The sequence below is a fragment of the Ruegeria sp. BG11 genome, assembly GCF_056538565.1.
Genome location: NZ_JBQFTH010000002.1, coordinates 224406 through 280467 on the forward strand (window position 1 = coordinate 224406; position 56062 = coordinate 280467).

Below are 56062 nucleotides of genomic sequence, written 5' to 3' on the forward strand. Positions count from 1 at the left end.
AAGAAAAGCAAACATAATTGACGTTTCAAGTGATGAACAACCGCCAGCGAGTGTTATCGAGGACAGCGAAACATGAGAAAATTTGCTGTTGCAGTGGATGGTCTGACCGAAGCGGAACAAACTGATTTCCTTAGTTTTTGCAAGGAAAACAACTTGGGTTGGTGGCATTGGATAGATAACTTTTGGTTGCTTGCAGACCCATCGGAAGAGCTTTCCGTACAAGGAATACGCGATCAGATTGGCGCGATCACCGGAGGGAAAATCTGCGTCGTACTGGCAGTTCGAGAAGCTGGTTCATGGGCGGGAACAGCAAGTTCGGGGCAAGGGTCAAAAATGTTTTCTTGGCTTCGGCAAAACTGGTTCAATAGCGAGAAAAAGTAGCGTCATTCGTTCCTATTTACTATGACTCTGAGTACCCCCCGGCACCTTCGCCAAAAACTCCAAGTCCCCGCAATCCCAACCGTCCTCAAACGCTTGGTTCAACCGCCGCTTCTCATCATCTGACTTAGAGCAAGGGTGAACCAGCCCGACAACACTTTGATACATGTGCCGCGCTCTACTCTTCTCGTCGCGGTAGAAGAACTGCATGCGACCATCAACGGCATTGAAGAGGATACCAGATTGCATGTTGGCATTTTGGCTCTGTGGTCTTTTGTTCAGTTCCTTGTTGGCTTGGTCAAACAGGTCTGGGCCAAGGATCGACAAGGCGTCGTCTGGCAGTGTGTCCAAAGGGGCCCTGATAGACTCGCTGAATGTTGTTATGGGTTCGGTGCGAGGATGGGTCTCTGCGGTGGCTTGAGGAGGCTGTGAGTCCACTTAGGGACTCTGAAAATACCTCTCAGCTACAGTTTGATTCTTCATGGTTTACCTTGATTAGTTGAATACAAATCGGGGAGACAGTCTTTCCCAACCGAAGTAGATGTGGGGCGACAATAGTGGTGGCTCGCAGCTCGGCTGTGCGGACGAAGCCAACCCCAGTCGTCACATAGCAAACAACATCTTCTGCGAATTGCCGGCATTCGGGTAACACGTCACGAGTTGCCGTAGAAAGCGATCAATTCTTCACAATAGGGAACATTTGCTTCCGGAAATCCGTTAGCAATTAGGTGCTTTTTAAACTCGCGAGCAGAAGGACCAGAAGCATTTTCGGTCTTCCAGCTATGATACATATGAAGTATCTCAAACGATCCAATAAATTTAGGCATTAAGTAGCGATCTATGGCGCTCGCGGAGTTCGAAAGAACACTTAAGTATTCTAGAAGTTTGGGCTGAGATATCTTTCCGGACGCACGATCCTGCAAATCTGAAGGTTCAGGTACAACAAGTGACCGACCGAAGCCGTGGGCGAACTGATTACGGAGTTCTCTCATCTTTTCAAGCTTTGAGACCGGAAACATTTGGGAGGTACTTGTAGCGCCAAAAATGCGCCTAAAGTTGGCTTCTCTTTTGCTCCAAGAATCTCGAGTGAGCAATTTCTGATCGGCTTCGTAGTCGATCTCTACACCGCGTTTCAGTAGTGCGATGCCATCAAGTTCGCCGGCCGCTCCGAATCGGCAAAGAGGATCTGACATTAATGCGGTTCGACAAATCCTACTCATGTACGCTTCGTGAAAGGCCACTGCCGAGACAAGGGCGGACAGGCGAAGCCAGTTTCCAAGTGCATCGTTGGCCGTCAACCACTCGCCAACTGTTTTCGGAACCCGTGAAACGTCGGGCCCACCGGCTTGGAAAATGGCTGCTGTCGAAGTCCCGGGATTAGATTTTTCGGCCTGTCTCGCATGAAAACGAGCATTTTCTGTCATTACGACGAACGACCAAAAATGCTCGTTTATCTCCGTCTGACGGTCATTGAATTCATTAATGGCGACACTTCGAGATCGAAGCGGAACAGATCTATCAAATTTCAAACTTGTACCCTCTCGCACCAAGGCTGGCGCGCAACCAATAGCCAACGCTGATTTTATTCGCTAGTTCATCGAACGGTAGGATTGCCGGTTGTCCTGCATATTTTCGTCTTTTCCGCTGCATCGGTGACATTGGGCTCGAACCAGTCCGTAGATGCGGCTGACTCAAACGGTCGCTTTGGGCCGAGTGAAGGGGCAGGGCATTCTACTGATGAACTAAGCTCAAGTAAGAGACACTGCGCCGGTTTCCAGGTTGCGAAGAGGCTCACTGGCGTTCCATTTGACGTAGACTTGAAGCGCTTGAACCGTCGAAACACCCATTAAGCGCAAGAATCTTAAGGTGTTGAATTCAATGGGAGACGGGTTTCAATAATTTGGTCCCAATATTTACGTACTCCGACAAGTTTTGTCGGATTACATTAATGGCGAGACTGCGGTTCCAACAAAATTAGCTACTTAGGGTCTTGATTTTTTGAGACTCCAGAATCCGCAATTTTCCAATCGAACAATAGAAAACAGTCCGACACTCAACGCGCAGAGAAGGACTGGTTCGACCCCAATGTCACCGATGCTTCATACCACACAAATGTCGGCTAGACGGACAAAGCCGCCGTGTCTTGCCTCCGTATAACTGTACTTAAGTTGGCTTTGCTTCGGAGGTGGTCTTTATGGCGCGGAAACAGTATTAGGACGAGGATACTCACCATGAAATCACATATTTCCGCGCTTATCTGGCAGTGAGAGGGTAAACGTGTAAGCCAGGCCAACTTTACCGGTATTTTTGTCGGGCAGCAGTCTAACCCGATAGTCCAAATTGTGTCGCAATACCAAGCTTTGAATTTGGTCGGAAATTCCTTGGGATGGCCATTCGCCTAGGAATTCGCGCAAGTCTCGCATGTCGACTTTCTTCTTCAGCCGTATTGTCTCGCGGAGAAAAGCTTTTAGCTCTTCGTCCGGTTTGACTTTTTGAATATCCAGCCGCGATCTTCCGTTTGCATCAACGAGGCAGTAACCAATTCCGTATTGGCCAAAGATGCTTTCCGCAGCTTCGGCCTTTGCCAAAACATACTTGTCCGCCAGCATAGTTGGTGCTTTTATCTCAACTGCTATTGTAAGGTCATCTTCGGTCTTAATTAGCAAGTCGACGTAGTATTTTCGTACTGTTCCATTGTAAACAAACTGAATTTCGACCGGCTGCTCAGCAAATTCAGTGACGATGCTACTTCGGTCCAATGCTTTAATGAATTTCCTCTCTCCTCGGCTCTCCCATTGGACGAAACGACCAAGAGTCTTCGAATATAGTTCCCGCGCTCCTTCACATGATCGAAGCCTTGGCAACTCTTTCAGAGAAATACCTTCTGCTGCAAATGTTCCGGAGAAAGAAGACTTTGCCAGTACGGCCGCAACATATCTGTTGGCGGCTTCCTGTTGACTTTCAATTTTCTTGTTCGAAGCAATATGTTGCTTTTGCTGCCTTTGCATTTCTGTCTGCACTTGGCGAAACGTAGCTTCAAACAGGTCGATTTTACTTGAGGTGAGGCCATCAATTCGTCCCATTGCAGTCAGAACAAAAGTTGCAAACTTATTTGTAACTCTACTAGCAATCATCTCCTGCATCAGCGTCCGGTAAAACTGATTGACTGCTTGATCCTCGTTTCGAAGCCGATATTCATTTAGCACGCCGAAGGTCAAAGATTTTCTAGCCTTAACTCTCGTCTTGAGCAGGAGCTGTCCTTTCTCCTCAATCTGTCTAACCCGTTCACGTGTTATCCCATAAGTTTCGCCGAGATCTTGAAGAGTTGCCAGTTCGTAGAAGGTGTTTCCCGGCGAGAGTCGCGACGTCACGATATGCGCATTCCTGTGTTTCGTTGACGCAGCCTTGCTTGAGTAAATGTCTTTGATATCGTGCTCGACCGCCACCCATATCCTTTCAATCAAATTCGGGTGGTCTTTAATAATATCATCAAGTTTGTTTTGATCTATTGTTTTCAGAGGCTTAGTAGATCCAGATAGTTTGGCCCTCGAAGTGCCGCTATGGGCATGTTGCGAAGGGTGCTTTCGCTTCTCACTGTAAGGCTGAATGGGAGGCGGTGGTGTTGTCGGCTTGGCCCTGGGAGTGTCGCTATGGGCAAGTTGTGCAGGGTTCTTTCTCTTACGACTGTAAGGCTGAAAGGGAGGCGGAGGTGTTATCAGCTCTGAACTTCTATCACTGCGAAGCCCCAGCCGAACTTGGCGCGATTTTATACCGCCTAAAGAACGTTGATGTTCATGGCAGATGTCTGCAATCGGCAAACCTGAAACTGTAAGATCATACAGTTTCTTATCCTCTTCAGTAGACCAGCTCTGTCCTTGTCGCTTGTATCGAGTTTCCATAATACCAAGTATCTAGCCTATCAGCTTGAAGTTCCGCAATTTTCGAACCAAGCATACCTCACTACCTAGTTGGCCCGGAATATGGCCGTAACTCCAACTGCCTCTCCAGTTGCAGAGCGTCTGTTCTGGGCTCAGAGCGGACATTTGACTGAAACGCTCTGAGCCCACGCACCAACTGGACTATGCTTCTACGTCTACTGGAAAGTCTAAATTTTCATCCGGCAGCTGGCTGGCATAGGAAGTCGTCGGAACCCTAGGGTCAATCGGCTGTACATTATGTTCCTTCATCAATTTAGCCGCGGTTGAAAGGTCGGTGCCGGTGGCGGTACTTTCCTTGATTTTTGCGATCAATTTCCGAACGAGCAACCCATTGAGTTCTTCGAGTTCACGTTGGGTTGCGTTCTTGATGCTGTCGGTTTCCATGAGATCAGGCATAGGGTTCCCAAAGATGATCGAAGGCTTCAATGGCTTGCTCTCGGGTCAACTGACCAATCGCGGCTTTGAACCAGATGTTTCGAACCGTTGCTTGCTGGTCGCGCGTTCCTTCTTCGGCAAGGCCTACTAGAAAGTCGATGCGATCCGTGCCAAGGCCATCGCCGGTTTCGAGATATTCGCTCATTACCTGACCGCCAACTTCTTGCATCTCAGAATAGGTCTTTTGGTAGCCCTGTTCTGAAACACCCATCTTTTCGTTCAGGAACGCTAGTCCTTGTTCACTGAGTTGCCCGTTGTTGGCGATATCCTGTCCGATGGAGTTCAAAGCTGCCTCACTGTTTTCCCCGAACGCGACCTTGAACTGATCCTGTAGAACTCGGGTTTCCAGCGGTCGGCAATCAACGGCCTCAGGCTCCGGGGTGTTCTCTGAGTCTGCTGCGAAGTCCACTTGGGGTGACGTGAATTCAGACCCGCTGATCAACCCAAGCGATTGAGCCATCTCGTATGTGACCTCCATTCCGTTGATCATCAAGAGGTCGGTGGGTTGATACTCACCCCCAGCGTGGACACGCATTCCATTGCGGTAAACAATATCGGAGTTGTTATTGGCCTTCGCATCAGGGATATGCGCCGAGGCTGTGTTAAAGTGCCCTTTGGCACGAGCGTCAGCGGTTACATCCCGAGCGGTGGCAACTAACTCATTTGTGTCACTGATGTTCGCATTCATAGCGGCTGCAACTGTCGCTGGTTTAGCGTTTTCGATTGTCATTTTGTAATGTCTTTCTGTGAATTTGTAAGTGGGAGGCCAAGAGCCTCATGTGCCTTTTCAAGAAGGCGATGGTCGGAACACCACGCTTTGCCCATTGCGTGATCGACAGCATCATTGAGTTCCTTGCCAATGGCTCGGACAATGGGTCCGGCCTTGTATGGGTTAAGTGTGACCTTGGTGGTCACCTGTTCTGTGATAGGTCGAGGAAGATTCTGGATGGGATCATCCGAGACAAACCAAGGCTTATTCCAGCGGATGATTTTCTCTTCCGTTTTGGGCTTTGTGAACCCCGAGTTGGCCAGTACGAACTTACCGGTCCATGTGTTTACAAATTGGTTCCGTGCGTTGACTGCCCCGCCTTTGCCGTTTGGCATCTGCCAGAGGAACTCCGACCAAAGACGACACGCTATGTATCTGACCATTGCATCTGAGAGTGAGTTCTTCTCCCGGTGGACGTAGTTGGAGAGGATCACCCAGGCCTTGGCCTTTTGGGTGTACCCCATATCGCCTTCTAGCCGAAAGAACGGAAGAGCAAAGGCAGGGTTGTGCATAATGGTGCGCTGGGCTGAACCCCAAGCTGACTTGAAGGATCGCTTGGCAAAGTCGGTGGTGAGATAGTCATTTTCGAGCCAAGCCTTGATTGCGCCTTCGATGGAGCGGAGTTCACCTTGGGTCGGCAATCGTCCTGTGGGGTGACCGTATCTACGGTTCCGTTGATAGTGACCACGGCAATAGCATGAGACACCACGCCTAGGTTTGTCACAACCCGGCACTGTACACGTCTTGGTTTGGTTCTCTTTTTGATAGGCTAAGCGCCTTTGCCTGAGAGCCGCTCTCGATGCCTCGCTCCGTTCCCCTGCCGGGATCGCGGACAAAGGTAGTTTAACCATCGCCAGCGATTTTCTCTTTCACGAAGGTCGAGATGTAGAGCTTGCCATCACGGACATCCTTAGGTTCCTGGCGCGTACTAATCGTAACCCCAATTTTAGCCAAGGCTTTACGTGCGTCTGAGCCTAGAGGATAGAGATAAAGTCTGGCGTATCGCCGCCATGTGGAACTAGGGACCCCGAGTTCAGAACTCACGATAAACGGATGGTATTCACCATCGGGCTTGTTGTTGAAGTATTCGCAAAGTGCTTGTGTTTTTACTTTGGTATTCATGGCAATTGATCTGCTTTGGTCGTTCGCTCGATCATCCTTTCCAGTTGACCGACATAGAAGATTACTTCGTTGAAATGGGTGAGGATGATGGTCAGATAGTCGGTCATCTTAAGCGCACTGATCAGCCTTAAGCTTCCACCTATCGTCGTAAAGGAACGAGAGGTAATTCATGGCCGTTTCAGCCAACAACTGAGAGTCGAACTCCAGGTTCCAAGGCTCCCCCTCTGGCGGCTGAAATTCCAGCCTGTAGAGGCCTTCTGTGGACTCAGAGATGGAACCTGAGGAACGACAAAAAGAATGGGAAATGCTGTTTTCGGAGTTCTGCTTTGGCGTTGTTGCTCTCAAGTTTGATGGTCGATTGTCCCAACTGATACGGTTGATGTGGTCGATCATCTTGGGAGGTGTTTCGCCAAAGTAGAGCAACCAAATTAGCCGATGCATCAAGACCAGAGTGTCGCCTCTGTTCGGGAGTGTTATTCTTACAGTTACCCGAGGATCGGCTTGGGTCGCTTTGCGACCAACTTTCTTACCAACCCATTGACCATTGAAACTGAGTTGGTGTCGCTCACTCTTGAAGTGGCTTCTGGGGCGTTCTTTCCAGTATAGGATACCCTTCTCAATCTCCGACGTATCAAACATCTGATGCAAAAACAGAAGGTTTTGAGGGGTAAGTATTTGTTGGGTCTTTGTCATTTTTTTCCTTTGTGTGTGAAATTGAAAAGCCCCGCCGATTGGGCGAGGCTGTTAGTTCTCTCTTATTAAGGGTGTCGACGCTTTTCTGTCCCGATAGGAAGCCGCGACCATCATCGACAGGTTCTTTCTCAAAGATCTCGCCGGTGGGTGGATCAGGAACCAATCCGCGAACCACCTGGACAACTGTCGAGCCCCAAGGTGACCACAACGTGTACCTGTTAGCCGCTTGAGAAATAGTACAGTAGGACCGGGGTTGCTTGCGGTAGAAGAGGCGTCGATCTGTGGGGTCTGGCCTAACAAGATGCGGTGTAGTGAGAATATCTCGAACGAGTGGGCAGTGGCCGCTACGAGCGAGTTGAACAATAGTTTCGATGTAACCTAGTCGTTTGCAAGGGGGCATCGTGTAGAGGGTCTCAGCCATGCGTAGAGCGAGGTCTAACTTCTCCGCTTGCTGCCTTGCTTTACCAGCGCTGTTAGCTGCATTGGCTGGAAGTCGACTGCGTTCTTTGCGTTTGCTAGCGGTCTTGCGGCACCGAGAGGAACAATAGGTTTTGTTTCGACGGTACTTGAAGAGCGCCCCGCAAACTGGGCAAATGGTGTGTGAAGGTAAAGGGCTTTCGCCGTCAACCAAAGGTTCAATTATTGCATTCATGTGCTTAGAATTTCTCGAGAATTAGAAGCGGTAGACTTTCAGTTCACCGGGATTGCCTTGGGTTAGGCCGAGAGTTTCGACGTGGGCTTGGACCTGAGCGGCGCTTCTGGCTCGCATGGTTATCAGTCGGTCAAACTTTGTGTCGCCCGTGATAGGATCGACGGATTTGAAACTGGCTTCGTAAATGGACATGGGTAAGCCTCCAAAGAATTGGCGTTCAAAGAAAATGTATTTGGGAGATGGTTGCGAATGGCTCGCAAGAAGTGGATTGAGTACCGTTCAGTAAAAACCAAAGAACACCCAAGCAATCTCAGGGGAGATAAAATGGGTGTTTTTTCACGTGTACTCCATATGCAGCTTTATTATCCGGTATCGGAGAGAACCGTGCCTGTACTCCATATGGAAAGTTTAGTAGCCGAGAGCGATGATGAGGCATGTCTGGTCCATACGAGGGGTTTTTCACTATACGGTAGGTTTGTTCTCCTTATGAGGGGTAAATTCCCATAAATCCGTACACCTGTCCGACTGTATTCAATGTAACCTACTGTTATTCCAAGATTCACTTCGAGCAACGATACCCGAAGCAGTGATCATCAGGCGTATTTCCACACTAACTGAGCATCGGGTTCTCCTAAACCGTCTCACAGTGGATCGAAGGTTGACGGTTGGTTGACCGAGAGGACAGTTCGTTGGGCGGTGAGTGTATTGTAGGGGTACCGGGGGTAGACGGGAGCGGACCTACCAATAATACCCTCACAGATTTTTCAAAATTTTCGGAACCTAACTCTTAAACTCACCCTACGAAGGGATTCAAAGAGAGCTGCATCCACACGCGACGAGAGACAAGATTGAATTAAGCACAGCTAAAACCATCCTGGGTTGACGCCACTTCCTAAGAGGAAAATAGTGCTTTCGATTGTACGAGGAACTTACCGTGAATTCAGAGAAATTTTCTAGGATCGCAGAATCACTACGACAGTATCGGCGAGCGGAACTCAAAGACTTCGAAGATGATTTAAAGGGCAACGCGGTTGACAAACTGTATGTGGACCCACTGCCCAACAACGCTGTGCTAAAAACCGTTCTCTCGAGTAGTACGACTTTTGTTCTAGGGAGAAAAGGTACTGGCAAAAGTACAGTATTTGCTAAGGCCCAATCCGAACTCCGGAACTCTAGAGACGTAATTTCCTGCTACTTGGATGTCAAAAGTCTGTACGACCTGACCAAGCCAGCCGAAATTGCAGCAGCGCAAAGCGAGATTGATATTGACGCGGGGATTTGTCGAACGCATCTACTGAGAAAGGCATTTCTAGGATCCGTAATCTCAGAAATGCTCAAGGAACTGCGAAAATCCAGCGATGAAATGTCAATTTGGGACAGATGGATAGGCAGGAAAAGGACAATTGAGGACCTTGAGCAAAAGTTGTTGGACTTGGAAGGGCAAGTGAAGGAGTCCAATCTCACTGATCAAGAACTGCCTATTTTGCGAACTATTCAACAGAATTTGGCCTCTCAGAAGCAAAGAGAGAAAGGACAGGAGGCGAGTGTTGGAGTAGGTGTTGAATTAAATGCGCTCGATCCAAAACTTACTGCGAACGCAAACCTGTCAGATTTTGAGAAAACTCTCAGCGATAATGAAACTTACCGTGAGTATTCTTCGGTAGTGCTCAGCACTTTTCCATTTGAAGAGATCATCAATGAAGTAAAAGACCTACTAAAAGAAAGCGCGTTGAAACGTTTGGTGGTGTTCTTTGATGACTTTTCTGAACTTAGTTATTTGGACCAAAGACTATTTGTAGATGTTGTTTTGGCGCCTCTCAATAATTCGAGCAACGAAACCATTAAACTTAAGATAGCGGGTTATCCAGGCAGGACCTATTATGGTGGCATCGACCCCACAAAGATCGACACTATCCACTTGGACTTCTCAGAGCTTTATGAAGCATCCGAAGTTCAGACAATGGAGCAATCAGCGGTCGACTATACGACTCGCCTTCTGGATACAAGGTTTCGAGCTTTCGGTGAAAAGATAGAAGACTACTTCGATAGTAGCGCGCCACTAGAAAGCCACATGAAGCTCATGTTTCAATGCACCTTCAACGTGCCTCGTCTAATGGGAGCCCTTCTACACACCTGTTTCCTTGATAGGATCTCAAAGGGACAGTCAATTACCCAAGCTTCGATACGGCTCGCGGCTAGAAAGTACTACGATTCGACCATTGCCAAGTACTTTGATGTCTTGAACCGTTTTGCACTAGAGCCATTTGACAACAAACTTGATCGTCATAATCAAAAGAAACTTCTGGAGCACGTTGTTCGGGAACTCAGAGAAACTCGCAACAAAATTTCAGAAGGGACAGTCGGTGGAACATACTTCTCTGAGTTGTCCAACCCGCCCGTAAGTCATTTTCTCGTCTCACCGTCGGTAGTCGGGATGTTTGACGCCCTTGAAGCCAACTTCTTAGTTTCACGCTACAAGTCGACTAGAGACAAGGATGGCAAACCAGTATTTGTCTTGGCAGTTTATTATGGACTAACAGAGTTAGAGCGAATCTCTTGGGGATACCCTGCGGGAAGAGAATATCGAAATTACTTTGTACAAAGGTGTTTCGATCTCACTGCGTCTATTCATCGTTTTATCTCGAGCAAGAAGACAATACGTTGTGAACAATGCAAAACCTCCTTTCCGCTTGAACAACAAGGCAGCTTCGAGATGTACAAATGGAGGTGCCCTGAATGCGTTGAAGGGACTTGTTCAGTTGTGAACCTTGCCGATGATTTATCCGAGGAAGTGGCTCAAATTAGCGATGATATTAGACTGGAGCCAGTCGAACTTGAAATCTTAAATACCCTTCACAAAGAAGGTCGAAAGATGGCCGCTGGCGAAATCTCATCCCTAATAGACGTCACCTACCAATTGGTGGGACGTCGAACTTCAAAACTCCAAGACAAGGGACTCGTAAACAAATCCGGACGATCGGATCCAAGTCAGCGCGTCAAAAGTGAGATCCTTAGAAAAGCAGAAGAGATTTACTTTAAATAGTGAGCGAAGCTTCTCCCTGTCTTTCCGCACTACCGTAGTTGACAGGGAGAATTGCTATGGTTTTCTTTCAAATTTGACCACTTTTTGCTTTCAAAACATGGTCGCTGTGGAGAGTTAATAATTTGAAAATAGACAATTTTCAGCCGCGGCATTCTTTCGATTCCTCTGCATTCTCTCAAAGAACCCCTGACGCCCCTTGAGTACCGCAAAGCCCTTTGAACCGTTGTCCATCCACGCTTCTGTGGCTTGTTCAAAGGCGCGTGGCACTACTTCTTTTCTTGGGTATCGATTTCCTCCCGTTGCAATCCGGGTACCTTACACATCCGAAGAAGCTCCCCCACTTGCCTTTTCGCTCAACGAGCCAACCATCAAAACACTTTGGGCAACCAGAAAACACTGCTCCGCAACTGCAAACAAACTTGCGAGGATTGATCTTGTCCTGGATGGGTACGTCTTTTCCACACTCTCCACATGGTCGAAGAGTTTCCCCGCATAACTTCCGATGCTCGCACTGGAAATAGGAAAGGCCTTTCGTCGAAGTCTGCAACAACATCCTACCGCCGCAGGCTTTGCATTTTCGGTGAGCTACCTCTGCGTCGCTTAGCTCGACGGCTTGGTATTCCGGGTTCTCAAGTAGCTCTCGCGCGAATACTGATGGTCGTTGACGGTCTGCCAAAACCGTGACTGTTTTTCTCGCTCTAGTAAGGGCGACATAGAACAAACGTCTTTCTTCTGCGTGATCGAACTCTTCTGGTTTTGGGAGGACTAGGTCCAACAATGGATCATCAACAATCTCTGACGGAAATCCCATTTTGTCAGACACAGCATTCAGGACAACAACATGATCCGCCTCCAGACCTTTGGAGCGATGAACCGTCATGAACTTGAGCGAAAGTTTGGGATATCGCTTCTGCATTTGTGGGAAACCATCTGGTTTTAAGAAGTTATAGCGTCCAAGCAAAAGTACGGACGTCTTGTCGCCTTCCGACTTCGAGGCGATTCCCTTTAACACGAACTCTAGAGCCTCGTCTTCTTGGCCCCAACCAAAATGCTCTACCATAATTGCAGGTGACTCTGACGTGCCAGCAGGGACTACTTGCTTTGTGATTTGAGAAGGGTTTTGGAGTACAAACGCTCGTGCTGGCAAGGCAATCTTGTCTACGCTTCGAAAGGTTCGACCCAAATCCACTGAGCTGTGTATTCCGTGCTTACCAGCGAACACTCCACCAAACTCTTCGCCAAATTCTCGCATCAGGTGAATGTCCGAACCAGTAAAACGATAGATCGATTGCCAATCGTCGCCCACGGCGAATATTCGAGCATCCTCATGTTGTGCTTTGAGGGCCTTGAGAAGTCTCGCTCTGCCTTCTGAAATGTCTTGGAATTCATCTACCAGAAGATGACGATATGGGCTTTTGTATCGACCAGCCTCCACATGTTTAGTCGCCCGTAAGATCATATCTTCAAAGTCGATCCTGTCAGCCAGCCTTGCTTCATAAGCTTCCAGCAGTGGTTCAAAGATTTTCAGAAAAGCGTGACTGCGAGCTTTGTCTCGTGACCTTTCTCCGCGAGCCCGACACTCCTCCGCTGTAGTACCCGAACTTTTAAAGTGCCGGAGAAACGTCCCCAATGTTTGTGTAAATGCGTCGACCTGGCCCATCTCGGTCAACTGATCAAAAACCTTTTCTGGTGGAAGTGGATTCGGCGTGACGTGAGGAGTGAGTTTCTCCTCAAGGGCCTCAGTCAAACGTCCTTCTACACGTTCGTAGCTATATGTTTCGACAAGTGTAGTCTCATACTTTTGGTGAACCTGCCTCTTCCAATCCATGCCCTCGAGATATGCCTTGCAGTTGACGTTTGGGGCGGTAGTGAGTGTGTTTTCTCCAGTAGTGCTGGTAGACTTTCGGACCCCGAAGTGTTCAATGTAAACACCGCTTTCGGTGAGTCGAAAATCCGGTGTATATGCGGTCCGATTGTTCTCTTCGACATGATGTTCGTAACTTGGCTCGTATTCGTAAGCGATCCCGTTCAAGTATAGCCAATTGGCAATTTCCCACTCTTCGAAACTTCTGACCAATTCGCCTTGAAAGGTGCGAAGCTCATGCGCTTCTACATATTGATAATACTCATCTTTAGTCTTAAAATCCCACTCACTCTTGTATGGCCAGTAGAACTCTGAGAACCATTTTAACAAAGAAGATCCCAGGTCCGACTGTGGAATGATATCGTTCACTAGTATGTCTCGAAGAAGCGCTTGGAATTGTTTGTCGTCGCTCGCGTGAGCCGCCAACGCAGGATTTCCGCTTTCTACTTCACGAATGATTTTGTTGCCGAGAGCGTGAAAGGTCGTTGCATCGACTTTGGCGCCTGACCTTTCTTCAATTCGCGTCGCCATCTCAGTGGCCGCATCCTTTCCAAAAGCCATGAGAAGGATTTCCTCGGGCTTTCGGACTTGGCGATCAATAAGATAGGCAGCTTTTGCTACAATAACGCTAGTTTTCCCTGAACCAGCCCCAGCTAAAACAATCGTTGCATCCTCGTCAGTTGACACTGCAAGGCGTTGTTCTGGTGTGAGTGGGTTAGACTCGATTGTATCGAAGAAGGATTTCATAGCTTCTAGGTCACTGTTGAGAAACAGCTCTATTGCGGAAGCACGAAGCGCTTCAGGTGCCCTTCTAAATTCAGCTATTTGATCAAGCTTGTTTTGCTGCTCCGTAGGCAGGACGTTCGGGGGAATAGACTCCGGTAACTTTTCAAGTAACTTTTGGGCTCTTGTTAGGAAGGGTTCTAGAAGGCACCCCGAGGGGTAACGTTTTGGGTTCCGCAGACGTTCAACTACAGCGGCAAGAGCGTTAATCTCTTCGTTGTGCTCATCGATTTGTTGAGTAAAGTGTCTACGCCAAGCTGCGTCTGCTTTCGACACAAAACCAGCCGCTTGTGCTGAGTTAAACCCGACAGCCATTAAGTCCGTGCTGCCTTTCCGGGGAACCCTAATGGCGATTAGTCCGAATTTCTTTGTAAGCTGCAATGGACCTGAGAGCTTTTCAAAACTCAGTTGGTGTACTTTGCTTGCACCCAATTCTATCCCGTAAACACTCAATGCGATTGAGTGACCGGTTTGGCCAAAAACACGTAGAAGAGCCCCAAGCCATGGGCTTCTCCTAATTTCATGCTTGCTCAAAGTGCTCATTCCAATACGACGTTTGCTACTAATTCTGCTCTGGGAACCTACAAAGGAATACGTTAACCGTTAGGACCAAAGCATTCATCAATCAAATTAAAGGTATTTTGACCAGCCTTGGAGGCGACTGACCCCACAAACAGAAGAGGACCAGCGAGAAGCTGGCCCAAGGTTCTACTGGCAGAAGTTTAGGTGGCCAGAGCGTCCAACTCTGCGTCCATAGCGTGCTTCTCACCAGCCACTTCCTCATCAGCATGAAGTTCATCTATGAGACGCTTCCTGACTCTGTCTCGGTCATACAGGTTGTTCAGTCCCGAGCTTGTTCCGAGTTCAAGACCCGCAATCAAGTCAGCAATTTGTTTGATCCACCAACATTAAGTAGCTGAACATGACTCGCTCATAGATGGCCTGAGGTGCCGAAAGAAACCCCGCACTTTTCATTCCAACTTCCTTTTCTACCTACTCGATTGATTTCTTTTTTTTTGCTTCAAATCGAACCAAGGGTGACACAAGGCTTCCTCCGAGTTCCGCAAAAAGCGCCTTGAACGTCGTCAGGATCACGTCATCTAGCTCGGCCCTCTTGGCGTAGACGCTGATACCAATGTCGTCTTTGTTGGAGTGACCTACAGCTAGGTTTCGCGCCTCTCTCGCAACCCCAGCGTTGACCAGGGCAGATACGGCGGTGCGACGAAACGAGTGCATGTCCCATTTGGAGTTTTCGCCCTTAAGGCTCTTTCTCGCCTTTTCCAAGGCTTTACCGAGGTAGTGGCTGGGCCGCTTGTCGTAGCCGCCTAGAGTGATCCGAGGGAACAACCGCCCTTTGTTCTCTGGGCAGGACGGTTCGACTATTGCGGCTTGCTTGATTGCCGCTCTTAGCAATTCGCAATCTTCATCACCAACAATCATCACAGTCCGCTTCCCTGCTTCAGTCTTAGCCTCTGGGATGTGGATGCTGATGTATTCGCCTCGGTCCTCTATGTCGGTCAGATAGCGCCCACAGATTTCATTGAGGCGGCATCCGGTAACCCAAAGCAATCGCACTGTGACGAACATTTCGAATTGGTATTTTAGAGACGAGTTGCCAGCAATGTAAGCGAGAAGGCGCTCTGCTTCGTCTCGGGACACTGGTCGTAGTTTCTTTTCTCTTGGGTCAATCTTCTTTTTCTGCCCCGCAACACGCCTCAGAAGCGACGAAAAGGGATTGCGAACATCGGGATCAACCAACCCCCAGTGATCTAGAACACGCCAGTAGGAGGCGAGACAGCATTGATAGGACTGCAATGAACGAGCCGAAAGTATCTCGCCAGTTCTTTCTGACGGTGTGACTTTGAGATGCTCCATGAATGACAGAGCCAACGCCCTGTTGATTTCAGTGACCTCAATATTGCCAGCGAAGGCTTCAAAGCCCTCAAGGTGTTGCCGATATCTCGCCTTGGTGGACTCTTTGATGCCATCAGCCTCTCTCAACCACCGATGTGCTGTGCCTTTGACGGTCGTCCTTTCTTGAATGGTCAGTTTGGCAACCTGTTTGACGATGGGTTCGGGCGTCGAACCTTCTCCAATCGACGCCAGAATCTCAGGCAAGACCTCCTTCCGCCTGACCAAAGCCTCAGCCAAGTCCTGCGTTCCGAGACCCCGCACGATCTCTTTCTTACCGATGATAGCTTGGTATTCGTGGGGTACTGCGACTCTGACTGCGTATCCCTTACCTCTCTTAAAGAGGCCCTTTGGCACCCGTACATCCATCTCAAAAGGCTCCATTTGTCGTTGCATTCGACGAAGAAACCTGTTGAAAATCAAGTACTTGGTGCGGTCGAGAAGACTCGAACTTCCACGGGAGTTACCCCACAGCGACCTCAACGCTGCGCGTCTACCAATTCCGCCACGACCGCACTGCCAATGACTTGGTAGCGCGGCGTATAGACCCTTGGAACCCGGATGTGAAGAGGCAAAAGCGCGTTGGTTTAAATTCAGTACCGGCATTCATATCTTTAACAGCCAACCGCCTTGTAGGAGCCCCCAATGACCACCCCGGATACCCGCCCCGTTGTTCAGATTGATGTTGTCTCTGATGTCGTATGCCCTTGGTGTATCGTAGGCTTCAAACAGCTTGATCAGGCGTTGCAGCAGCAAAACGTACTCGCGCGGCTCAGGTGGCATCCGTTCGAACTGAACCCGCAGATGTCAGCCGAAGGGCAGAACCTGCGCGAACACATCATGGAGAAATACGGCAGCACCGCCGAACAAAGTGCACAGGCGCGCGAGAGGCTGACCTCGATTGGGGCAGAGCTTGGCTTTGCTTTCAATTTCACTGACGACAGCCGCATGGTGAATACGTTCCAGGCGCATCAGTTGTTGGACTGGGCCGAGGGGCAGGGGCGGCAGCATCCCCTGAAGCTTGCGCTTTTCGAAGCATATTTCACGGATCAAAAGGATGTTTCTGACATCGATGTACTGGCAGACGCGGCTGAGGCGGCCGGGTTGGACCCGCAAGCCGCGCGTGCGATTTTGGCATCCGGGGATCATCAGGCCCCGGTGCGGGAGAAACAGCAATTCTGGGCCAGTCGCGGGATTTCTGGCGTGCCTTCGATGGTGTTCGCCGGGAAATACCTGACCACAGGAGCGCAAGGAGTCGAGACATACGCCAATGTCCTCAAGCAATGTCTGGAAGAGGCCGCGTGACCTCTTTCCCCCAACCGACCGGCACGGTATGAGGCAAGTATGGAATGGAAGATCTCAGACGGACTGACCGACTACCAAGAGGCCGTCGCCTTTATGGAGGCGCGCGTAGAGGCCATTGCCGCAGACGAGGCCGAGGAATGCGTCTGGCTGCTGGAACACCCACCCCTTTACACGGCGGGTACGTCTGCGCGGCTCGAGGATCTAACCGACCCTGACCGGTTCCCTGTCTATGAAAGCAAGCGTGGCGGGGAATACACCTATCACGGCCCCGGCCAGCGCGTCGCCTATGTCATGCTCGACCTGAACAAGCGAGGCCGTGATGTGCGCCTGTTTGTAAAGCAGCTCGAGACCTGGGTGATCGCCGCATTGGATGAGTTCAACGTCAAAGGCGAGATTCGCGACGGGCGCGTTGGCGTGTGGGTGCAACGAGACGACAAACCGCTGACGATCACCGGACAACCTGCGGAAGACAAGATCGCCGCCATCGGTCTGCGCCTGCGCAAATGGGTTAGCTTTCACGGCATCTCAATCAATGTCGAGCCTGAGCTGGACCATTTCTCGGGCATTGTACCCTGCGGCATTCGGGAGCACGGTATGACATCGCTGGTTGACTTGGGGTTGCCGGTGACCATGGCAGATGTGGATACTGCCCTACAAAAGACTTTTGCGGAAGTCTTCGAACAAGCCGACGCCTAGGGTTGCAGAACTATCTCTTGCCGCAGTTTCGCAGTGGTTTTGTCGAAGATCAGGATTCGGTCGTCGTCGGTGACGACTGCGTACCAGTTGTTCCCAATCGTCACAGCCTTTGCTTTTGCGCCATCCGGCAGTTCGATCTGATCGGGCAGGGTCGGGGTTCGGTCCGATAGCCGGATGACAATCAGTGCGAATGTCACTAGAACCCCGCCAATCATCACCGCGGTCAGTAGCATGACCATGCGCCGAAGCAGCCTCAGCTGCGGCGTTTCCTGCGGTTCTTCTTGGGGTTCGGAAGGGACAGTCATGGGCACCCGACAGGTTGAGTTTCAGATTGCAGCCGCTCCGCCGCCTCGCCTTGATAAGGCGCTTTCGCGGGATGTTCCAGCCGAGGAAAACCTGTCACGCACCCGTCTGGCGCGTTTGATCGAAGAGGGCTCGGTTTTGGTCGAGGGCGCTGAGGTGCGCGATCCAAAGGCCAAGGTGGCGGAAGGCGCCACGGTGGTCATCACGGTTGCAGAGGCCGAAGACAGCCATATCGGCCCCGAGGATATCCCGCTGGACGTGGTCTTCGAAGATGACGACCTGATTGTGGTGAACAAACCTGCGGGGATGGTCGTGCATCCTGCGCCAGGTTCGCCGAGTGGAACGCTCGTGAATGCGCTGCTTCATCATTGCGGGGCAGACTTGTCCGGGGTTGGCGGGATTAAACGACCTGGCATTGTCCACCGTATCGACAAGGAAACCAGTGGGCTACTTGTGGTCGCCAAGTCGGATGCAGCTCACCACGGGCTTGCGGCGCAATTCGAGGCGCATAGTGTCGAGCGTTACTACCGAGCGGTTTGCTACGGCGTGCCGTATGCCAATGACCCGCGCTTGCGGGGTGTCAAAGGCGTCAGTTTCGAGCCGGGCAATATCATGCGCCTGACCACTCAGCTTGCTCGACACAAAACCGACCGTCAGAAACAGGCGGTTCTGTTTCACGGAGGACGGCACGCGGTGACGCGGGCGCGTGTGGTCGAAACATTTGGTGCCCCGGCGGGGCTGGCACTGATCGAATGCTGGCTGGAAACAGGGCGCACCCATCAGATTCGCGTGCACATGGCCCACGCAGGTCATGGTCTGGTTGGCGATCCGGTCTATGGTGGCAAACGTAAATTGGCGGCCAAAGCGTTCAGTGCGGCAACCTCTGAGGCCGTGCGCGCCTTTCCGCGTCAGGCGTTGCATGCCGCCGTTTTGGGCTTTGAACACCCGGTAACCGGCGAAAACCTTCGATTTGAAGCGGATCTGCCGCATGACATGCAGGACCTGATTGAAACGCTTCGGACCCCTCTGTCATAATATGCAAACTCCTGTGAGTAAGAGTTTCTTAGCTTTCCTTTACCCAAGCTTAATTTCAAACTGTTAACGATACCTCTTGAAAGGGATGGGTTCCTTACCCATATCGTATGTTAAAGAGCTAAACATTTGTCGGAGGGACATCAAAATGGCAAATTACGCAAATCTCCCCGCGCCGACGCCTGAGGGCGGCCTGAACCGCTATATGCAGGAAATTCGCAAGTTTCCCCTGCTGGAGCCGGAAGAAGAATACATGCTGGCCAAGCGCTGGGTCGAAGAGCAGGACACCGAGTCCGCTCATAAAATGGTCACGTCGCATCTGCGTCTGGCGGCCAAGATTGCCATGGGCTATCGCGGCTACGGTCTGCCGCAGGCCGAGGTTATTTCCGAGGCCAATGTCGGCCTTATGCAGGCGGTCAAACGGTTCGACCCGGAAAAAGGCTTCCGTCTGGCGACCTATGCAATGTGGTGGATTCGCGCCTCGATCCAGGAATATATCCTGCGGTCTTGGTCGCTGGTGAAGCTGGGCACAACCTCGGCGCAGAAAAAGCTGTTCTTCAACCTGCGCAAGGCCAAGGCGCGCATCGGTGCGTTGGAAGAGGGCGATCTGCGTCCTGAGAACGTCACTAAGATCGCCAATGATCTTGGCGTGACCGAGGAAGAGGTCATCAGCATGAACCGCCGCATGTCGGGCGGCGATGCCTCGCTAAACGCGACCGTCGGGTCCGAAGGCGAAGGCACCATGCAGTGGCAGGACTGGCTTGAGGATGAAGACGCCGATCAGGCGGGCGACTACGAAGCCCGTGATGAGCTGGACGCCCGGCGTGAGCTGCTGGCAGCCTCCCTTGAGGTGCTGAATGATCGCGAAAAGGACATCCTCACCCAGCGCCGCCTAATGGATCAGCCGGTGACTTTGGAAGAGCTCAGCACGCAATACAATGTGAGCCGCGAGCGCATCCGTCAGATCGAAGTCCGCGCGTTTGAGAAGTTGCAAAAGAAAATGCGCGATCTGGCCCGCGAGAAGGGCATGTTAGCGACCCGCTGATACAGTGAATACATCGGCCCGCACATAGCGCGGGCCGATGCTCCTACGACTATGCGAAGATAAAGTCTTCTTCCGACAATTGGTGCGCCCGAACGCCCGCGAGGGTAATGCTGCCACCATCATCGAATTCGATTTCCGTACGGAAGAAGCGACCAGAGATGTCATCCTCGATATCTTCGAAGCTGGTGATCCCGTCATATCCCGTCAGGTCGATTTTGTCCTGACCGGCGCGGAACCCGAAAATCCAATCATCTCCGTCGCCTTCTTCGTAGACGAACGTGTCCGGCCCGCGACCACCGAATAGTTTGTCGTTGCCGGCACCACCATCGACCAGGTCGGCACCGCGCCCACTGAAGATTTTATCGTTGCCTTCATCGCCGCGCAAAATGTCAGCGCCGCGTCCACCGAAGATTACGTCGTTGCCTGCGCCACCAAGAGCTACATCGTCACCCGAGCCGGCGCGTATGACATCTTTGCCGCCCCCGCCATGGATGAAGTCCTGACCACGTCCTGTGAAAATGAACTCATCGGTGTCATCCCCCAGCACGAAATCGGTGTTTTTCTGCGATAGAATGCTGGTTACAGACACAGGCAGCAACACACCGTCCAATTCATGGATGACACCGTTGGAAGCAATCGTGTCGAAGGCAACTAGTCCAGGGTCTTCGATGCCATCATCTGCATCTCCGAGACTTGGTGGCGTGCTTTCGAGATTCAACTCCAGCGTTCCGCCCTGAACGGTAGGGATCTCTGCGCCATCGCCCAGACCCGCGACCTGTTCCAGCGTGAAAGCGTCACCCACGACATGGTATGTCAAAATCTGGGTTAGCAACGGTATGGGATCGCCACCGCCCAGTAATGTCAGCGCCTTGACGATGTAACTGAGCGACCCGGCCTCGTCTGCGCCGGTGTATCCCAACTGTTGCGCCAGACCGATGAACGCCGAGTCTCGTGGTGCGAACAGGGTCAACATAGCGTCGGGGTTATTCAGAGCATCGCCCAGATCAGCTGCCAGTACGGCCTCTCTCAGAATATCGAAATCTTCTGAATTCTTGTCGAACTCTCCCGGAGCGCCGCTTTCAAGGACCAAACCGGTTATCGTTTGTGTGTCGTCGGACGACCCCGTGCCATCCATTTCAATCTCAGTCTGAATATCTTTCATATCTTTGCATCTCCCACCCTGTTAATTGCCCTGGGTTGGATGTCTGTCAGAAACAACCACAAACCGCGCAGAGCGATGTAAAGGGCTACGGAGCGTAGTCGGATACGGATCACTGAATATGAAAGCTTTTTGCTCTTCGATCTGAGTTTTGGGAGTGTTTGACGTTGGAAAATGTCGGCTAGACGGCGGTTTGCGCATGAAAGTTAATGTTTTCAGAAACAACGTATGTGGTCAGGGAGAAGTTGATTGAAAAGAGGGGAAGTGGCAATTTCAAGACAGAGTTGCCCTTACTATTTGTATCCAAGAAGTCGCGGTTTTTAGCTGGGGAAAAGACTGGCGAGATTGTGGCTGTCTGTTAGGTTGCACGGGTTAAGATCTAAATATGCGATCTGATATCGGGCCGGAATACTAGAGGGGAAAACGATGCAAAAACCTGTTCAATTCGGTGTCCTTGGCGCGGCCAAGTTCGCGCGCCAGTATATGGCCCCGGCGATCCACGCGGCGAATGGGGCGCGTTTGGCCGGGCTAGCGACCTCGGACGCGGCCAAGGCCGAACCATTTCAGGCCTTCTGCCCCGATCTGACCGTCTATGACAGCTACGACGCGCTGCTGGATGATCCCGAGATCGAGGCCGTCTATATCCCTCTGCCAAATCACATGCATGTCGAATGGAGCCTGAGGGCGCTTGACGCGGGCAAACACGTGCTGTGCGAAAAACCGATGACGATGCAGGCGGCAGAGTTCGATGCGTTGATCGAAAAGCGCGATCAGACAGGTTTGCTGGCGGCTGAGGCCTATATGATCGTGCATCACCCTCAGTGGCAGTTCGTGCAGAAACTCATCGCGGATGGCGCCATTGGCAAGCTGGTCCATGTGACAGGCGCGTTCAGTTTCGACAATCGTGAGGAAACCACGAACATTCGCAATCGTGCAGAGACCGGCGGGGGCGGGTTGCGGGATATCGGGGTGTATGTCATCGGCGGCGCGCGGTTCGTCACCGGTCAGGAGCCGTCTGCAGTTCAGTCCGCGATCCGGTGGCAGGACGACATCGACACGTTCACCGAAATTCGCGCGCAATTCCCGGGCTTTACCTATTCGGCCTATGTATCGATTCGGATGCACCCGCATCAAGAGATGGTGTTTCACGGCGAGGGCGGTGTTATCCGCCTGACAGCCCCGTTCAACGCGCGCGTGTTCGGCGAGGCGCGCGTCGAGCTGCATCGACCGGGGCTTGAGGTTCAGGTGACCCGGTTCCCAGGCGACGATCACTACAAACTGCAGGTTGAAGCCTTCTGCCGTTCGGTCCGCGACGGGGCGGCCTATCCTTGCCCGCTGGAGTTTTCGCGTGGGACGCAAGAGATGATTGATCGCGTGTTCGCGGATGCCATTCCCCTCTGACTTGCCAGTAGTCGCCCGGCGCGCGTATTCTGTGCTGCATCCACAAAAGGAGAGGTGTCATGGCCGGAGGTTGGGCCCGCGATGGTGCGGTCAGCGAACAGATCGAGGTGTCAATTTCCGACGAACTGGCACGTATGCAGGCGCAAAAGCGACCGGTCGGTGAAAGCCTGACCCATTGCGCGGAATGTGAGGAACCCATTCCCGAGAAACGCCGACAAGCACTGCCCGGCGTCAAGCTTTGTCTGGACTGTCAGCAGGAGAGAGACGGGACATATCAACAGCGGTCAGGCATTAACCGGCGCGGATCAAAAGACAGCCAGTTGAAGTAGGTCAGGCGCAGGATGCCTAACTCTATTGCAAAACAACCATTGATGCAGAACGGGTTGCTACTTGGGTTTCTAGCCGCGTTTCTCTGGGGCACGCATAGTGTAATCGTGCGCTATCTAACGAGCGATTTGGGTGGACTACAGATCGCGGTGACCCGCTTGTTCATCGCGGCACTAGCGGTTTATTGCATTTTGCGGGTCATGCGTGTGCCCGTTTCGATCGAACACAAAGACTGGAACTTTCGGCTGGCCGTACTGTCGACAGTCGTGAACTATATCCTGTTTCACGTAGGGCTGGAATACACAGGTGCCGCCAATGCCATGGTACTGGAAAACACCGCCCCGTTTTTTGTGCTGCTTTTCCTTTATTTCTTTGCAGATACGCCAGTTACGCGCGTGGATGTACTCGCCACGATACTAGCGATTTTTGGGGTGTTCCTGACCGTGTTCCGAGATTTTCAGGGTGGCGGAGAGCCTTTGTTCGGTGATCTTTTGGAAATTGGCGCAGGGCTTAGTTGGGCCGTGTTTCTGGTTTCAAGTAGCCGGGCCATGCGCAATTCGACCTCAACAGCCGAGCGATTGAACTTTCTATTCGGAATTTTTGTCTGCGCTGGTGCACTGTTGCTACCATTGGCTGCGTTTTCCCTGCAAACCCCGACGGCGAAGGATGTGATTTTTCTGATCCTACTGGGCGTCCTTCCCACGGCGATGGCCTACTACCTCTGGTACGAGGCCGCCGTGCGCGTATCGACCTTGACGGCAACGTTGATGTTTGCCGCTTCTGTCGTTTTCACGTTTATCAATTCGGCGCTGTTCCTGGGGGCCGCGATCACACCGATTGCGGCCCTAGGAGCTATTTTGATTGTGGCTGCAGTCTTCCTGACGACAAAGAAACAGGAGTGATCAGCCCTCCATCGCTTCCAGTTCGTCAATGAATCCCGAGATCATCGACAGGCCCTTGTCCCAGAACTTGGGATCGCTTGCGTCCAGCCCAAACGGAGCGAGCAGATCCTTGTGGTGTTTCGACCCACCGGCGCGCAGCATCTCGAAATACTTGTCCTCGAACCCCTCAGCACCGCTTTCGTAGACCGAATAAAGCGCGTTCACGAGGCCGTCTCCGAACGCATAGGCGTAGACGTAGAAGGGGGAATGCACGAAATGGGGGATATAGGCCCAGAACGTTTCATACCCTTCCATGAATTCGAATGACGGCCCGAGGCTTTCCGCCTGAACGCTCATCCACAGGGCGTTGATGTCGTCCGGGGTCAGTTCGCCCTCGCGGCGGGCGGCGTGCAGCTTGCATTCGAAATCGTAGAAGGCGATCTGGCGGACGACCGTGTTGATCATGTCCTCGACCTTGCCAGCCAGAAGCACCTTGCGCTGTTCCTTGGTTTCGGCCTTGTCCAGCATTTTGCGGAAAGTCAGCATTTCACCAAACACGCTAGCGGTCTCGGCCAGTGTCAGCGGGGTCGAGGACAGCATCTCGCCCTGATCCGCCGCCAGGACCTGATGGACACCGTGGCCCAATTCGTGTGCAAGGGTCATCACATCGCGCGGTTTGCCCAGATAGTTGAGCATCACGTAAGGGTGGACATCGGTCACGGTCGGATGGGCGAAGGCGCCGGGCGCTTTACCCGGCTTCACCGCCGCGTCGATCCAGCCTTTAGAAAAGAACGGCGAGGCAATCTCACCCATGCGCGGATCAAAGGCGTTATAGGCATCCATCACCGTCTTCTCGGCCTCGTCCCAGCCGACGATGCGGGTGTCTTCCATTGGCAGTGGCGCGTTGCGGTCCCAGACCTGCATCACGTCAAGCCCCAGCCATTTGCGTTTGAGTTCGTAGTACCGGTGGCTCAGCTTGGGGTAGGCGGCGACCACGGCTTCGCGCAGGGCTTCGACCACTTCGGGCTCGACGTCGTTCGACAAGTGGCGACCGGTCTGAGCGGTTGGCATGTTGCGCCAGCGGTCGACGATTTCCTTTTCCTTGGCCTGCGTGTTGTGAACGCGGGCGAAGGTTTTGATGTTCTCCTGAAACACCGAGGCCAACTCGCGCGAGGCCGCCTCGCGTTTGCTGCGGTCCTGTTCGGTCAGCAGGTTCAGGGTGCCTTCGATGTTCAGCTCTTCGCCGTCGACGGTGAAGGTCAGGCCCGCGATGGTTTCGTCGAACAAACGCTCCCACGCGTCACCGACAACGCCGAGGTCGTGGAGGAATTTCTCCAATTCGTCAGACAGTTGGTAGGGTTTCATCGCGCGAATGCGGCGGAAGACGGGCTCATAACGCGCAAGATCAGCATTGGCCGCGAAATGGGCCTGCAGAACGTCGTCTTCGATGCGGTTGATCTCGAGCGTGAAGAACACCAGAGGGGTGGTGAAGACGGTGATTTTTTCCTGCATGTCCGACAGGAACTTGGCGCGATCGGCATCGGTGGTCAGTTGGTAGTAGCGCAGACCGGCGAAGGACATGATCCGCCCGGCGATGGCGTTGATCTTTTCGTTGCGATGCACACAGGTCAGCAGGCCTGCGGCGTCCAGATCGGCCAGTTTGCCTTCGTAGTCCGAGGCGAATGAGGCGCATTCGCCCTCAAGCCAGTCCAGATCCCGCGTCAGCTCGGCCGCTTCTTCCGAGGCATAGAGGTCGGTCAGGTCCCATTCGGGCAAGTTGCCGAGGTTATCGGCACCGCCGACTGCATTTGCATCACGGACGGGAAAGGGCAGGTCGCGCATGGAACACCTCTGATTAGCTTTGTTGCCAAACATCTAGGGCTGGCGCGCCCGGATCACAAGCCGCCAGTCAAGATCAGTGCCGCGCGGACGCCTTAGGGGCGATTTGCCAGGAAATGCGCTGTCAGCTCGTCCAGAACCGGGTTGCGAACCTCGGGGGCCTCCATCAGCACTTCATGCTCACCATCGGGGATCTCGATCAGGCGACCGTTGGGCCAGTTCGCCATCCGAGCCCGGATCGCCTTGCGGTCAACGATCTGCTCGTGGCTGCCCAGATAGGTCAGACAGGCGGTGTCCGGCGCCGGTTGCTCCATCAGCCATTCGCATTCGCTGAGCGCCTCACGTAACCACTGGTTGGACGGGGCTCCAAGGGCCAGCTCGGGATGAGCCTTCAGTTGATCCTGCATCATTTTGAACATGTCCGGGTCGCGCGTCAGCGAGTTACCCTCGAACGGTTCCGCAAGAACATAGCTGGTCAAAGAAGTGGTCGGCGGTGTGCGTTCCCCCAATCCCAGCGCCGTGCCCCAATAGGCAGTCAAACGGCTGAGGGGCTTCATGATCGGGACAAAGAAAATGCCCCACATCGGCCCGGTAAATGCGCAGGCTGCAAAGCAATCGTTCTGGATGACCGCCCGCAGGCCGATAGCTCCGCCCATCGAATGTCCGATCACATACCACGGGCGCGGTAGGTCCAGTGTCTCAGCCAGCTCCAATACCACGGCGACGTCATGCTGATAGTCGGTGAACTCTTCGACATGCCCGATGCGGGGTTCGTCCAGCATTCGATCGGCCAAGCCCTGTCCGCGCCAGTCGACGGCGAGGGCGGCAAATCCGCGATTCAGGAATTCCCCTGCGGTGCTTGCATATTTCTCGATATATTCGGTACGGCCCGGAAATAGGAAGACCGTGCCGTTCTTTGCATCCTCGGGCAGCCAGTGCCCGACACGGATGCGTTTGCCGTCGGCGGTGTGGAGCCAATGGGCTGTACCACCGGCAGGGTCGCCGGCCACGTCATCATAAAAGGGGGCCGGCGAGTACTCCATCAGGCCAGAACCGATGCAAGCTGCATGGCGATTCCCATGTCACCGTCAACGCTGAGCTTGCCGGACATGAACGCGCCGGTCGGGTTCAGTTCGCCGCTGAGGATCTGTTCGAACGTGTCCGCATCCGCGCTGAGTGTCACGTCTGCGTCGTCATCACTGATGCGGGCACCGTCTCCGTCCAGAACAATTGCGCCCAGATCGGCGATTGCAAACTTGGCGGACGCATCAAAGCCACCGCCGGCCAGCTTTTCGTTCAGCGCGGCCGCAGCCTTTTCAAGAATCTCGCTCATGCTTTTCCTCATATTGTTTATGCGCCGTGAATGGACATCCTCGGTCGCAACGCTACACTGACCATTGTTATGGGTATTGCAATCACCAATCTCAAAGGTACCGTTGCGGCACTTGCCGTTCTAGTCATGTTTTCCACCAGTGGTGGAGCGCAACAAGCGGATTCCCGCGACGAAGAAGCGCTGTTGCGGCAACTTGCGCAGGCAACACCGGAACAAGCCATCGGTCTGGATCGTCAGTTGCAGGCGCTGTGGTCGCAATCGGGCTCGGCCTCGGCTGATCTGTTGCTTGAGCGGGGGCGCGAAGCGCTGGATGATGGCGATATCGAGGCCGCAATCGAACATCTCACCGCGTTGACCGACCACGCGCCCGAATTTGCCGAAGGCTGGCACGCGCGGGCCTCGGCCTTTTTCGGCATCGACCGGTTTGGAATGGCCGCCGCCGATCTGGAACACGCGTTGACCCTCAACCCGAACAACTATCAGGCCATTTACGGTCTGGGCCTGATCTTCGAGGTGGTCGGCAAACCCGATCAGGCGCTTGAGGCTTATTCCCGCGCGTTGGCTATACATCCCCATCATGAAGAAGTAACCAATGCCATGAATCGGCTGAAGCCTCAGGTTGAAGGCAAGGCGCTGTAAGTCGGAAGGCGCAGGGGGCAAAGGTGAGCGGGTCATCCCGAGTAGTGGCCGTACTTGGCCCAACGAACACAGGTAAAACTCATTACGCGATCGAACGCATGCTGGGGTATCGGACTGGTGTTATCGGCCTGCCTCTGCGTCTGCTCGCGCGTGAGGTCTATGACAAGATAGTCGCCATTCGCGGCCCCTCGGTCGTGGCGCTGGTGACCGGCGAGGAGCGGATCGTACCGCCGCGTACGCAGTATTGGGTCTGCACGGTCGAGGCGATGCCCGAAGGCATGGGCGCAGATTTCGTCGCGATTGATGAAATTCAGCTCTGCGTGGATCCCGAACGCGGACACGTCTTCACCGACCGGTTGCTGCGGTCGCGGGGAACGAGCGAGACGCTGTTCATGGGGTCCGACACCATGCGCGGACCGATTGCGGCACTTGTGCCCGAGGCGCAGTTTGTAAGGCGCGAGAGGATGTCTCAGCTGGTGTATTCGGGATCGAAAAAGATCAGCCGAATGCCCCCGCGAAGCGCCATTGTCGGGTTCTCGGTCGAAAACGTCTATGCCATCGCAGAACTGCTGCGCCGCCAAAAGGGTGGGGCGGCCGTGGTCATGGGTGCGCTCAGCCCGCGCACACGGAACGCGCAGGTCGACCTCTATCAGAATGGTGAGGTCGACTATCTGGTTGCCACCGATGCCATCGGGATGGGCCTGAACCTAGATGTGAACCACGTGGCGTTTTCGTCCCTGACCAAATTCGACGGTCGCCGGATGCGCCCCTTGGCTCCCAATGAGCTGGCCCAGATCGCGGGCAGGGCAGGCCGGGGCATGTCGGATGGCACCTTCGGAGTGACCGGCGAGGCCCCGCCGTTGGACGAAGGCGTTGCGCAGGCCATCATGGACAGCCGCTTTACGCCGATGAAAAAGCTGAACTGGCGGAATGCCGCCCTTCGCTTCGGTTCGGTGGACGCGCTGATCGACTCGCTCGAGGTCAGTCCGAATGATGAACATCTGACCAAGGCCCGCCCTGCAGATGACCTGAACGTGTTGAAATCGCTGTCGCAAGTGACCGAGGTCGCGGCCCGCGCCAGCGATGGCCCATCGATCCGATTGCTATGGGATGTGTGCCGAATTCCCGATTTTCGGGGCATTAGCCATTCGGAACATGCCAATCTGCTCGAGGTGATCTACGGCCATCTGCACGAACGCGGCGCGATCCCAGATGACTTCATGGCGCGGCAAATCCGCCGGATCGACCGCACCGACGGAGATATTGATGCGCTGTCCAAAAGGTTGGCTTATATTCGCACTTGGACATATGTTGCGCAACGAAACGGCTGGGTCCGTGACGAATCGCATTGGCGTGAGGAAACGCGCACTGTAGAAGACAGGTTGTCGGACGCTCTGCATGATCGTTTGACGCAAAGATTTGTGGACCGGCGCACCTCGGTGTTGTTGCGCCGGCTCAAACAGAAGGAGGCCCTTTTGGCCGAAGTAAATGACAAGGGTGAAGTGACCGTCGAAGGCGAATTCGTCGGTCGTCTGGAAGGGTTCCGGTTTACACCGGACAAAAGCGCGCAAGGGGCTGAGGCGAAAGCGCTCAAGTCGGCCTCGCTGCAAGCACTCGCGCCGCAATTCCATCTGCGTGCCGATCGCTTCTACAATGCACCCGATACCGAAATTGATTTCACTGATCAGGGCGGCCTGATGTGGGGCGAATACGCTGTCGGCAAACTGGTTGCCGGGGCCGAGCCTCTCAAGCCGATGGTCGAGGTTTTTGTGGATGAGGCCGCAGGGCCGGACGTCGAACAGAAGGTGCAGCGCCGTCTGCAGCACTTCATCGACCGTAAAGTGGCCGCGCTTTTCGAGCCGCTGCTGAACCTGTCTCGAGACGAAGAACTGTCCGGTCTGGCGAAAGGCTTTGCCTTCCGCATGGTCGAGGCGCTGGGCGTGCTGCCCCGCGCGCAGGTCGCGCAAGAGGTCAAGGATCTGGATCAGGACGCCCGCGGCGCGCTGCGCAAGCACGGCATCCGTTTTGGTCAATTCACCATCTTCATGCCATTGCTGCTGAAACCTGCACCCACGCGCCTCCGCCTAGTTCTTTGGGCGCTGTCCAGTGGTCTGCAACATTTCCCCGAGGCACCGCCCCCGGGCCTGGTCACCGTACCCGTCGCCAAGGATGCGCCACAGGGCTATGACACAATGTGTGGCTACCGCGATGCGGGCGAGCGCTCGATCCGGATCGACATGCTGGAGCGTCTGGCCGATATGCTGCGGTCTGAGGACAGCCGGGGCGGCTTTGAAGCCAAACCCGACATGCTCTCGATCACAGGCATGACGCTGGAACAGTTCGCGGACCTGATGCAGGGTCTGGGCTACAAGGCAGAACGTAGCGAGCGTGAAAAGGTCAAAGCCGCTCCGGCTGAGGCAACTGCGACTGAAGCGGCAGAACAACCCGCCGCCGAAGAAACCCCGGTAGCTGAGGTTCCGACAGATGAGGTCGCCGCACCCGCCGAGGCGCCAGCCGAGGCCACCGAAAGCACCGAGGCGGCAGCCGAGACTCCGGCCGAAGAACCCGCAAATGACGAACCCGAGGTCGAGGTGTTCTACACTTTCACATGGGGCCGTCAGCGCCAGCAAAATCGCGGCCCGCGCCGCGAGCAGGGGCAGGGCAAAGGAAAACCGCGTGGGAAACCTCAGGACGGTCGCAAGCCGCAAGGCAAGAAGGGCGGCAAGCCGCAGGGCGCGAAGTCCTTCTCGTCCCGGCCTCCAAAGAAGGAAAAGGCGATCGACCCCGACAACCCGTTTGCTGCAGCGCTGATGGGTTTGAAGGGCGGCAACTGATCCGTCATGGATCAGGCCAAGCTGCGGATCGACAAATGGCTCTGGCAGGCGCGGTTCTTCAAGACCCGTAGCCTGTCGGCGAAACAGGTCAACGGCGGCCATGTCAGGCTGAACGGCAACCGGGTTCTGAAACCAGCCCAGACGGTAACGCCGGGCGATGTTCTGACCTTCCCACAGGGCAAAATAATTCGGGTCGTGCGCGTTGAAAAACTCAGCGACCGCCGCGGCCCAGCCCCCGAGGCGCAAACACTGTACTTCGATATGACGGAAAAGCAGGACGTTCCGCCCAATAACCCGTCATATGAAGGAAAAGGTCGTCCAACCAAGAAAGATCGGCGCGCGCTTGATCTTTCTCGCACGCCAAGCGGCCCCACATCTTGAAGCCAAACCCGGACTGAACTAGCTAGACGCCAAACCTGAATGGGATTCTGAACATGACCTACGTCGTTACCGAAAACTGCATCGGCTGCAAATACACCGACTGTGTGGAAGTGTGCCCTGTGGACTGTTTCTACGAAGGTGAGAACACGCTGGTCATCCACCCCGACGAATGCATCGACTGCGGCGTCTGTGAGCCAGAATGCCCGGCTGATGCAATCCGTCCCGACACCGAACCAGGCATGGAAACCTGGGTCGAGTTCAACCGCAAATACTCGGAAATGTGGCCGGTCATCGTGACCAAAAAAGACCCGTTGCCAGAGGCGGAAGAGCGCGATGGTGAGGAAGGCAAGATGAAGAAGTATTTCTCCGAAGCTCCGGGTGAAGGCGGATAAGTGATTCGCGCCCCATTTCGATGGCATAGGAAAGCGGTCTTCCAAGCCTAATCCCTTGATTGCAGGCCGTTTATAAAAAAATTCCCCTAGGGAAACTTTTGAGTGTCTCATTTTTGTGATATACTCTCTCCCTACATGATGACTGAGATTGGGATGTACTCCGTAAGTATGCTCGCTTTGGAGTTCTGAATTTGCGACAAACAGACCGCCTGCCGGGGCCACAATAGGCACCGAGCTTGGGTTTTTTGTTGTTTGCATCCCGGTCCAAAACCAAGGAATGAATTGAATGTCGAAGTCGAAAAAGCTTGAGTTCCGCCCGAACGACTATGTTGTCTACCCCGCCCATGGTGTGGGTCAGATCATTTCGATCGAAGAGCAGGACGTCGCTGGATTTTCGCTCGAATTGTTCGTCATCTCTTTTGAGAAAGACAAGATGACCCTTCGCGTGCCGACAAACAAAGTGACCGAATCCGGTCTGCGTTCGCTCAGCTCGCCGGATGTGATCAGCCAGGCGATGAAGACGCTAAAGGGCAAGGCCAAGGTCAAGCGGGCCATGTGGTCGCGTCGCGCACAGGAATACGAACAGAAGATCAATTCGGGCGATCTGATCTCGATCGCCGAAGTGGTTCGCGACCTGCATCGCACCGATGACCAGCGCGAGCAAAGCTATTCCGAGCGTCAGCTGTACGAAGCCGCGCTTGAGCGTCTGACCCGCGAGGTTGCCGCCGTGTCCGGAGACGGAGAGATTTCTGCCGCCAAGCAGGTCGATGATGTTCTGACCTCACGCGCCGCTGCCGCTTAAGGTCGCGACGATTGAAACTGCAAGGCCGCTCCGGCATCGGGGCGGCCTTTTTCGTTGCTTGGTGGATTGGCGAAAACCGGTTAGTTTTTCTGTAGATGCAAGCAGATACCGGTTCGGCATGAAGAAGACGGTGAAGTTCCTATATATCGGAAAGGCCCCGATTTCGGTTTGGTTCCGCTATGGTTTGATCCTGTTCGATGTGGTCACCATCATCTTCTTTGTCGCCACCGCGCATTTTCCGCATGGCCCATGGGTTACTGGTATCAGTTGGGTGGTTGGCTTTATTATCCTTCTGGATTTTTCCGCCAGAATGTGGATCGCCAAGGATCGCTGGAAGCTGTTGCGTAAAATTTATACGCTGGCAGATATCGTGGTGATCGTGTCGTTGATCCTCGACCCGTTTCTGACCGGCAATCTCGCATTCCTGCGTATCCTGCGCGCCCTTCGGTTGATCCACTCGTACCATCTGCTGTGGGACTTGCGGCGCGACAGTACCTTTTTCCGCACACACGAAGATGCGGTCATCGCAGCCATCAATCTGCTGGTTTTCGTGTTTGCAACTTCGACAGCGGTTCTTGTCTTTTTCATCCCTGAAGATGCTAAGAACCCCTATATAGATGCGCTCTATTTCACCATGGCGACCCTGACGACCACGGGATTTGGTGACATCACCCTGTCGACGCCTTGGGGCAAGCTGTTCTCGGTGTTTATCATGGTGGTGGGTGTTGCCCTGTTCGTGCGCTTGGCGCAGGCGATTTTCATGCCGCAGAAAGTGCGCCACAAATGCCCCAGCTGCGGGCTGTTCCGGCATGATCCGGACGCGGTACATTGCAAGCATTGCGGCTGCACCCTGCGGATTGAGACGGGTGGGGTGTCTTAAAGCTGAGCCGCTATTGCTACCAGGAAAGTGATTTCGGCCAATTGCTGAGAAGCGCCGAGGATATCTCCGGTCTGGCCGCCTATCTTAGCTTTTGCCACGAGGGCCAGCACACCCACAACGAGTGCGGCGCATAGGGCGGGCAAAATGACCTGTCCACCGATCAGCAAAACTCCCGTCAAACCCGCCAGAGCCAGCGAAACCGCGACTGGGCCCACGGACGGGGCGCCGACAGAATGGCCTAGACCGGATTTACGCGCATTGGGCAATGTAGCCATCAGCAAGGGCATGAACGCGCGTGACACCACACAAGCGGCAATGATCGCTAGAAACGCACCGGCAGACAAAAGGGCCGCGACTGCTGCAACTCGCATCAGCTGCGAACCAATCAGGGACAGCACGCCATATGTGCCGATGTGGCTGTCCTTCATGATCTCCAACCGGCGTTCTGGCGTGAACCCGCCCCATAGGCCATCAAACGTATCGGCCAACCCGTCCTCATGCATTGCGCCGGTTGTCATGGTCAGGGTCGCCACGAGCAAAACGGCGCTCACGAAAGGCGGAACCGACAACGTCAGCGCCAGCCACCCGATGACGCAGGCCAATGTACCAATCACGAGGCCGACCACCGGAAAGGCCCAAGCCGCCTGCGCTTGCCGGGCAAAGACCCTCTCGGGCAAACGGGACAGGGGTAGGCGCGTCAACAGGACCAGCGCCAGCGGGATATCCCATGCGGAAACCGGATTGGTGTCGTTTTTTTGCACTTCTGCGCCTTTCGAGGCCTTGTTGGATTCAGTGCTTCGGTTAAACACACAGGACCACTCTGATGCAATGAGGCTTTGATGCTGCCTGAACTGAATGATTTGAACACGTTCCGCGACGCGTTGACCAGCGCTCCGGGGCCGGACATAGCGGCGGCCGATGGCGCGGCTGAACGCAATGGTCAGTTGACCAAACCTCCGGGCGCGCTGGGACGGCTTGAGGATCTGGCGATCTGGTATGCGGCGTGGCGTGGGGATGCGCGACCGCAGGTTGCGGCCCCTCAGGTCATCGTCTTTGCGGGCAACCATGGAGTCACGGCGCAGGGCGTTTCGGCCTTTCCGCCCGAAGTGACCGTGCAGATGGTTATGAATTTTGAACATGGCGGCGCGGCGATCAACCAGTTGGCCAAGGCGGCGGGCGCAAAGATGGATGTCCACGCACTAGATCTGGATCATCCAACTGCAGATTTCACCCAAGCCCCAGCCATGAGTGAGGCCGAGTTGCTGAGCGCACTGCAAACCGGCTGGCAGGCGGTGGACCCGAAGTCCGACCTGCTGGTGGTCGGCGAGATGGGGATCGGCAACACCACCCCCGCCGCTGCTATTGCCTGCGCCCTTTACGGAGGCGAGGCCGCCGATTGGACCGGTCGCGGTACAGGGGTCGACGATGCAGGCCTTGCAAACAAGACCCGCGTAGTGGCTGAAGGCGTTGCACTGCATGGCAGTGAAGATGGGTTGGAGGTTCTGCGCTGCCTCGGCGGGCGCGAGATCGCGGCCATGGCCGGAGCGATTGCGGCGGCCCGTATGTTGCGCATTCCCGTCATTCTGGATGGCTTCATCTGTACCTCTGCCGCAGCCTGTCTGGCGCGCGTCTCGCCCTCGGCTCTGGATCACACCATCGCGGGGCACCAAAGCGCAGAAGGCGCGCATGCTGCGATGCTGTCAAAACTGGGCAAGGAGCCGCTGCTGAGCCTCGGCCTGCGTCTTGGTGAGGGATCAGGCGGTGCGCTTGCGATCAACATTCTCAAAAGCGCGGTTGCCTGCCACTCGGGCATGGCAACCTTTGCCGAGGCGGGCGTCTCGGACGGGTAACCTAAGCGCCTGACCGGGCAATTGCTTCGGTCAGGCAGAATCCTTTGCGTGCTGTTCCGCCAATTCCAGCAACGCGGTTTCCAGATCCTTCTCGAGCTTTTGCGCGCGTTCGATGTATTTCGTATTCTCGGACGTGGGCATGCCGGGAATCCACAACTCGGCCAAATCGCGCACGGACGTCCGGTCGTGGTGATAGAAGGTCTGTTCGGCCTGCGCGGCCTCGTACTCGCTCAGCCCGATATTCTCGAGCACATAGCGGCCCGCGCGCAAAGAGCTGTCGAACATTTCGCGCACGATGTCATTGGCCCCGGCCTGATACAGTTCATACACATGTGTCCGATCATGAGCTCGCGCGATGATGTGCAGATCGGGGCGCTGGCGGCGGGCGTAGCCGACCAAACGGGTCACCGTCTTTCGATCATCCATCGCAGCTACAAGCACCGAGGCTTTCTCAAGCCCCGCAGCGCGCAGAAGTTCCGGTCGGGTCGGATCGCCTAGAAAGCCTTTTACGCCAAAACGACGCATCAACTGGATCGTCTCGATATCGTGGTCCAAAACAACGGTTTTGAACCCGCTGGCGCGAACCAGCCGGTTGACGATCTGACCAAACCGACCGATCCCGGCGATGATCACGGGGCCTTTTTCGTCGATCTCATCGGGTTCTGGCGCAGCGCTGGTGTCGGCCATCTTGCGGGACAGAAGGTCGTAGATGATGAACAGAAGCGGGGTGATCAGCATGGTCAGCGCAATGATCATCAGCATCTTTTGCGACAGGTCCGGCGGGATGACATTCTGCTGCGTCGAAAACGCCAGAAGGACAAAGCCGAACTCACCCGCCTGGGCCAGTCCAAGGGTGAACAGCCAGTGATCCCGGCCCTTCAGTTTGAAGGCTTTGCCGACGAGATAGAGGATGATGCCTTTGACAAGGATAACCAGCAGGGCCAAACCGATCAGGTCAAACGGATCGTTGAAGAAATAGCCGACGTTGATCCCGGCTCCGACCGTAATGAAGAACAGCCCTAGGAAGAGGCCCTTGAACGGCTCAAGGTCGCTTTCCATTTCATGGCGGAATTCCGAGCTGGCCAAAACCACACCCGCCAGAAACGCGCCCAGAGCGGGTGACAGGCCCACCAGTGTCATCAGGAATGAAATCCCGACCACGATCATCAGCGCCAGCGCGGTATACATCTCGCGCAGGCGGGTTGCGTGAATGAACCGGAACAGTGGGCGGGTCAGGTAGACGCCCGCCAGAATGACAAAGGCAATAGCGCCGATGGTGACCAGAGTGACAGCCCAGCCCGGCAGTCCTTCGACCAGAGACAGGCTATGATGCCCGGCTTCATGCAGATGCTCCGCGCCGCGGTCGATGGAGCCGTCCGCCTCAATATGCGGCATGGCAGGCAGCGCGAGCAGCGGTAGCAGGGCCAGAATCGGGATGACGGCAATGTCCTGCGTCAGCAGAACTGAGAACGTCGCGCGGCCTCCGTTCGTTTGCATCAAGCCCTTCTCAGATAGGGTTTGCAGCACAATCGCGGTCGAGGACAAACACAGAGTTAAACCGACCGCCAGAGCAACGGACCACGGATGGTTCGCGTACATCGCAACACCGGCGATAACAGCGGTGGACAACAGAACCTGAAGCCCGCCAAGACCCAAGAGCTTGTCGCGCATATCCCAGAGGGCGCGCGGCTCAAGCTCGAGCCCGATGAGGAACAGCATCATGACCACGCCGAACTCGGCGACATGTTGCAGGTCTTCGGTCTCGGCGCCAACAAGGCCGAGGACGGGGCCAATGATCAGGCCAGCCGCCAGGTATCCGAGAACCGACCCAAGGCCCAACCGCGCCGACAGGGGCACGGCGATAACGGCCGCAGCCAGATAAATAGAAGCCTGGTATAGGAAATCGTCCATCTATGTCCTCATTGCCCGCTCAGGTTGGCAGGGGTGCGTCGCGTTTGAGTTGGTCCATCACGATCTGGCTTTGTACCCGTGCCACTGCAGGATGCGGCAGGATCACCTCGTGAAGCAAGCTGTTGAGTGCAGAAAGATCGTCACAATAGACGTGAAGCAGGTAGTCTGCCTCGCCTGTCATCGTCCAGGCACTTGTGATCTCGGGTTGGGTGTTAACCATCCGGGCAAAGCTGGCGGATTGATCAGGGCCGTGAGTGCCCAGATGGACCTGGACAAACCCCTGAACCTGCAAGCCTAGCTTTAGTGGATCCAGCCGGGCCGCGTAGCCGGTGATATAGCCCTCAGCCTCAAGGCGCTGACGGCGGCGACCTGCCTGGCTGGGGGATAGGTTCAGCAGCTCACCCAATTGATGCGCGGTCAGATGCGCGTCCTTTTGAAGCGCTGAGAGCAGGCGTGTATCGGTTGCATCAAGCATATGCGGCAAGATCTCAAATTTTAGGTCATCCATGCGCAGTTTGCGCACACTTCAATAGCTTACATGAAAACAATGCGCGGAAACAGCACTGCTTAAGGCGTATTTTGGAATCAGCAAAGAAATTCCTGTTTTCTAAGGAGACGCGCCATGGGTCCTTTCCCGCATAACGCCCCGAAATCTATCATCAGTCCCGAAAACCCCGCAGGTACCGACGGGTTTGAGTTTGTCGAGTTCGCTCATCCCGAACCGCAGGAGTTGCGTGATCTGTTCGCCAAAATGGGCTTCGATCTGGTTGCGCGCCACAAAACCAAACCACTGGTCGAGCTGTGGCAGCAGGGCGATGTCACCTACATCTTGAACGCGGATCCCGAAAGCTATGCTGACAAGTTCGTCGCGGAACACGGGCCTTGCGCACCGTCGATGGGCTGGCGCGTTGTGGACGCGCAGAAAGCCTACGACCATGCCGTCTCAAAAGGGGCAGAGCCGTATGATGGCGCGGACAAGACGTTGAATGTCCCGGCCATCAAGGGGATTGGGGGATCGCTGATCTACTTCATTGACCAGTATTACGATACCTCGCCCTACAATGAGGAATTCGCGTGGATCAAAGAATCGAAACCGCGCGGCGAGGGGTTCTACTATCTCGATCACCTCACCCACAATGTCTACCGAGGCAATATGGACAAGTGGTTCAAGTTCTATGGCGACCTGTTCAACTTCCGTGAAATCCGGTTCTTTGACATTCAGGGCAAGTTCACCGGTCTCTATAGCCGCGCTCTGACATCGCCCTGTGGCCGCATCCGCATCCCGATCAACGAGGATCGGGGCGAAACGGGTCAGATTGTCTCTTACCTAAAAAAGTACAAGGGCGAGGGCATTCAGCACATCGCGGTGGGCAGCGAGGACATCTATGCCTCGACCGACGCCATTGCCGAGAACGGTTTGAAGTTCATGCCGGGTCCGAACCAATCCTACTATGACATGTCGAAAGACCGCGTGACGGACCATGATGAGCCGCTGGATCGGATGATGAAGCACGGCATTCTGATTGATGGTGAAGGCGTTGTAGACGGGGGAGAGACACGGATTCTGCTGCAAATCTTCTCAAAATCCGTGATCGGCCCGATTTTCTTCGAGTTCATCCAGCGCAAAGGGGATGATGGCTTCGGTGAGGGTAACTTCCAGGCCCTGTTCGAATCCATTGAACGCGAACAGATCGAAAGCGGTGAGATTTCGGCGGTCTAAGCTGCGCCAAATACCAGCCATGTCCAGGTCACATCAGCGCTCTGGTTGGCCGGTTGTATCGATTCGGTTCGGGACCTGTGGTGCACCTGCAGGCCCGAACCTACCGCTTGATCAACGATTGCGTCGTCCGAAATCACATAACCAGGTCGGTCCGGCGGGCAGGGGCCATGTCTGAGCGACAAAATCATCCGCCCTTGCGGTCTCAGGCATTTAGACAGGAAGCGGATCGCCATGTGTTGGTCGCGCGGGGGCAGGTGATGCAGGACTCCTATGACCAGAATGGTGTCGAATGCGGCACCGTCTGGCAGCGCGCTTAGTCTGGGCAGACAAGTCTCAAGCCACCGAACTGATTGCGCGCCGTCACCGCGCATTGCGTGATTTCGAAAGGCATCGACTGGCTCGATCGCCGTCACGTCGCAGCCTCGTTTGGCCAGCCAACGCGCCACCGTTCCAGTGCCAGAGCCCACATCCAGAACGCTCGCCCCGGTATCGGGCAAGTGATCCAGAACGGGGCGCAGGACATCGGTAGGAGAAAGATTGTCATAGGTCGGGATCAACCTCTGGGCGGCTTGTTCGTACCCAGCTTTGACGGTCTGAAAATAATGATCGTCTTCAGCCACGCGGCATTTTCAAAGTCAGGTTGCGACCCTTCTTCTGATACCGCAACTCACTGTCGCTGATGGCGATGACCTTGCCCCCGTCAATCCGGTCTCCGATCTTGAGCTTTTTATACCGACCACTCGGAAGCCGGACGAGGGCGCGGCGATTGGCCGGAGTGCCGTAGACGCCGATCAGGTTCAGCTTGCGTAGGTTCAGGGCATTGTCGATTGTGGCCTGCCGCGCGACCGAGGCCGTTGTTGGGATTTTCGGAGCTACGGATTTCGGCTGGAAGGACCCGGCCTCGTCATTGCTGGACGCTACTGCGGCGGTTGATCCCAGATTTGACCCGCTCGCGCTAGCCGACGCCACGGCCCGAGCGGGCCGTAGTTTGGGTCGCGGAACGCGGACCACGGCCAAAGCAGTGGGTGTATCGTCGATCTCGGGCGGTACCTGTAGGCTTTCGGGCCGCAACTTGGGTCGTACCACCGCAAGCTCTTCAAGACTGCGCCCGCCCAATTGCGTGCGTTCGAAATTCTCGACCAGATTGCCGGGGCGGGGCCGGGGGCGGAGTTCGGCCAGCCTCTGGTTGACCTCATCGACCACGGGTTCTTCCTCAAACCGCACCGGTACTTCGGGCGGGACTTTGGATGGGCGACCCAAATAGACCACGATCCCTTCGGGCGACAGCGCGCCTTCTGCGGTCGGTACGACCAACCCGCGTTCGTCCAGTTCGTATTGTGCGCCTGCAATTGCGGGGCCGGGGATGCGTTCAAATGCGGCATCCGTGTCGAAGCTGCCTTGATTGGGCAGGGCAATCGCGTCGCTGGACAGATCCGGGTTGTGAATGGACGCGAGGTAGAGGTCATCTTCGGAAATCAATGCCGGGGCAACGAGCGCTTCGGGGGCCTCCACTAGGGTGCCCGCGACCTCTTCGATGTCGCTTTGTGCTTCGGGGTCCTGTGCAATCTGCTCCACAGGCGTAGGCGCGACTTTCAACGCTTCGAGAATGGCCGCATCTGTTGGGGACAATTCTGGCTGGGCTTCAGGTTCTGGCTGGGCTTCAGGTTCTGGTTCTTCTTCCGCTGCTGGTGTCGCCGCGATTTCGGTTTCAGGCTCTGGATCCGTCTCAGGCGGTGAAGCGTCCTGAGACTGCGGTGCAGACAGTTCGGCCGTATCGTTTTCGGTAGACGTGACGTTGTCTGGGTCTGCCCCGATCAGAGACCACCCCCAAACACCAACCCCAACACATAGCAGCGCGGCAATCGCAGGAATCGCCCAACGTTGCCCTTTGTTCGATGTGGGAGGTAACGCGATTGCAGTCGCAGCAGGTTCAGGAGAGCGGAACGCCGTAGGCGCCGCGTCATCCGCTATGGCGTGAACCGGGGGTCTTTCTAGCTCGGGTTCGGGTGAAGGCGCAGCGACCTGCGGCTCGCTGGTCAGGTCAAATGCAGGTTCGCGCGGAAATTCGGCCTCAGTCGTGGCTGCACTATAGGTGACCGGCAGGAACCCGTGCTGCGCGGCAAAGGCCTGCGCTTCATCCAGCGTCTCGCGCGCGACGGCGGCGACAAAGGTGGTCGACCCCTCGGTTGCGCTGTCGTAGGACAGATCGGCCAATTCATACGGAGTTGCCTCGGCGACCGCGGCTTGAACTTCGGACGCGATCTGATCTTCGCTTTGACCCTCGGTGGGCAGGGCAAGATACCGTACCTGATCTGCGGGCAGCACCAGTTTGCAGCTGAGGTTGTTTTCCAGTGCAAACGCTTTGTCGTGCAGGGCTTTGATCTGGTCACTCAGATTTGGGGCCGACAAAGGCACTTCGCCAATATCGTACCATTCACCATCCGAATGGTGTTGAAGGGAAATTCCGGTCGCAGAAAAGGTCAGCGCAAAAGCGGGTTTCATAATCCGGAGGAACCACAGTTAACCATATCAACGCAAATACCTTTGTATTCGCAGGGTGATACTAAAGCAGGAACCCGCCGAGGGAAAGAAAAAGCCGGGACTTCCCCTTGTGCGTGTATGCCCCTCGGACCCATGTTGAGACAGAAGAAATTGGAGGGATGACCTTGAAGACATTCGCTTTTCTGGCCGCGATGATGGCCGCAACCACCGCCGGGTTGGCACATGCGGAAGAACGTCGCATCAACGTGGATGCCACCGGAACCGTTCAGGTTGCCCCCGATATGGCGACGATCACCCTGGGTGTGACACATCAAAACCCCGAGGCCTCAGAGGCAATGAAAGCCACCTCGGATGCTGTGGCACAGGTACTTGCGCGGTTGGGTGACATGGGCATCGAAGAGCGAGATTTGCAAACTCGCGACCTGTCTTTGACGCCCATCTGGTCGAATCGGAACCAGCAAAACGGGGAACCACCTGAGATCACCGGATTTGTTGCCTCAAACCGAGTGTTCGTGCGGGTGCGCGATCTGACCCAATTGGGTGAGGTCATGGATGCGGTCATTCGGGACGGGGCCAACGATTTCAGCGGGTTGAGCTTTGGTTTGCAAGACCCTGAACCGATTGAGGTTCAGGCCCGTGCAAAAGCCGTGAGCGAAGCAACCGCAAAGGCTGAGCAACTTGCCCAAGCCGCCAATGTCACATTGGGGCCGGTTCAGACGATCTCGGAGCGTGGTGGCGGTGTGCGCCCGATGGCTGAGATGCGAACGATGGCCATGGCCGACACGGGCGGAGTGCCGGTTGCTGGCGGAGAGATCTCGGTTTCCGTCAGTGTATCGATGGAGTTCGAGATTTCAGAATAGGTTCACGCACTCGTGCGGGCCATCATCGGCATTCGTTGCTGGCCCGTTTCGTCAAAATTTTCCGGGGATAACCAGTCCTCAAACGCATCTCGAATACGCGGCCATTCGCTGTCGAGGATCGAATACCATGCCGTATCGCGATTGCGCCCCTTGTAGTGGGTCGCTTGGCGGAACGTGCCCTCATAGGTGAAGCCCAACCTCTGGGCTGCACTGCAAGAGGGGGCATTCAGCACGTCGCATTTCCATTCGTAGCGACGATAGCCCAGCTCATCGAATACACGTCGCATCATCAGATACATGACCTCGGTCGATTGCGGCTTGCGCTGCAGCAGGGGCGAGAAGTGGATATGCCCGACCTCGATCACGCCAGCGACAGGTTCGATTCTGAGGTATGACGCCATGCCAACAGGTATATCGTTTGCATCCAGAACCGTGTGAAACATCGGGTCGGCGTCCATGCAGTTCGTGCGAGCCCAGGTTTCGAACTCCTGTTCAGACCCAAACGGCCCGTAGGGCAGGTAGGTCCAGTTCCGGTGATCGGCATCATTGGCAAACGCCCGGAACAATCCGGGCGCATGCCTGTTCACATCAAGCGGCACGACCGAGCAATACTGACCCTCCATCGGGGTATAGGGCGGCGTGGGGCGCGGGAACTCGCCCGTGACCGGCCGTCCGATGGGTTGACCAAGTGCGTTGGTGTCGTGGCCGCTCATGGCTTTATGCGCTGGCTTTGGCCAAGGCCTGATCCAGATCGGCGATCAGGTCGTTGGCATCCTCGATACCGATCGACACACGCACAACGTTGGGACCTGCGCCTGCTGCCTCTTGCTGTTCGGGGGTCAACTGACGGTGCGTGGTCGAGGCTGAGTGGATGATCAGCGACCGCGCATCGCCGAGGTTGGCAACGTGGCTGAAGATCTCCAATGCGTTCACCAGTTTGATGCATGCGTCATAACCACCCTTGACCGCAAAGGTGAACAGCGCACCGGCACCGCGCGAATACTGCGCCTTGACCCGGTCATGATAGGGCGACGAGGGCAGGCCCGCATAGGTCACATAGTCGACCCGGTCATCCGCTTCCAGCCAGGCGGCGATCTTCTGGGCGTTCTCGACATGGCGCTCCATCCGCAGCGACAGGGTTTCGATCCCCATCAGCGTGTAATGTGCCGCCTGCGGGTTCATCGTCATGCCCAGATCGCGCAGGCCGATGGCGATGCCGTGGAAGGTGAAGGCCAACGGGCCGAAGGTCTCATGGAATTTCAGCCCGTGATAGGCCTGCTCGGGCTGGCTGAGTGAAGGGAATTTGTCATTCGCTGACCAGTCGAACTTACCCGAATCCACGATGCAGCCGCCGGTGACAGTGCCATTGCCGGTCAGGTACTTGGTGGTCGAATGCACGACCAGCGTCGCACCGTGTTCAATCGGGCGGCACAGGTAGGGCGTGGCCGAGGTATTGTCGACGATCAGCGGTATTCCTGCACCGTCCGCGACATCAGCCAGAGAGCGGATATCGGTGACATAGCCGCCGGGGTTGGCGATAGATTCGCAGAATACCGCGCGGGTGTTTTCGTCTATGGCGGCTTTCACGGCCTCCAGATCATCAGTGTCGACAAATTTGGCCGACCAGCCGAAGCGTTTGATCGTCTGGCTGAACTGCGTGACAGTGCCGCCATACAGGCGGGTCGAGGCCACCACGTTGCAGCCCGGTCCCATCAGCGGGAACAGCGCCATGATCTGCGCCGCGTGCCCCGAGGAACAGCACACCGCGCCAACGCCACCTTCCAGCGTCGCGACACGTTCCTGCAAAACGGCGACGGTCGGGTTGGTCAGGCGCGAATAGATAAAGCCCACTTCCTGTAGGTTAAACAGCGCTGCCGCGTGGTCCGCATCGCGAAAAACATAAGCCGTTGTTTGATAGATCGGAGTCTGGCGCGCGCCGGTTGCGGGATCGGGGCGTGCGCCCGCGTGTATCTGCAAAGTGTCGAAACCGTAGGTGGGGCCGTCAGACATCGTGAAAGTCTCCTGTTGGAATGTGCGTTGGCGAATCTGTAGGCTATTGCAGGCCCTTGCACAACGATCCTCTGGGTGATCTTGTGGGCGATCCTGTCAGCGCAGCCAAAGACCTTTGGCCTTGATCGCCTTGCGGATGGCCTGTTCGCGCCCGGGCAGGGCGTTCTGGTCGAACATCTTGCGGATTTTCTGGCCTTTGCCTTGGAAAATCAGCCTCTTCATCGGGTCATAGGCCTTGAGGACCTTCTTGACCTTGTTGGGGGCCGAGACCGTCTCGAGCACTTCAATCACGCGGTCACTCTCACGGGCGTAGAGCAGTGGAAACAATCGGTAGTGACAACTGATCGACCCATCCAGAAATCCGTCCGGCAAAGCATCGCGCCCGCCACCGAAGGAGTGGATCACTAACGGCAAAGCAGCCTGATCCAACCAGGGATCAAGGTTCTGGCCGGTGAGTTCGGGGATCTCCTCGTCGCGGATGGTTTGCGCGTAGTCCAAGAACCGCTCGCCGAATTGGCGCGGGCATTTGTAGAAGAAATACCCTGCGTTGAAATACAGAAACCGCTTCCAGTGTTCCTTGGGCTGGCTGTGATCAATAGAGCTGTCGAAATCCAGACCAAAGCGGCGATAGAGCGCGCTCCAGATCCCCTGGAACCCCGGCCCATAGAGGGTGGGTTTCGGCCAAGTCCCGTCGACTTTGAGCGAGGCGCCGGGGCGGTCGAAATCAAACGGGACCGAGGTCAGGTCGCCGGTGATCAGCGTATCGCTGTCGAAGAAGACAAAGGGCTTCCCTTCGGGCAGGGCCAGCAGGGCCTCGATCTTGTTGCCATGCGGATAGCTCTCGCCGAAGACATGGTTGTCAAAGGGCAGGATCTCGGCGTCCAGTTGAGACAGCGCCTTGCGCACATCTTCGTTCTGGATGCTGGGGTTCTGGCTCCAACGAGGGCCGGGGTTTGGTGTGGCGACATATAACTTGCCGTCAAAACCGGGGGAACAGTGGCGCAGCGACGCGGCGAACAGAAGGGCCTCATATTGCAGGCGGTTGTTCTGCCCGATGACGACAATGTTGAATTTCTGCGAAGCCATTCGTGCCTGTTCCTGTCGCCCGTTTTCTTTGGGATTACAGCAAGCCGCAGAGGGCGTCAAAACTGTTGGATTGATTTTCACGTTCTCCATCCCATCTCAAGCAGTAAAATCAAAGCAGGAGGCCGCCATGAGGATCAACGCGGATTTCACCAAACGCGCCGCGGTGCATTTTGATCAGACCGAGTGGGTGCAATCGCCAGCGGCCGGGGTCGAGCGCAAGATGCTGGATCGGATTGGTGAGGAAGTCGCCCGCGCCACTACGATCGTGCGTTTCGCCCCCGGCAGTGCCTTCGCGGCCCATACCCATGATGGCGGGGAGGAGTATCTGGTTCTGGATGGCGTCTTTCAGGACGAAACCGGAGATTTTCCGGTGGGCAGCTATGTTCGCAACCCTCCGACCTCATCCCATACGCCTTCGGCGGCGGATGGGGCGACCATTCTGGTCAAGCTGCATCAATTCGATCCCTCCGACCGGACTGAGATCAAACGCTCGATCAACGGTCAGGGCGATCTGCGTCTGTTCAAGGATGAGCATGAGGATGTTCGCATCGCGCAATGGGCCGAGGGTGAGACCATTGATTTGAACTCTGAAGGCGGGCTTGAGGTGTTTGTCATCACCGGCAGCTTTGACGAAGACGGTGAATCATTCGCTGCGTGGGACTGGCTGCGCCTGCCGCCCGGATCGCAGTCACAGGCCGTTGCGGGGCCGGATGGCGCGCGTGTTTGGATGAAATCTGGGCATTTGACGGGCATGATCTGACCCGATCCCGCATCAATTTTGAGCAAAATTACGGAAATTCGGGTCAAAAGCCCGGATTTTTCTTTTTTTTGACCGAATGATAAAATTTACCAATTGATAAAAAATCAGATTGTGGCAAGTTGAGCCTCACAACAAACATATCTACAGGGAGTAGAGTGATGGCACAGGGCCAGATGGCACCCGGGATTGTCCCAGGGCGGCTTTCCAGCGATGAGCTGACCTCGAATTTCACCGATCTGCATCCGCCTTTGGCCCCGCACGAGGCCGCCGTGGCGGCAGATCGTTGTTATTTTTGCTATGACGCGCCGTGTGTGACGGCCTGTCCGACGGATATCGATATTCCGTTGTTCATTCGCCAGATCCAGGCCGGTCAGCCGCAAGCAGCCGGTCGCACGATTCTCGAACAAAACATTCTGGGTGGCATGTGCGCCCGCGTTTGTCCGACTGAGACTTTGTGCGAGGAAGCCTGCGTTCGCGAAGCCGCCGAAGGCAAACCGGTCGAGATCGGTCGCTTGCAGCGCTATTCGACCGACACCGTTATGGAAGCGGGCGATCATCCCTTCGAACGCGCTGCGCCTACCGGCAAAACGGTTGCGGTGATTGGGGCAGGGCCAGCTGGTCTTGCCTGTGCGCATCGGCTGGCGATGTTGGGGCATGACGTGGTTATTCACGAGTCCAAGCCGAAACCCGGCGGTCTGAACGAATACGGGATTGCAGCCTACAAATCGACCAATGACTTCGCCCAGGCCGAAGTGGATTGGCTTTTGAAAATCGGTGGCATTGCGATCGAAACGGGCTCGGTTCTGGGAGATACGATTTCGCTGGACGGGTTGGTCGAGAACTATGATGCCGTGTTCCTGTCTATCGGTCTGGCGGGTGTGAATGCGCTGCGTGCGCAAGGCACCGAAAAGGACGGTGTGCGAGCCGCTGTGGATTTCATTTCGGATGTGCGTCAGGCGGAAGATCTCGCCCACTTGCCGGTCGGGCGGAATGTGGTCGTGATCGGTGGAGGCATGACGGCGGTGGATGCTGCCGTGAAATCAAAGCTGTTGGGCGCTGAGCATGTCACTATCGCCTATCGCCGTGGCCGCGATGCGATGGGTGCCAGCCGGTACGAACAGGACCTCGCCGCCTCGCATGGGGTGCGGATTCTGACCAATGTGCAGCCGGTCGCTGTCTACGGCAATGGATCGGCGGTCGATATCGAACTGGAATACACCACCACTCGGGACGGCAGGCTTGAAGGGACGGGCGAGATGATCCGGCTTTCGGCTGATCAGGTCCTCAAGGCCATCGGTCAAACGCTTGAAGGCGCGCCCGAAGGTCTGGTGCTGGATGGAAACAAGATCGCTGTCACAGGGGCAGGGCGAACCTCTCTGGACGGTGTCTGGGCGGGTGGTGACTGCGCCGCTGGCGGCGAGGATCTGACCGTGACAGCCGTGGCCGAAGGCCGGGATGCGGCGATGGATATCCATGCAACGCTCGTTTCGTGGTAAGGTGGGGTATTCACCCCATTTTTATTGCTGCTGAGGTATCGTCATGTCCCAGATCGAACAAGCTGTTGCCCAACACTACACAACCGGTGCCCTAACAGAACGCGTCCGCGCGGCGCTTGAGGCCAGTGGTATTGACCCGGATGCTGCCACCGTTGCCGACCTCAAGGCCGGGGACGAGTTTCATACGGGTGGCGTGAAAGCGACTGATAACTTGTTCGCGCAGCTCTCGCCGACCCACGCAACGCGTGTGCTGGATGTTGGGTGCGGTATCGGCGGGACATCGCGCTATATTGTGGATCGGTATGACTCGACGGTCACAGGGGTCGACCTGACGCCTGAGTTTGTCGAGACGGCCAAGACGCTCAGCGATCTTGTCGGACATTCCGAAAAGTCGGAGTTTCTGGTCGGCAGCGCCCTCGACATGCCGGTTCCCGATGCTGGGTTCGATCTGGCCGTGATGTTCCATGTTGGCATGAACATCGAAGACAAGGCGGGATTGTTTGCCGAAGTCTCTCGGGCTCTGGCGACGGGTGGTACTTTTGCCTTGTTCGACGTGATGGGCGGTGAGGCGGCTGAGCCGCTTGCGTTTCCTCTGCCATGGTCCACCGTGGCCGAGACGTCCTTCGTCCACGCACCCGATGTCTACCGCGATGCCGCAAGCGCTGCGGGCCTGGAACTGGTGACTGAGACGGATCGTACCGAGTTCGCGCTAGCTTTCTTTGAGGAAGCCTTTGCGCGCATGGCCGAAAGCGGCCCGCCTGCGTTGGGCATCCACCTGATGATGGGCGAGACGGCACCTGAGAAGTTCCAAAACTACGTAACGAACCTAAAGGCCGGGCGCATTCGCCCGACTGAGATGATATTCAAAAAAACCGGCTGAGCCGGGAAGGGAGAAGCCATGGCCGATCTGACGACAAACTTTCTGGGTATTTCCAGCCCCAATCCCTATTGGCTGGCCTCTGCGCCGCCGACGGACAAGGAATACAATGTCCGCCGCGCGTTCGAGGCCGGATGGGGGGGTGTTGTGTGGAAAACACTGGGTGCCGAGGGCCCTCCGGTCGTTAATGTGAACGGGCCGCGCTATGGCGCGATCTATGGTGCTGATCGGCGGCTGCTGGGTCTGAACAACATCGAGTTGATCACTGACCGCCCGCTGGAGGTGAACCTTGAGGAAATGGCGCGGGTCAAGGCGGACTACCCGGATCGCGCGCTGATCGCCTCGATCATGGTGCCCTGCGAGGAGGAGGCGTGGAAAGCCATCCTGCCACGCGTCGCCGAGACAGGCGCGGACGGGATTGAGCTGAACTTCGGCTGCCCGCATGGCATGAGCGAGCGGGGCATGGGGTCTGCCGTGGGGCAGGTGCCGGAATATATCGAAATGGTGACCCGTTGGTGCAAGAAATACTATGACCGCCCCGTCATCGTGAAGCTGACGCCGAATATCACCGATATCCGCAAACCTGCGGCGGCAGCGCGGAATGGTGGCGCAGATGCGGTGTCGCTGATCAACACGATCAACTCGATCACCAGCGTCAATCTGGATACGTTCAGCCCCGAGCCCTCGATTGATGGCAAAGGCAGCCATGGCGGCTATTGCGGCCCGGCGGTCAAGCCGATTGCCCTGTCGATGGTGTCCGAAATCGCGCGGGCTGAGGCCACTCATGGTATGCCCATCTCCGGCATTGGTGGCGTGACCACCTGGCGTGACGCGGCCGAGTTTATCTCGCTGGGTTGTGGCAATGTGCAAGTGTGTACCGCAGCGATGACCTACGGGTTCAAGATCATTGATGAACTGACGGCGGGTCTGTCCGAATGGATGGATGAGAAGGGCTATACCAGCGTCGAACAGGTCATTGGTCGTGCGGTGCCCAATGTCACCGACTGGCAGTATCTGAACCTGAACTATGTCGCCAAGGCCAAGATTGACCAGGATCAGTGCATCAAATGCGGTCGGTGCTATGCGGCTTGTGAAGATACCAGCCATCAGGCGATCTCGATGTCTGATGATCGGGTGTTCGAGGTGATGGATGACGAATGCGTCGCCTGTAACCTCTGCGTCGATGTCTGCCCGATCGAAGGCTGCATCACGATGGAGCCTATGGCAGCAGGTGAGGTCGATCCGCGCACAGGCAAAACTGTGCAGCCAGACTATGCCAACTGGACCTCGCATCCGAACAATCCGATGGCGAAAGCGGCGGAGTAAGGGAAACACTCATCCCTAAAAAGCCGGTTCGGTGCTACACTGCCGCTGACAGACAGGATCAAAGGAGAATGTCATGCCAGCGGCACCACCGGGCCGGAACAAGGGCGGCAACAAGGTCACCAAGCTTGACCGTGACACGTCCAAAAAGAACGTTGCCCTGTCCAAGGCCAAGCAACGTGACGCGATGGCCGCCAAGAATTTTCTTCAGCATCAGAAGCAGATCAAACGTGACGTGGACAGTCTTGAGAAGCTGAAACGCTCTCTCGAAGAGATGATGGCCAAGTTGAAGGAAGAGCGTCAGCTGGACCAACGGTTCCTTGGACAGGTGGTCAAAAAGGTCAAGGCGCTACAGAATTTTGACGCCTACGTGAAGGCCTCGGCCAAGGATCACATGGCCGGGGTGCAGCAGCCGAAAATGTATACCGCGATCGTCAAGGATGCCGGCAAGGTGCCCAAGATCAATACGGTCAAAACCATGGGCGACCTGACCATTCTGATCGCCATGGTGATCGTGCTTTTGCGCCGTATTCTGGCGCTGAAACCTGCGAAATAGTGGTTACGGCGTCAGAAGGCGCGTGAACACCTGATCAAGATAGATTTTCGCCTCGGGAAAGGGGTCGGCGTCATCCTCGCCCAGAACAGCGCGGATCTGGACGTCGAAATCCGCGTAATGTTGGGTCAACGACCAGATCGAGAAGATCAGGTGGTAAGGGTTCACTTCGGCGATATGCCCCTCGGCCATCCAGCGTCGGATCAGGGCCGAGGTCTCATCAACCAGTGCTTTCAGATCTGTGGACAGAACGTCATAGATATGCGGAGCGCCGCGAATGATTTCATTGGCAAATAGGCGGCTTTCGCGCGGGTAGTCGCGGCTCATTTCCAGCTTGCGGTGGATATATCCCAACAGCTCGGTCAGAGGGTCGCCATTGGGATCAATGGCGCGCATCGGGTCTAGCCAAGTGTCCAGAAGACGCTCGAGCAGGGCAGCATAGATCGCGTCTTTGCTGCGGTAGTAATAGAGCAGGTTGGGTTTGCTTAGCCCGGCAGCGGACGCGATCTGATCCACGGTGGCCCCGCGAAACCCGTGGGTCGAGAAGACCTCGAGCGCGGCTTCCAGAATCGCAGCGCGATTTTTCTTTTGTATTCTGGTGGGTGCGCGGTCTTTCGGCATGTGTCCAACGTGTCTGTTTTTGCGCCATCTCATAGGGGATTTTGCTGAAAACTCCAGCGACGGCGCGCAATTTCTTGACTGATGTCGAACCCGTGATAGCGTGAGTTTGACCAGTTGGTCAAATCAAGACACCAAAAGCGAGCAAACTCGCAAGCAACAGGGAAGAAGACTATGGCAGCTCCGGCGCAGAATCTCAGGATCAATGGCGACAGGTTGTGGGACAGCCTGATGGAGATGGCCAAGATCGGCCCCGGCGTTGCGGGCGGCAACAACCGCCAGACGCTGACCGATGAAGACGCCGAAGGGCGCGCGCTGTTCCAAAGCTGGTGCGAGGACGCGGGCTGTTCCATGGGTTTGGATCAGATGGGCAACATGTTCGCGCGGCGAGAGGGCACGGACCCGGAGGCGCTGCCGGTCTATGTTGGTTCTCATCTGGATACACAGCCGACGGGCGGGAAGTATGACGGGGTTCTAGGGGTGCTTGGCGGTTTGGAGATCATCCGCACGCTGAACGATCTGGGAATCAAAACCAAACATCCGATCGTGGCGACCAACTGGACGAATGAAGAGGGCACGCGCTACGCCCCTGCGATGTTGTCTTCGGGCGTGTTTGCCGGGATGCACACGCAGGATTGGGCCTATGACCGCGAGGATGCCGAGGGTAAAAAATTCGGCGATGAATTGCAGCGTATCGGCTGGCGCGGCGAGGAAGAGGTCGGCGCGCGCAAAATGCATGCCTTCTTTGAGCTGCATATCGAACAAGGGCCGATACTGGAGGCCGAGAGTAAGGACATCGGCGTCGTCACCCACGGTCAGGGGCTAAGTTGGACCCAGATCACGGTGACCGGCAAGGATGCCCATACCGGCTCGACCCCGATGCCGATGCGCAAGAATGCGGGTCTGGCGATGGCGCGTATTCTTGAAAAAGTGGATGAGATTGCGTGGTCACATGCGCCGCATGCGGTTGGGGCAGCGGGGCATATTGATGTGTATCCGAACTCACGCAATGTGATTCCGGGCAAGGTGGTGTTCACGGTCGATTTCCGCTCGCCCGAATTGGATGTGATCACTGATATGGAAAATCGCCTTCGTGTGGCGGCTGAGGATATCGTGAACGAAATGGGCCTGCAGATTGAATTCGAAAAGGTCGGTGGATTCGATCCGGTCAAATTCGATGAGGGTTGTGTCGCCGCCGTGCGCGACGCGGCAGAGCGGCTGGGGTATTCCCATACGGATATCATTTCGGGGGCCGGGCACGATGCCTGCTGGATCAACCGGGTCGCGCCGACCGCGATGGTGATGTGCCCTTGCGTAGATGGCCTGAGCCACAACGAGGCTGAAGAGATCAGCAAGGATTGGGCGGCTGCCGGGGCGGATGTTTTGCTGCATGCGGTCGTTGAGACGGCGGAGATCGTGGAATAGGGGGCGCTGCCCCCGTCGCCCACGGGCGACTCCCCCGGGATATTTTTAGCCAGATGAAGCAAGCGGCGCAGACCGCAACAGGGAGTTTGAAATGAGTACTGTTATCAAGAACGGGACCATCGTGACCGCTGATCTGACCTATAAGGCGGATGTGAAAGTTGAGGGCGGCTTGATCACCGAGATTGGGCCGGACTTGCGCGGCGACAAAGAGCTGGACGCCTCGGGGTGCTACGTGATGCCCGGTGGGATCGACCCGCACACGCATCTCGAGATGCCGTTCATGGGGACCTATTCCAGCGACGATTTCGAAAGCGGCACGCGCGCGGCCCTGGCAGGTGGCACTACGATGGTGGTGGATTTCGCGCTGCCCAATCCGGGCGAAAGCTTGCTGGACGCGCTCAAGCGTTGGGACAACAAATCAACGCGGGCGAATTGTGACTACTCTTTCCACATGGCGGTGACCTGGTGGGGTGAGCAGGTGTTTGATGACATCAAGACGGTGATCGAGACGCGTGGCATCAACACGTTCAAGCATTTCATGGCCTATAAAGGCGCTTTGATGGTAAATGACGATGAGTTGTTTGCCTCGTTCAAACGTCTGGCCGAGTTGGGCGGTACCGCAATGGTGCATGCCGAGAACGGTGACGTAGTAGCCGAGCTGAGCGCCAAACTGCTGGCCGAGGGCAATACCGGCCCCGAGGCACATGCCTATTCCCGTCCGCCCCAGGTCGAAGGTGAAGCGACCAACCGCGCGATCATGATTGCTGATATGGCCGGTGTGCCTCTGTACGTGGTGCATACCTCGTGCGAAGAGGCGCATGAGGCCATTCGGCGCGCCAAGATGCAGGGCAAGCGGGTTTGGGGAGAACCTTTGATCCAGCACCTGACCTTGGATGAGAGCGAGTATTTCCACCACGATTGGGAACATGCGGCGCGGCGGGTCATGAGCCCTCCGTTCCGGAACAAGCAGCATCAGGACAGCCTTTGGAACGGCCTGCAATCGGGCACATTGAGCGTGGTTGCTACGGACCATTGCGCCTTTACGACCGAACAGAAACGCTATGGCGTGGGAGATTTCACCAAGATCCCGAACGGGACCGGAGGGCTGGAGGATCGGATGCCGATGCTCTGGACCTATGGGGTGAATACCGGGCGTTTGACGCCGAACGAGTTCGTAGCCGTTACTTCAACAAACATCGCCAAAATATTGAATTGCTATCCGAAAAAGGGTGCGGTTTTGGTGGGCGCAGATGCTGATCTGGTGGTGTGGGATCCGGACAAGGCCAAGGTGATTTCGGCTGAAACGCAGCAGTCTTCGATCGACTACAACGTGTTCGAGGGTAAAGAAGTGCGCGGGTTGCCGCGATTCACGCTGACCCGTGGTTCGGTTGCTTTGCATGATGGTGAGATCCAGACACAGGAAGGGCACGGGAAGTTCGTGGCGCGTGAGGCCAACACCCATGTAAACAAGGCGCTGAGCACCTGGAAAGAACTGACCGCCCCGCGCCCGGTGGAGCGGACGGGTATTCCAGCGACGGGCGTCTGACGCATTCGGGCCGCTCTATGGGCGGCCCGCAATCAAATTTTTCAAGGCTATGGAATGAACACTGACTCTACGACCCAGCCTGTGATCGAGGCAAGGCAGCTGGATCTCACCTTCCAGACGAATGACGGCCCGGTTCACGCGCTGAAAGATGTGAACCTGACGATCGACAAAGGCGACTTTGTCAGCTTTATCGGCCCTTCGGGCTGCGGCAAGACCACCTTTCTGCGCTGCATCGCGGCTTTGGAGACCCCGACGGGCGGTACGTTGACCGTCAACGGCATGACCCCGGATGAGGCGCGGCGCAAGCGGGCCTATGGCTATGTGTTTCAGGCGGCGGGTCTGTATCCGTGGCGGACCATCTCCAAGAACATAAAGCTGCCGCTTGAGATCATGGGCTATTCCGCGTCCGAGCAGGAAGAGCGCGTGAACAAGGTTCTGGAACTTGTTGATCTTGCTGGATTTGGTGGGAAATTTCCTTGGCAGCTTTCGGGCGGTATGCAGCAGCGGGCCAGTATCGCGCGGGCCTTGGCTTTTGACGCGGATATCCTGCTGATGGATGAGCCGTTTGGTGCGTTGGACGAAATCGTACGCGATCACCTCAACGAGCAGCTTCTGGCGCTCTGGGCGCGTACGGAGAAGACGATTGGCTTTGTGACGCACTCGATCCCCGAGGCGGTGTATCTCAGCACCAAGATCGTGGTGATGAGCCCTCGGCCCGGGCGGATTACGGATGTGATTGACAGCCCTCTGCCCAAGGAGCGGCCGTTGGATATCCGCGATACGCCGGAGTTTATTGAGGTTGCACACCGGGTGCGGGACGGTCTGCGAGCGGGGCATTCTTATGATGACTGATGGGGCCTCGGATATGATCAGGCGCGCCACGTTCCAAGACGTGCCTGCCTGTGCCCAAGTGATCCATGATTGGGCCTGCCAGACGGATTGGATGCCGGAAGAGCTGCCGGTTGAGCAACTGACAGCCTTGATTGAAGAGGCGTTTGATCAACGTGAGATCTGGGTCACGGGCAACCCGGTCGATTGCTATATGTCCGTAGACCCGAATGAGCAGAAGATCGGTGCGCTTTATTGCAGACGGACCGGGCAAGGCATTGGGAAGCGCTTTGTCGACAAGGCGAAAGAGGGCCGCGCGTTTCTTTGGCTGACGACACACACACCGAACACGGCGGCGCAACGGTTCTATCAGCGCGAAGGGTTCGAGGTTACAAGCGAAGAACCGCCCGTGCCACCGGACACCGTGCCGGTCTACCGGATGGAGTGGCACGCATGAAGCAGGTCTTATCTGTACTGACCGTGCTGTTGGCCATTGCGGTCCTTTGGTATCTGGCCGTCGCGCCAATGAATGTTCGTGTCTCGCTCGATCAGGCGGAACGGGCAGGGGAAACCGTGACGCCCGAGACTTCGAGGGATCGTCAGCAGGTCTCGGTCTGGGTTCTGATGGTGCAAAACCCGTCGCATATTGCAGGTGGTTATGAGCTGGACCGGCCGCGCCTGCCAACGCCCGTTCAAGTCGGGCAGGAGCTTTGGAAAACCACCGGCGAAATGGTGATGCGAGGGCGGGCGTTGTCGAAACGCTCGTTGATCTATCACGGGTGGATCACGCTGCAATCCACGCTCTGGGGATTTGTGCTGGGCACGGCCGTTGGCATCCTGGGGGCCGTGGCCATCGTCTATTCCCGCGTTGTGGATATGAGCCTGATGCCATGGGCCATCATCAGCCAAACCGTGCCGATTGTGGCACTGGCCCCTATGATCATCGTCCTGAGTTCTCAGTTGGGGATCGAAGGGCGTGGGGTGCCAAAGGCAATTATCTCGGCTTACCTATGCTATTTCCCGGTTTTGGTTGGGATGGTTAAAGGGCTGCGCTCGCCAGCCGTTTCGCAGCTGGATTTGCTTCAGACCTACAACGCGACCGGATTGCAGGCGTTCCTGAAACTGCGCCTGCCGTCCTCAGTACCCTACCTGTTCACTTCATTGAAGGTGGGCATTGCAGCTGCTCTGGTCGGGACCATTGTGGGTGAACTTCCCACCGGAGCAATTTCGGGCCTCGGCGCGCGGATTCTGATCGGAGATCAATTCGGCACGCCTTTGGCCATTTGGGCGGCCTTGTTCGCGGCGGCTATTCTGGCGGGCATTCTGGTGACCTTACTGGACATACTGCAGCGTGTGACCCTGAAACGTATGGGGATGAGCGCATGAGTTGGTTGATCTTTTCCCTCGTCTTCTGGGCCGGTGCCTGGTGGCTGAACGCATGGCTGGCGCGGTCAATCTACCGGGACTCCAAAGGCGTGCGCGTCTTTGTGCCCGTGCTCTTTGGTGTCACACTACTGATCCTGTGGGAGGGACTGGTGCAAGGGCTGGGCGTCTCGCCCGTGATCCTGCCGCCGCCGTCGATGGTGGCGCAGACCTTTGTGAACTCGACCGACATTCTGTGGCAGGACTTCAAACAGACCGTGTTCAAAGGGGCATTCACCGGGTTTGCAATCGGTGCCTCTGCTGCCTTTCTGACTGCCGTTTTGATCGACCGGTCCGTCTTTCTGACGCGAGGGTTGCTGCCCATCGGCAACTTCGTGGCGGCGCTGCCTATCGTCGGAATCGCGCCCATTCTGGTCAGCTGGTTCGGGTTCGATTGGCACTCCAAAGCAGCTGTGGTTGTGGTGATGGTGTTCTTCC

The 56062-nt window shown here is 55.6% G+C and carries 55 protein-coding genes, 1 tRNA gene and 1 pseudogene (2 of these 57 only partly in view); 30 read left to right on the plus strand and 27 right to left on the minus strand.

Features of this window, described 5'->3' with window-relative positions; translation table 11 throughout:
• Positions 1–76, plus strand: the 3' portion of a protein-coding gene (locus ACR0JF_RS05265) for a hypothetical protein (protein ID WP_480610687.1). 323 nt of this gene lie to the left of the window's left edge; 76 of the gene's 399 nt are visible here — the last part of the coding sequence; its start codon lies off the left edge, out of view; it ends in the stop codon at positions 74–76.
• Entirely contained in the window at positions 73–381 is a 309-nt protein-coding gene (locus tag ACR0JF_RS05270) for a hypothetical protein (RefSeq protein ID WP_480610684.1), read from the plus strand. Before ACR0JF_RS05265 ends, ACR0JF_RS05270 begins: the two co-directional genes overlap by 4 nt.
• 12 nt (positions 382–393) lie before the next feature.
• Here the strand turns inward: ACR0JF_RS05270 and ACR0JF_RS05275 are convergent, their stop codons facing one another.
• The 9 genes from ACR0JF_RS05275 to ACR0JF_RS05315 all read right to left on the minus strand — a co-directional run bounded on the left by ACR0JF_RS05275 (position 394) and on the right by ACR0JF_RS05315 (position 8179).
• Complete coding sequence (locus ACR0JF_RS05275) at positions 394–705, minus strand: hypothetical protein (RefSeq protein WP_480610681.1); 312 nt, start codon at positions 703–705, stop codon at positions 394–396.
• A 326-nt stretch (positions 706–1031) separates the two neighbouring features.
• The gene (locus tag ACR0JF_RS05280; RefSeq protein ID WP_480610678.1) at positions 1032–1907 is read right to left on the minus strand and encodes a hypothetical protein; all 876 of its coding nucleotides are present in this window, start codon (positions 1905–1907) and stop codon (positions 1032–1034) included.
• A 708-nt stretch (positions 1908–2615) separates the two neighbouring features.
• On the minus strand, positions 2616–4277 hold the full coding sequence (locus ACR0JF_RS05285; protein ID WP_480610675.1) for a Tn7 transposase TnsA N-terminal domain-containing protein: 1662 nt from the start codon (positions 4275–4277) through the stop codon (positions 2616–2618).
• Positions 4278–4457: 180 nt separating this feature from the next.
• Complete coding sequence (locus ACR0JF_RS05290) at positions 4458–4712, minus strand: hypothetical protein (RefSeq protein ID WP_480610672.1); 255 nt, start codon at positions 4710–4712, stop codon at positions 4458–4460.
• A complete protein-coding gene (locus tag ACR0JF_RS05295) occupies positions 4705–5481 on the minus strand; it encodes a hypothetical protein (RefSeq protein WP_480610670.1) in 777 nt (258 codons plus the stop codon). Before ACR0JF_RS05295 ends, ACR0JF_RS05290 begins: the two co-directional genes overlap by 8 nt.
• The gene (locus ACR0JF_RS05300; RefSeq protein WP_480610667.1) at positions 5478–6161 is read right to left on the minus strand and encodes a hypothetical protein; all 684 of its coding nucleotides are present in this window, start codon (positions 6159–6161) and stop codon (positions 5478–5480) included. Before ACR0JF_RS05300 ends, ACR0JF_RS05295 begins: the two co-directional genes overlap by 4 nt.
• A 202-nt stretch (positions 6162–6363) precedes the next feature.
• Positions 6364–6642 carry a hypothetical protein gene (locus ACR0JF_RS05305; protein ID WP_480610664.1) on the minus strand — a complete coding sequence of 93 codons (279 nt, stop codon included), beginning with the start codon at positions 6640–6642 and terminating at the stop codon, positions 6364–6366.
• A 108-nt stretch (positions 6643–6750) separates the two neighbouring features.
• Entirely contained in the window at positions 6751–7335 is a 585-nt protein-coding gene (locus ACR0JF_RS05310) for an HNH endonuclease signature motif containing protein (RefSeq protein WP_480610661.1), read from the minus strand.
• 673 nt (positions 7336–8008) lie between these two features.
• Entirely contained in the window at positions 8009–8179 is a 171-nt protein-coding gene (locus ACR0JF_RS05315; RefSeq protein WP_480668939.1) for a hypothetical protein, read from the minus strand.
• A 742-nt stretch (positions 8180–8921) separates the two neighbouring features.
• Between ACR0JF_RS05315 and ACR0JF_RS05320 the strand changes: the two genes are divergently transcribed.
• Positions 8922–11030, plus strand: coding sequence for a hypothetical protein (locus ACR0JF_RS05320; RefSeq protein WP_480610655.1), 2109 nt, complete (start codon positions 8922–8924; stop codon positions 11028–11030).
• Positions 11031–11280: 250 nt separating this feature from the next.
• On the opposite strand, the gene ACR0JF_RS05325 is transcribed toward ACR0JF_RS05320, so the two are convergent.
• The 4 genes and pseudogenes from ACR0JF_RS05325 to ACR0JF_RS05340 form a co-directional block, all read right to left on the minus strand.
• A complete protein-coding gene (locus tag ACR0JF_RS05325; RefSeq protein WP_480610652.1) occupies positions 11281–14220 on the minus strand; it encodes a UvrD-helicase domain-containing protein in 2940 nt (979 codons plus the stop codon).
• 450 nt (positions 14221–14670) lie between these two features.
• Complete coding sequence (locus ACR0JF_RS05330; RefSeq protein WP_480668969.1) at positions 14671–15795, minus strand: tyrosine-type recombinase/integrase; 1125 nt, start codon at positions 15793–15795, stop codon at positions 14671–14673.
• A 12-nt stretch (positions 15796–15807) separates the two neighbouring features.
• Positions 15808–15984, minus strand: a pseudogene (locus ACR0JF_RS05335) (DUF6538 domain-containing protein); the annotation flags it as partial.
• Between the two features lie 32 nt (positions 15985–16016).
• Positions 16017–16103, minus strand: a tRNA-Leu gene (locus tag ACR0JF_RS05340).
• Positions 16104–16233: 130 nt separating this feature from the next.
• Here ACR0JF_RS05340 and ACR0JF_RS05345 point away from each other — a divergent pair.
• Complete coding sequence (locus ACR0JF_RS05345; RefSeq protein ID WP_170660426.1) at positions 16234–16893, plus strand: DsbA family oxidoreductase; 660 nt, start codon at positions 16234–16236, stop codon at positions 16891–16893.
• Between the two features lie 39 nt (positions 16894–16932).
• Positions 16933–17589, plus strand: a complete 657-nt coding sequence (lipB, locus tag ACR0JF_RS05350; RefSeq protein WP_170660425.1) for a lipoyl(octanoyl) transferase LipB — start codon at positions 16933–16935, stop codon at positions 17587–17589.
• Here lipB and ACR0JF_RS05355 read toward each other — a convergent pair.
• Positions 17586–17894 carry a DUF6476 family protein gene (locus tag ACR0JF_RS05355; RefSeq protein ID WP_170660424.1) on the minus strand — a complete coding sequence of 103 codons (309 nt, stop codon included), beginning with the start codon at positions 17892–17894 and terminating at the stop codon, positions 17586–17588. The genes lipB and ACR0JF_RS05355 overlap by 4 nt on opposite strands.
• On the opposite strand from ACR0JF_RS05355, the gene ACR0JF_RS05360 reads away from it, so the two are divergent.
• The gene (locus ACR0JF_RS05360) at positions 17893–18927 is read left to right on the plus strand and encodes an RluA family pseudouridine synthase (protein WP_170660423.1); all 1035 of its coding nucleotides are present in this window, start codon (positions 17893–17895) and stop codon (positions 18925–18927) included. The genes ACR0JF_RS05355 and ACR0JF_RS05360 overlap by 2 nt on opposite strands.
• A 145-nt stretch (positions 18928–19072) precedes the next feature.
• Positions 19073–19969: an RNA polymerase sigma factor RpoH gene (gene rpoH, locus ACR0JF_RS05365; protein WP_170660422.1), complete on the plus strand. Its 897-nt coding sequence runs from the start codon at positions 19073–19075 to the stop codon at positions 19967–19969.
• 49 nt (positions 19970–20018) lie between these two features.
• Here rpoH and ACR0JF_RS05370 read toward each other — a convergent pair whose 3' ends face one another.
• Positions 20019–21131 carry a fasciclin domain-containing protein gene (locus ACR0JF_RS05370; RefSeq protein ID WP_170660421.1) on the minus strand — a complete coding sequence of 371 codons (1113 nt, stop codon included), beginning with the start codon at positions 21129–21131 and terminating at the stop codon, positions 20019–20021.
• 423 nt (positions 21132–21554) lie between these two features.
• On the opposite strand from ACR0JF_RS05370, the gene ACR0JF_RS05375 reads away from it, so the two are divergent.
• The 3 genes from ACR0JF_RS05375 to ACR0JF_RS05385 are packed head-to-tail and all read left to right on the plus strand — an operon-like array spanning position 21555 to position 23758.
• Positions 21555–22529 (plus strand): Gfo/Idh/MocA family protein, encoded by a 975-nt coding sequence (locus ACR0JF_RS05375; protein WP_170660420.1) that lies wholly within the window; start codon positions 21555–21557, stop codon positions 22527–22529.
• A 59-nt stretch (positions 22530–22588) separates the two neighbouring features.
• Complete coding sequence (locus ACR0JF_RS05380; RefSeq protein WP_170660419.1) at positions 22589–22858, plus strand: DksA/TraR family C4-type zinc finger protein; 270 nt, start codon at positions 22589–22591, stop codon at positions 22856–22858.
• A gap of 12 nt (positions 22859–22870) precedes the next feature.
• Entirely contained in the window at positions 22871–23758 is an 888-nt protein-coding gene (locus tag ACR0JF_RS05385) for a DMT family transporter (RefSeq protein ID WP_480668942.1), read from the plus strand.
• On the opposite strand, the gene ACR0JF_RS05390 is transcribed toward ACR0JF_RS05385, so the two are convergent.
• The 3 genes from ACR0JF_RS05390 to ACR0JF_RS05400 all read right to left on the minus strand — a co-directional run bounded on the left by ACR0JF_RS05390 (position 23759) and on the right by ACR0JF_RS05400 (position 26909).
• Entirely contained in the window at positions 23759–25579 is a 1821-nt protein-coding gene (locus ACR0JF_RS05390; RefSeq protein ID WP_170660417.1) for a M3 family oligoendopeptidase, read from the minus strand.
• Between the two features lie 92 nt (positions 25580–25671).
• On the minus strand, positions 25672–26619 hold the full coding sequence (locus tag ACR0JF_RS05395) for an alpha/beta hydrolase (RefSeq protein ID WP_170660416.1): 948 nt from the start codon (positions 26617–26619) through the stop codon (positions 25672–25674).
• A complete protein-coding gene (locus ACR0JF_RS05400) occupies positions 26619–26909 on the minus strand; it encodes an SCP2 sterol-binding domain-containing protein (RefSeq protein WP_170660415.1) in 291 nt (96 codons plus the stop codon). The genes ACR0JF_RS05395 and ACR0JF_RS05400 overlap by 1 nt, the downstream gene beginning before the upstream one ends.
• Before the next feature lie 30 nt (positions 26910–26939).
• Between ACR0JF_RS05400 and ACR0JF_RS05405 the strand changes: the two genes are divergently transcribed.
• The 6 genes from ACR0JF_RS05405 (at position 26940) to ACR0JF_RS05430 (ending at position 32837) form a co-directional block, all read left to right on the plus strand.
• On the plus strand, positions 26940–27548 hold the full coding sequence (locus tag ACR0JF_RS05405; RefSeq protein ID WP_170469968.1) for a tetratricopeptide repeat protein: 609 nt from the start codon (positions 26940–26942) through the stop codon (positions 27546–27548).
• A 23-nt stretch (positions 27549–27571) separates the two neighbouring features.
• Positions 27572–30382 (plus strand): helicase-related protein, encoded by a 2811-nt coding sequence (locus ACR0JF_RS05410; protein ID WP_170660414.1) that lies wholly within the window; start codon positions 27572–27574, stop codon positions 30380–30382.
• Positions 30383–30388: 6 nt separating this feature from the next.
• The gene (locus ACR0JF_RS05415; RefSeq protein WP_170660413.1) at positions 30389–30763 is read left to right on the plus strand and encodes an RNA-binding S4 domain-containing protein; all 375 of its coding nucleotides are present in this window, start codon (positions 30389–30391) and stop codon (positions 30761–30763) included.
• 53 nt (positions 30764–30816) lie between these two features.
• A complete protein-coding gene (fdxA, locus tag ACR0JF_RS05420) occupies positions 30817–31155 on the plus strand; it encodes a ferredoxin FdxA (RefSeq protein ID WP_170660412.1) in 339 nt (112 codons plus the stop codon).
• A gap of 286 nt (positions 31156–31441) precedes the next feature.
• On the plus strand, positions 31442–31957 hold the full coding sequence (locus ACR0JF_RS05425) for a CarD family transcriptional regulator (protein ID WP_170376497.1): 516 nt from the start codon (positions 31442–31444) through the stop codon (positions 31955–31957).
• Between the two features lie 118 nt (positions 31958–32075).
• Complete coding sequence (locus tag ACR0JF_RS05430; protein ID WP_170469956.1) at positions 32076–32837, plus strand: potassium channel family protein; 762 nt, start codon at positions 32076–32078, stop codon at positions 32835–32837.
• On the opposite strand, the gene cobS is transcribed toward ACR0JF_RS05430, so the two are convergent.
• On the minus strand, positions 32834–33598 hold the full coding sequence (gene cobS / locus ACR0JF_RS05435; RefSeq protein ID WP_170660411.1) for an adenosylcobinamide-GDP ribazoletransferase: 765 nt from the start codon (positions 33596–33598) through the stop codon (positions 32834–32836). The genes ACR0JF_RS05430 and cobS overlap by 4 nt on opposite strands.
• Before the next feature lie 78 nt (positions 33599–33676).
• Between cobS and cobT the strand changes: the two genes are divergently transcribed.
• A complete protein-coding gene (gene cobT, locus ACR0JF_RS05440) occupies positions 33677–34687 on the plus strand; it encodes a nicotinate-nucleotide--dimethylbenzimidazole phosphoribosyltransferase (protein WP_170660410.1) in 1011 nt (336 codons plus the stop codon).
• 30 nt (positions 34688–34717) lie between these two features.
• On the opposite strand, the gene ACR0JF_RS05445 is transcribed toward cobT, so the two are convergent.
• Positions 34718–36598, minus strand: coding sequence for a monovalent cation:proton antiporter-2 (CPA2) family protein (locus ACR0JF_RS05445; protein WP_170660409.1), 1881 nt, complete (start codon positions 36596–36598; stop codon positions 34718–34720).
• 19 nt (positions 36599–36617) lie between these two features.
• Positions 36618–37073, minus strand: a complete 456-nt coding sequence (locus ACR0JF_RS05450) for an Lrp/AsnC family transcriptional regulator (RefSeq protein WP_170376867.1) — start codon at positions 37071–37073, stop codon at positions 36618–36620.
• A gap of 147 nt (positions 37074–37220) precedes the next feature.
• On the opposite strand from ACR0JF_RS05450, the gene hppD reads away from it, so the two are divergent.
• Complete coding sequence (gene hppD / locus ACR0JF_RS05455; RefSeq protein WP_170660408.1) at positions 37221–38318, plus strand: 4-hydroxyphenylpyruvate dioxygenase; 1098 nt, start codon at positions 37221–37223, stop codon at positions 38316–38318.
• Here the strand turns inward: hppD and ACR0JF_RS05460 are convergent.
• Together ACR0JF_RS05460 and ACR0JF_RS05465 are read right to left on the minus strand one after the other, a co-directional pair.
• Positions 38315–38938: a class I SAM-dependent methyltransferase gene (locus ACR0JF_RS05460; RefSeq protein ID WP_170660407.1), complete on the minus strand. Its 624-nt coding sequence runs from the start codon at positions 38936–38938 to the stop codon at positions 38315–38317. The two genes, hppD and ACR0JF_RS05460, sit on opposite strands and share 4 nt — an antisense overlap.
• Positions 38931–40820, minus strand: coding sequence for a hypothetical protein (locus tag ACR0JF_RS05465; protein ID WP_170660406.1), 1890 nt, complete (start codon positions 40818–40820; stop codon positions 38931–38933). The genes ACR0JF_RS05460 and ACR0JF_RS05465 overlap by 8 nt, the downstream gene beginning before the upstream one ends.
• Before the next feature lie 158 nt (positions 40821–40978).
• Between ACR0JF_RS05465 and ACR0JF_RS05470 the strand changes: the two genes are divergently transcribed.
• The gene (locus ACR0JF_RS05470) at positions 40979–41680 is read left to right on the plus strand and encodes an SIMPL domain-containing protein (RefSeq protein ID WP_480668943.1); all 702 of its coding nucleotides are present in this window, start codon (positions 40979–40981) and stop codon (positions 41678–41680) included.
• 2 nt (positions 41681–41682) lie between these two features.
• Here the strand turns inward: ACR0JF_RS05470 and ACR0JF_RS05475 are convergent, their stop codons facing one another.
• The 3 genes from ACR0JF_RS05475 to ACR0JF_RS05485 form a co-directional block, all read right to left on the minus strand.
• The gene (locus tag ACR0JF_RS05475) at positions 41683–42393 is read right to left on the minus strand and encodes a GNAT family N-acetyltransferase (protein WP_170660405.1); all 711 of its coding nucleotides are present in this window, start codon (positions 42391–42393) and stop codon (positions 41683–41685) included.
• Between the two features lie 4 nt (positions 42394–42397).
• Positions 42398–43690, minus strand: a complete 1293-nt coding sequence (locus ACR0JF_RS05480; RefSeq protein WP_170660404.1) for an O-acetylhomoserine aminocarboxypropyltransferase/cysteine synthase family protein — start codon at positions 43688–43690, stop codon at positions 42398–42400.
• Positions 43691–43786: 96 nt separating this feature from the next.
• A complete protein-coding gene (locus ACR0JF_RS05485) occupies positions 43787–44776 on the minus strand; it encodes a hypothetical protein (protein WP_170660403.1) in 990 nt (329 codons plus the stop codon).
• A gap of 127 nt (positions 44777–44903) precedes the next feature.
• Between ACR0JF_RS05485 and ACR0JF_RS05490 the strand changes: the two genes are divergently transcribed.
• The 5 genes from ACR0JF_RS05490 to ACR0JF_RS05510 all read left to right on the plus strand — a co-directional run bounded on the left by ACR0JF_RS05490 (position 44904) and on the right by ACR0JF_RS05510 (position 49788).
• A complete protein-coding gene (locus ACR0JF_RS05490) occupies positions 44904–45536 on the plus strand; it encodes a cupin domain-containing protein (RefSeq protein ID WP_170660402.1) in 633 nt (210 codons plus the stop codon).
• A 158-nt stretch (positions 45537–45694) separates the two neighbouring features.
• Positions 45695–47032, plus strand: a complete 1338-nt coding sequence (locus ACR0JF_RS05495) for an NAD(P)-dependent oxidoreductase (RefSeq protein ID WP_170660401.1) — start codon at positions 45695–45697, stop codon at positions 47030–47032.
• A 43-nt stretch (positions 47033–47075) separates the two neighbouring features.
• Complete coding sequence (locus ACR0JF_RS05500) at positions 47076–47912, plus strand: methyltransferase domain-containing protein (protein ID WP_170660400.1); 837 nt, start codon at positions 47076–47078, stop codon at positions 47910–47912.
• Between the two features lie 18 nt (positions 47913–47930).
• Positions 47931–49235 (plus strand): NAD-dependent dihydropyrimidine dehydrogenase subunit PreA, encoded by a 1305-nt coding sequence (gene preA / locus ACR0JF_RS05505; RefSeq protein WP_170660399.1) that lies wholly within the window; start codon positions 47931–47933, stop codon positions 49233–49235.
• Positions 49236–49308: 73 nt separating this feature from the next.
• Positions 49309–49788 carry a hypothetical protein gene (locus ACR0JF_RS05510; protein ID WP_170376543.1) on the plus strand — a complete coding sequence of 160 codons (480 nt, stop codon included), beginning with the start codon at positions 49309–49311 and terminating at the stop codon, positions 49786–49788.
• A 3-nt stretch (positions 49789–49791) separates the two neighbouring features.
• On the opposite strand, the gene ACR0JF_RS05515 is transcribed toward ACR0JF_RS05510, so the two are convergent.
• Positions 49792–50406: a TetR/AcrR family transcriptional regulator gene (locus ACR0JF_RS05515; RefSeq protein ID WP_170660398.1), complete on the minus strand. Its 615-nt coding sequence runs from the start codon at positions 50404–50406 to the stop codon at positions 49792–49794.
• A gap of 171 nt (positions 50407–50577) precedes the next feature.
• On the opposite strand from ACR0JF_RS05515, the gene ACR0JF_RS05520 reads away from it, so the two are divergent.
• The 6 genes from ACR0JF_RS05520 to ACR0JF_RS05545 all read left to right on the plus strand — a co-directional run.
• Positions 50578–51828, plus strand: coding sequence for a Zn-dependent hydrolase (locus ACR0JF_RS05520; protein ID WP_170376549.1), 1251 nt, complete (start codon positions 50578–50580; stop codon positions 51826–51828).
• A gap of 91 nt (positions 51829–51919) precedes the next feature.
• The gene (gene hydA, locus ACR0JF_RS05525; RefSeq protein ID WP_170660397.1) at positions 51920–53374 is read left to right on the plus strand and encodes a dihydropyrimidinase; all 1455 of its coding nucleotides are present in this window, start codon (positions 51920–51922) and stop codon (positions 53372–53374) included.
• A gap of 54 nt (positions 53375–53428) precedes the next feature.
• Complete coding sequence (locus ACR0JF_RS05530; protein ID WP_170376555.1) at positions 53429–54226, plus strand: ABC transporter ATP-binding protein; 798 nt, start codon at positions 53429–53431, stop codon at positions 54224–54226.
• Complete coding sequence (locus tag ACR0JF_RS05535; protein WP_480668944.1) at positions 54216–54659, plus strand: GNAT family N-acetyltransferase; 444 nt, start codon at positions 54216–54218, stop codon at positions 54657–54659. The genes ACR0JF_RS05530 and ACR0JF_RS05535 overlap by 11 nt, the downstream gene beginning before the upstream one ends.
• Positions 54656–55588, plus strand: coding sequence for an ABC transporter permease subunit (locus ACR0JF_RS05540; RefSeq protein ID WP_170660396.1), 933 nt, complete (start codon positions 54656–54658; stop codon positions 55586–55588). Before ACR0JF_RS05535 ends, ACR0JF_RS05540 begins: the two co-directional genes overlap by 4 nt.
• Positions 55585–56062: the 5' portion of an ABC transporter permease gene (locus ACR0JF_RS05545; RefSeq protein WP_170660395.1), read on the plus strand. It continues 368 nt past the right edge of the window; 478 of the gene's 846 nt are visible here — the first part of the coding sequence; the start codon lies at positions 55585–55587; its stop codon lies beyond the right edge, outside the window. Before ACR0JF_RS05540 ends, ACR0JF_RS05545 begins: the two co-directional genes overlap by 4 nt.

What these genes read in the sequence shown, in the direction of transcription:
- ACR0JF_RS05270 (WP_480610684.1), top strand. Translation starts at nt 73, where the DNA reads ATGAGAAAATTTGCTGTTGCAGTGGATGGTCTGACCGAAGCGGAACAA.
- ACR0JF_RS05285 (WP_480610675.1), bottom strand. Translation starts at nt 4,277, where the DNA reads ATGGAAACTCGATACAAGCGACAAGGACAGAGCTGGTCTACTGAAGAG.
- ACR0JF_RS05290 (WP_480610672.1), bottom strand. Translation starts at nt 4,712, where the DNA reads ATGCCTGATCTCATGGAAACCGACAGCATCAAGAACGCAACCCAACGT.
- ACR0JF_RS05295 (WP_480610670.1), bottom strand. Translation starts at nt 5,481, where the DNA reads ATGACAATCGAAAACGCTAAACCAGCGACAGTTGCAGCCGCTATGAAT.
- ACR0JF_RS05305 (WP_480610664.1), bottom strand. Translation starts at nt 6,642, where the DNA reads ATGAATACCAAAGTAAAAACACAAGCACTTTGCGAATACTTCAACAAC.
- ACR0JF_RS05310 (WP_480610661.1), bottom strand. Translation starts at nt 7,335, where the DNA reads ATGACAAAGACCCAACAAATACTTACCCCTCAAAACCTTCTGTTTTTG.
- ACR0JF_RS05315 (WP_480668939.1), bottom strand. Translation starts at nt 8,179, where the DNA reads ATGTCCATTTACGAAGCCAGTTTCAAATCCGTCGATCCTATCACGGGC.
- ACR0JF_RS05325 (WP_480610652.1), bottom strand. Translation starts at nt 14,220, where the DNA reads ATGAGCACTTTGAGCAAGCATGAAATTAGGAGAAGCCCATGGCTTGGG.
- ACR0JF_RS05345 (WP_170660426.1), top strand. Translation starts at nt 16,234, where the DNA reads ATGACCACCCCGGATACCCGCCCCGTTGTTCAGATTGATGTTGTCTCT.
- lipB (WP_170660425.1), top strand. Translation starts at nt 16,933, where the DNA reads ATGGAATGGAAGATCTCAGACGGACTGACCGACTACCAAGAGGCCGTC.
- ACR0JF_RS05360 (WP_170660423.1), top strand. Translation starts at nt 17,893, where the DNA reads ATGGGCACCCGACAGGTTGAGTTTCAGATTGCAGCCGCTCCGCCGCCT.
- ACR0JF_RS05355 (WP_170660424.1), bottom strand. Translation starts at nt 17,894, where the DNA reads ATGACTGTCCCTTCCGAACCCCAAGAAGAACCGCAGGAAACGCCGCAG.
- rpoH (WP_170660422.1), top strand. Translation starts at nt 19,073, where the DNA reads ATGGCAAATTACGCAAATCTCCCCGCGCCGACGCCTGAGGGCGGCCTG.
- ACR0JF_RS05370 (WP_170660421.1), bottom strand. Translation starts at nt 21,131, where the DNA reads ATGAAAGATATTCAGACTGAGATTGAAATGGATGGCACGGGGTCGTCC.
- ACR0JF_RS05375 (WP_170660420.1), top strand. Translation starts at nt 21,555, where the DNA reads ATGCAAAAACCTGTTCAATTCGGTGTCCTTGGCGCGGCCAAGTTCGCG.
- ACR0JF_RS05380 (WP_170660419.1), top strand. Translation starts at nt 22,589, where the DNA reads ATGGCCGGAGGTTGGGCCCGCGATGGTGCGGTCAGCGAACAGATCGAG.
- ACR0JF_RS05385 (WP_480668942.1), top strand. Translation starts at nt 22,871, where the DNA reads ATGCCTAACTCTATTGCAAAACAACCATTGATGCAGAACGGGTTGCTA.
- ACR0JF_RS05390 (WP_170660417.1), bottom strand. Translation starts at nt 25,579, where the DNA reads ATGCGCGACCTGCCCTTTCCCGTCCGTGATGCAAATGCAGTCGGCGGT.
- ACR0JF_RS05395 (WP_170660416.1), bottom strand. Translation starts at nt 26,619, where the DNA reads ATGGAGTACTCGCCGGCCCCCTTTTATGATGACGTGGCCGGCGACCCT.
- ACR0JF_RS05400 (WP_170660415.1), bottom strand. Translation starts at nt 26,909, where the DNA reads ATGAGCGAGATTCTTGAAAAGGCTGCGGCCGCGCTGAACGAAAAGCTG.
- ACR0JF_RS05405 (WP_170469968.1), top strand. Translation starts at nt 26,940, where the DNA reads ATGGACATCCTCGGTCGCAACGCTACACTGACCATTGTTATGGGTATT.
- ACR0JF_RS05415 (WP_170660413.1), top strand. Translation starts at nt 30,389, where the DNA reads ATGGATCAGGCCAAGCTGCGGATCGACAAATGGCTCTGGCAGGCGCGG.
- fdxA (WP_170660412.1), top strand. Translation starts at nt 30,817, where the DNA reads ATGACCTACGTCGTTACCGAAAACTGCATCGGCTGCAAATACACCGAC.
- ACR0JF_RS05425 (WP_170376497.1), top strand. Translation starts at nt 31,442, where the DNA reads ATGTCGAAGTCGAAAAAGCTTGAGTTCCGCCCGAACGACTATGTTGTC.
- ACR0JF_RS05430 (WP_170469956.1), top strand. Translation starts at nt 32,076, where the DNA reads ATGAAGAAGACGGTGAAGTTCCTATATATCGGAAAGGCCCCGATTTCG.
- cobT (WP_170660410.1), top strand. Translation starts at nt 33,677, where the DNA reads ATGCTGCCTGAACTGAATGATTTGAACACGTTCCGCGACGCGTTGACC.
- ACR0JF_RS05445 (WP_170660409.1), bottom strand. Translation starts at nt 36,598, where the DNA reads ATGGACGATTTCCTATACCAGGCTTCTATTTATCTGGCTGCGGCCGTT.
- ACR0JF_RS05450 (WP_170376867.1), bottom strand. Translation starts at nt 37,073, where the DNA reads ATGCTTGATGCAACCGATACACGCCTGCTCTCAGCGCTTCAAAAGGAC.
- hppD (WP_170660408.1), top strand. Translation starts at nt 37,221, where the DNA reads ATGGGTCCTTTCCCGCATAACGCCCCGAAATCTATCATCAGTCCCGAA.
- ACR0JF_RS05465 (WP_170660406.1), bottom strand. Translation starts at nt 40,820, where the DNA reads ATGAAACCCGCTTTTGCGCTGACCTTTTCTGCGACCGGAATTTCCCTT.
- ACR0JF_RS05470 (WP_480668943.1), top strand. Translation starts at nt 40,979, where the DNA reads ATGACCTTGAAGACATTCGCTTTTCTGGCCGCGATGATGGCCGCAACC.
- ACR0JF_RS05475 (WP_170660405.1), bottom strand. Translation starts at nt 42,393, where the DNA reads ATGAGCGGCCACGACACCAACGCACTTGGTCAACCCATCGGACGGCCG.
- ACR0JF_RS05480 (WP_170660404.1), bottom strand. Translation starts at nt 43,690, where the DNA reads ATGTCTGACGGCCCCACCTACGGTTTCGACACTTTGCAGATACACGCG.
- ACR0JF_RS05485 (WP_170660403.1), bottom strand. Translation starts at nt 44,776, where the DNA reads ATGGCTTCGCAGAAATTCAACATTGTCGTCATCGGGCAGAACAACCGC.
- ACR0JF_RS05490 (WP_170660402.1), top strand. Translation starts at nt 44,904, where the DNA reads ATGAGGATCAACGCGGATTTCACCAAACGCGCCGCGGTGCATTTTGAT.
- ACR0JF_RS05495 (WP_170660401.1), top strand. Translation starts at nt 45,695, where the DNA reads ATGGCACAGGGCCAGATGGCACCCGGGATTGTCCCAGGGCGGCTTTCC.
- ACR0JF_RS05500 (WP_170660400.1), top strand. Translation starts at nt 47,076, where the DNA reads ATGTCCCAGATCGAACAAGCTGTTGCCCAACACTACACAACCGGTGCC.
- preA (WP_170660399.1), top strand. Translation starts at nt 47,931, where the DNA reads ATGGCCGATCTGACGACAAACTTTCTGGGTATTTCCAGCCCCAATCCC.
- ACR0JF_RS05510 (WP_170376543.1), top strand. Translation starts at nt 49,309, where the DNA reads ATGCCAGCGGCACCACCGGGCCGGAACAAGGGCGGCAACAAGGTCACC.
- ACR0JF_RS05515 (WP_170660398.1), bottom strand. Translation starts at nt 50,406, where the DNA reads ATGCCGAAAGACCGCGCACCCACCAGAATACAAAAGAAAAATCGCGCT.
- ACR0JF_RS05520 (WP_170376549.1), top strand. Translation starts at nt 50,578, where the DNA reads ATGGCAGCTCCGGCGCAGAATCTCAGGATCAATGGCGACAGGTTGTGG.
- hydA (WP_170660397.1), top strand. Translation starts at nt 51,920, where the DNA reads ATGAGTACTGTTATCAAGAACGGGACCATCGTGACCGCTGATCTGACC.
- ACR0JF_RS05530 (WP_170376555.1), top strand. Translation starts at nt 53,429, where the DNA reads ATGAACACTGACTCTACGACCCAGCCTGTGATCGAGGCAAGGCAGCTG.
- ACR0JF_RS05535 (WP_480668944.1), top strand. Translation starts at nt 54,216, where the DNA reads ATGATGACTGATGGGGCCTCGGATATGATCAGGCGCGCCACGTTCCAA.
- ACR0JF_RS05540 (WP_170660396.1), top strand. Translation starts at nt 54,656, where the DNA reads ATGAAGCAGGTCTTATCTGTACTGACCGTGCTGTTGGCCATTGCGGTC.